This is a genomic window from Parvibaculum sp., from assembly GCF_040882025.1.
Lineage (GTDB): Bacteria > Pseudomonadota > Alphaproteobacteria > Parvibaculales > Parvibaculaceae > Parvibaculum.
Map to the genome: position 1 here is coordinate 2,107 of NZ_JBBECC010000169.1, position 57,671 is coordinate 59,777.

Here is a 57,671-nt window from a genome sequence, read left to right on the forward strand (position 1 = left end):
CGCAACTCGATGCCGGGGGCCAGGGTGCGGGCCCAGCCCGGAATGTCTTCCTCGGTGTTTTTCTCTTCAAGTTCAGTGGTTTGCTCGTCCGGCTCCGGCGTCTCCTCGGTCGAATCCGTCTGCCTTGGCTCCTCCGTTTCCTCGCTCTCTTCAAGAGCGGCGGGCTTTCCGCTGTCGTCGCCGGAACGCGAGAAGACATAGGGCTCCGCGTCCTGTTGTTCAGGTTGAGGCTGAGCCAAGGGCGGCATTGGCGGCGGGGCTTCTTCTTCGGGGACGAGGTCGACCGAGATGGCGGGCGGCTCGGCGGGCCGGGGCGGCGCCGGATTTGGCAATAAAAACGGGAGGATAAGGACGAGGTTCAGGCCCAGGGCCAGGGCGACCGCGATGGCGGGCTCGCTCCATTGACGCGCGCGCGGCGGCGGCGGCGGCACGACATGAAAACTGCCGGCCGGGCTTGTGCTCACTGAGGTTACAACCATTTCCGGCCCGGATTCCCGCCCTTTTGTCCGCCCGTCCGCCCGGCGCTTCCGGGGACAAAGCATGCGAGCGAGCATAACAAGGCGGACGGCGAAGCGAAGCGAAACCGGCGGCGACAGCAAACGCGGCAACAGCGCTGTGACGGCCCTACCCCCCCTCTGTCACGGAACTGTCAAAAAACTGTCACAAATCGCAATCAGGGGTCGATCCGGGTGCCGGCTTCACCGGCCATCACGGCGCGGGCCTCGTCGAGGTTGCCGATGAAAGCCGGATGGCCCGTCTCCAGGGCGAAGCGCCGGACGGCCTCGATCTTCGGGCGCATGGAACCTGCCGCGAAACCGGCGGGGTCGAGGGTACGGGCCGACACGGATTTCAGCAGGCGCGCACCCGGTTTTCCCCAATCGGCATGGACGCCGTCGACATCGGTCAGGATCAGCAGACGTTCGGCGCCGAGTTCGACGGCAAGCAGGCAGGCGGCGAGGTCCTTGTCGATGACGGCCTCGACGCCTTCGGGCGCGCCATCCGCGCCGGCCCGCACCGGGATACCGCCGCCGCCGGCGCAGATCACGAGACAGCTGTCATTCATCAGCCTGCGGATTGTTTCGAGCTCGACAATGCCGCGGGGCGCGGGCGAGGCGACGACGCGGCGCCAGACTTTTCCATTTGGGCCGTCCGGCGCGACCGCCCAGCCGCGTTCGGCGGCGAGCGCCTTTGCGGTCGCCTCGTCATAGACGGGGCCGATCGGCTTTGCGGGCGCGGCGAAGGCGGGATCTCCCGGATCGACCAGGGTTTGCGTCAAGAGGGTCGCGACTTCGCGGCCCGGCAAGGCGCGGCGCATCGCCGCCTCGATCACATAGCCGATCATGCCCTGCGATTCCGCGCCCAGCACGTCGAGCGGGTAAGGCGTCGCGTCCTTGTAGGCATCGGCCTCCAGCGCGAGGAGGCCGACCTGCGGGCCGTTGCCGTGCACCAGTACCATCTCGTGTGCGCGGGCGATGGCGGCCAGCGCGCCGGCCGCCTCGGCCATATTGCGGCGCTGATTGGCGATGCTCAGGGCCTCGCCGCGCTTCAGCAGCGCGTTTCCGCCGATGGCGACGAGGACCCTCATGCCGCGCCTAACCGCCGCCGGCCACGCGGCCGGCGCGGCGGACCAGAAACTCGCCGACCAGAAGCGTGACGATGACGCCGGCGACGATCGACAGGGCATAAGTCATGTCGAACTCGTCCGGCGTGTAGATGAAGAAGACAATGGCCTGAACGATGAAGGCCATGCAGAGCGCGGCGAAGACGAGCGCCCCGCCCTTGCCGCCCGGTACGCGGTAAGGACGCGGCCTGTCGGCGTCGATGCGGCGCAGCTTCAGGAAGGCCATGAACATCGCCAGGTAAGGCAGCAGGAAGACGATGGAGGAGAAGGCAAAAAGCGTCCAGAAGAGGTCTTCGGCGTCGGCGGCCAGGAGGCCGTAGATGACGATCACCACTGTGGTGACAACGCCCGTCACGATGGCCGCGTTGGCGGGCGTTTTGTGCTCGGGATGCAGACGCGCGAACATCGCCGGCAGATTGCCGTCGAGGGCTGCTTCGGCGGCCGAGCGGTTGGCGCCCATCGTCCATGTGACCATGTTGGCGAGGAAAGTGTAGAGCGCCATCAGGCCCAGCAGGATGACGAAGGTGCCGGCCACCCCGCCCTCGCCCAGCAAGACGCGCAGCGTATCGACGACGCCGCTGACGAGATTGATGTCGTCGAGCGGCAACGCGATCAGGATGCCGATGGTGGCGAAGAGGTAGAAGGCCGCGATCGCGATGCCGGAAACGGCAATGGTGAGGGGCACGTCGCGGGCCGGATTTTTCATCTCGGCGCTGGCGCCGGACATCAGCTCGAAGCCCATGAAGTTGTAGACAATGACCGGCAGGAAGGCGAGCGAGGCACCCCAACTCGGCGCCATGCTGGAGAAGGTCAGTTCGTTGGCGACGCCGTGGTTGCCTGCATAGACGAAGCCGCCGATGCCAATGACCAGCATGATCGCGACTTTAAAGACGGCGCCGAGATTGGGCACCCATTTGCCGATGTCGAGGCGGACGATGTTGATCCAGACGGTCGCCCAGGTCAGCGCGACGGCAATCGCGATCTGCGTCCAGAGCGCGAGGTCGGGCATGAAGAGCGCGGCGAAGATGCCAGCGAAGAGAATGAAGACCGATGGCTGCCAGAGCGCGACATTGATCCACCAGAGCCAGGCCGTGCGGCCGCCCCAGCGGGCACCATAGGCGCGGCGGACCCAGGCATAGATGCCGCCCTGATCGGGATAGGTGCTGCCGAGTTCGGCCGTGATGAGGCCGTAGGGCACGAAGAAGAAGATCATCGTGAATATCCACCAGAAGACGGCTTGCGGGCCGATGGCGGCGGATGCCGCGAGCTGGTCGATGACGAGAATGGCGCAGACGGTGAAGAGCGTGAGATCGAGCCCCCGCATCACCTTCTTGTAGCCGCGCGGATTGGTGGCAGCGGTAGCGGATGTATCGGACATTTTTTTCTCCCGAGTGAGTAAATCCGGTTACCCGCGGCAAGAGACGCGCCGCGCCTTCACGCAAATCAGAGAAAGTCCGACAAAAAATCCTCGGCCAGCCCCCGATGACGCGCGAGCAGCGCATCGGAGGGCCGCTTCAGACGCGGATAGACGAACCAGACCAGCAACGCCTTTTCGGTGTGCAGCCTGTTTTCGGATTGGTCGAGAATGATGGACTGCGGACCGTCCATGACTTCATCGGTCGCCTCGACGCCGCGCGAGGCCGGCAGGCAGTGCATGAAGCGCGCCGTTGCCGGCGCTTTCGCCATCAGTGCCGCGTTGACCTGAAATTTCGGCATGAACGCCGCGCTGCGCTCCGGTATCTCACTTTCCTGCCCCACCCACCACCAGAGATCGGTATAGATGAAATCGGCATCGGCGACCGCGGCGGCGGGGTCTTCGGTGAAGGAGATCGTGGCACCCGACTCCGCACAAGCCTCGCGTACCATCGCGCGGTGCGCCTCGGATATCTGGTATTTCGCGGGCGCGGCCTGCGTGAAGGAGAGCCCCATGCGGGCACAGATGAACATCAGCGAGACGCAGACATTTGTCGCATCACCGACAAAGACGAGTCTGAAGTCTTCGAGCTTCTTTCCCTTCGAGGCATGCTCCGTCATCGTGAAGACGTCGCAGAGAACCTGTGTCGGGTGGTTGAAGTCGGTGAGGCCGTTGATGACGGGCACGGTCGCGTATTTCGAAAGGCCGAGCACCGTCTCGTGCTTCAGGGTGCGTGCCTCGATGACGTCGACCATGCGGGAGACGACGCGGGCGGTGTCGGCGATCGACTCGCGGGCGCCGAGATGGATTTCGCCGGGGCGCAGATAGAGCGCATGGCCGCCGAGCTTGGTCATGGCGACCTCGAAGGAGACGCGGGTGCGGGTGGACGGCTCCTCGAAGATCATGCCGAGCGAGGCACCGGACAGGAGCCGGGGGCAAGCGCCGTCCTTGTCGGCCCGCTTCAGCATGGCCGTCAACTCCATCATCCGCAGGAGCTCTTCCTTCGGAAAATCAAGGATATGAACGAAATGGCGCAGCATCCGGCCTATCCCCCTTTACCCGCCCTCGCTCCGGCGGGATTATCGACATGTCCGGGACATGCTTCTGTTTGACAAGTAGAGACCCGCAGACGCCCGCGTTCAACAGGCGGAGCGGCGGCAAATTGAAGCAAGACGGACGAAACGGACGCATCCGCGCCAATGCGGTACAAAATAATGCCTCGCGGCCGGACGATTATCGCCCGGCGGCGAAATTTTCGGAGTTTTGAGATGACCGAGATCACCGTCGCCGCGACGCAAATGGCCTGCGGGCACGACCGCGACGAGAATATCGCGCGGGCCGAAACGCTGGTGCGGGCAGCGGCCGAAAAAGGCGCGCAGGTCATCCTGCTGCAGGAGCTTTTCGAGACGCCCTATTTTTGCAAGGATACCGAGCCGGACCTGATGCATCTTGCAACGCCCGTCGCCGACAATCCGGCCGTGCATCATTTCCAGTCGCTCGCCGCGCAGTACAAGATCGTGCTGCCCATCTCGATTTACGAGCGGGCCAACAATGCGCAGTACAACTCCCTGGTCATGATCGACAGCGGCGAGGTTCTCGGCGTCTATCGCAAATCGCATATTCCCGACGGACCGGGCTATCGGGAGAAATATTATTTCAGCCCCGGCGATACCGGTTTTCATGTCTGGAACACGCGGGCGGGCCGTGTGGGCGCGGCGGTCTGCTGGGACCAGTGGTTTCCAGAGGCCGCGCGTATCCTAGCGGTGAAGGGCGCCGACGTTATTCTCTATCCGACCGCCATCGGCTCGGAACCGCATGACGAAACGATCCATTCGCGTGACCACTGGCAGCGAACGATGCAAGGGCATTCGGCCGCCAATCTGATGCCGATCGTCGCCTCGAATCGCGTCGGCCGCGAGGAAGGCAAGAGCTGCGCCATCACCTTCTACGGATCGTCCTTCATTACCGATGCGACCGGTGCGAAAGTGGCCGAAGCGGACGAGCAGGAGGAGGCCGTCCTCACCGCGACTTTCGACATCGAGAAGAACCGCCGGCAACGCCTCAACTGGGGCGTGTTCCGCGATCGGCGAGTCGATCTTTATGCAGATATTCTGACGCTGGACGGCACGTCGAGGCGCTGACGCGCCTCAACGAGGCCGATCCCGATATCGGCAACGATCGGCAGATGATCGGAGATTTTCCGCCCGCCCCCGTCCGTCCAGCTCCCGAGGATGCGCGCCGCACCGCCGCAATAAATCCGGTCGAGGCGAAAGAGCGGCCGCGTTGCCGGAAAGGTGCGCTCCATCGTGCGCATCGGCACGACTTCTCTCAGGCGGCGCCGGACCCAGCCGAAAGAGAACCAGTCGTTGAAGTCACCCATCACGATGCAAGGGAGACCTTGCGGCTGCGCCAGCACGGCCAGCGTCGCGGCCTGCCGACGCCGCTCCCAGACGCTCAGGCCGAGATGCGCGGTGACCAGACGAATCCGCCCCAGCGGCGTTTCCAGATGCGTGGCGATGGCGCCGCGCGGTTCGCGCGTGCGAAAGGACAGGTCGGTGACGCTGGTGTCGGCGAGCGGAAAGCGGCTGATCACGGCATGGCCGTAGTGGCCGTCGGGCGCAACTATGGTGCGGGCCTCGGCCGCATGCTCACCGAGCGCCTCGCGGAGAACCGCCAATGGTGCGCTTTCGCCCATACGGCCGCGCGATTCGATTTCCTGAAGCGCAATCACATCCGGATCGTGGTGCGCGATGAGATCGACGATGCGGGTGAGATCGTAGCGGCGGTCGGGACCTATGCCGCCATGAATGTTCCAGCTCAGCACGCGAAGTCCGGGTTCGGTCACTCGGGCTTCCTCCGTTTCGAGATCAGGCGCTGCAGACCAAGCGCCAAGGCGATCCACAGGACGAACGCACCGAGCACGATCGCAAGATCGACGAGCGACGGGTCTTCCAGCATCGTGAAGAGGCGGTCGCCAAGTACCGACATCAGCACGATGCCGGGCGCAAGACCGAGCGCGGTTCCCACGGTGTAGTCCAGAACGCGAATGCGGAGCGCACCGGCGACAAGATTGACCAGCAGAAACGGGGCGACGGGCACGAGACGCACCGCCGTCAGCGCAACGATACCCCTGTCATTGACGGCCTTTGCGACACGACTGACACGCGGGCCCAACAAATTCCGCAGCATGCCGGAGCCCAGGTAGCGACCGGCCGCATAGTTCGCAAGCGCGCTCGACATCGCGCCAAGCGATGCATAGAGAATGCCGGGCCAGAGGCCAAAGGTGGCCGCCGTGACGGCAATCAACAAAATGACGGGAAAGGCGACAAAGCCCGTCAACACGTAGAGACCAACCACGACGAGGGGGGCGAGCGGCGCCGCGGCGATGCTGCCGAAGGAGTTGCGCATTTTCTCCGGTTCGGCCATTTCCGAGAGCGGTGTATAGCGCCAGAGAAGCCCGAGACCGACGATGAGAAGGAGAACGGCGACGCCCTTCATCAGTGTCGGAAGATTGCGGCGGCGATGCCCAGTTCCGGGCATCTCGACGATGCTTGCGAGATAGCCGTCCGGCACCGGCGGGCGGACGGGATCGGCCAGCGCTTCGATCGCCGTCACATTGTCGCGAATTTCGGCTTCGTCGTCTTCGATGGGAACGAGCGCGCGGTCCGTGCCGCCGCAGCGATCCAACGCCTCGAAGAGAGAGCCCGTGTCGCGCAAGGCCGCGACGACCTCACGCGGTTCGGCACCGCAATGCTCGCCAAGAAGGCGGCCGAGCACCGCCATGACGGCCTCGCGGTCTTCCGCGCTCTCGGCTTCGACAGCGAGATCGCATTCGGTGTCGAGACCCATCGAGCGGTTGCAAAGATTGGCGGAACCGACCCGCAGCAGCACGTCGTCGACGATCGCCAGTTTGGAATGAACCATGATGCCGGTGGCATCGTCACCCGCGCCGACCGAGGGCGTCAGCACGCGCACGCGGTCCTCGATGCCGGCGCGGCGGAGTACGTCCATGAAACGGAGACGGCCGACCAGCATGGTGCGGTGCTCGAGCCACTTGCGATGGGATTGCGGGACGACCAGCAGCGCTTCGAGCTCGGGCTTTTCGCGCAGCCGGCCGGCGAGCTGCCGCGCGATTTCGGTGCAGGTCAGAAACTGGTTTTCGATATAGACCCAGCGTTGGGCACGCGCCAGCATGTCGGCGAAGAGCGCCTCGACCTCGCGCGTGCCGTTGTCGCCCTTGTATGGCGGCTCGGTGCGCGCGATGCCGACGGCGACATTGGAAAAATGCGGATCGACGCCTTCGGGCCAGCGATCGCCGGCGGGCGGCGGCGGCTTCAGCTTTTCGCTCGCGGCGCGGCGCCAGCGGCGGCGCACGAGATCGCCGAGCGCGGCGGCCGGCGCGCCGTCGACCATCATCTGGACGTCGTGAAATGGCCGGTATGGCTCCTGCTGCGGGTCGACGCGGTGCGGATTGTCCGGTGCGTGATCGGATGTATCCCAGCGACGGATGGTGAGATCGAGGCCGCCGCAAAAGGCCAGGCTGTCGTCGATAACGACGAGTTTCTGATGGTGGGACCCGCCGAGCGGAATTTCGTTGTCGAGACAAAGATCGACATTGCCGGGCGATGTCCAGCGAAACTGCATGGCGGGCAGCAGCTCGCGCTCCTTGGCGTAGAGAACCGAATAGTCCCAGAGCAACAGTTTGATTGCGAGGTTCGGCTTTTCTTCGGCAAGCGCCGTGAGGAACGCGCCGAGCGTTTCGGGCATGCCGTCCTCGGCGCTGCCTTGCGGGCCGACCAGCGGCGTGCGGCTGTCGATGTCCCAACCGACGATCAGCAGCGAATGCTCGGCGCAACGCATCGCGCGGCGAAGGGCACCATAATATTCCGCCGCGTCGATCAGAAGGCGCGCGCGCGACGCTTCGTCGATGCGCCAGACATTGCGCCCGGGCCGCAGGATGCGCGCCTGGCCTCCATTTTCTGCCGGCCCTTCGGCAGCGGTTTGCTCGATCGTCATGCGCCCAGCATGACGGACGCATCTGGCGGAAAAAAGTCCCGTATGGGGCGAAATATGGACAGTCAGAGTTTCAGGCCGGTCGGACCTTCAAATGAGGCCAGGTCGAAATAGTCGCTGAAGCGGTGGATTTTTCCGTCTTTCAGTTCGAAGACGCCGTTGACCGGCAGATCGACGCTCCGGCCGTCATGCAGGCGGAAGTGGTCGATACGTTCGGCGAAAACGAGGTTGGGCTCAGCGGCAATGCGGATAATTTCGAGATCGGCATACTCAAAGGCCGAAAGGAAGCCTTCGAAGATTTCCCGAATGCCGGCAATGCCTCTTATCGGCGCGACGGGAACGTTGTGATAGGTCGCTTCGGGCGTGAAGCATTCCATGATGCCAGCCACGTCGCGCTTCTGCCAGGCGCCGAGAAAATCCGACACCACTTTCTTCGAGGCTTCGGCAGTCATGGAACCGGTGGACATGTGCGTTTCCCCTGTTGTGCCGCTACTGCGCCGCGTAGCCACCATCGACGGCGAGCGCGTGACCGGTGACGAAGCTTGCGGCGGGGGATGCGAGCCAGATGGCGGCTTCGGCCGCCTCGGACGGCACGCCAAGACGGCCCATCGGCTTCAATGCCAGCAGCGCGTCGCGGAAGCCGGGCATGTCGCTTGCCAGCCGATCGACCATCGCGGTCTCGATCATGCCGGGACAAAGCGCATTGACGCGGACGCCGGATTTAGCCACGTCGATGGCGACCGATTTCACCAGACCGACAATGCCGTGCTTGCTGGCCACATAGGCCGCAAGGCCGCCCGCGCCGACGAGACCGGCGACAGAGGCGGTGGCGACAATCGCGCCCTCGCCGCGTTCGATCATGCCGGGCAGGACGGCCGCCATGGTGCGCCAGGCGCCTGCGAGATTGATGTCGATGACGCGCAGGAAATCGTCTTCCTTCGTTTCCCATGGCGCGCCGAGCTTGCCCTCGACACCGGCGTTGGCGAAGGCGATGTGAGGCGTGGCGCCGAATTCCTTTTTCGCGGCGGCGACCAGCGCCGCGATGTCGGCGACTTCGCACACGTCGGTGCGGAGGAAGAAAGCCTTCGCCCCCTGTTTGCGCAAAGCCGCCGCAACCGCCTCGCCCTCTTTTGCAACGTCGCCCAGCGCCAGCGACGCGCCCTCGCGCGCCGCGGCCTCTGCGATGGCACGGCCGATGCCGGCCGACGCCCCCGTGATCAGCACAACCTTGCCGTCGAACATTCCGGCCATCAGGCTTCCCCTCCGGCGCGTCGAATGAAGCCATGGAATTCATTCGACGGCTCGTGACCGGCCGCAACATATTTCGCCTTGATCGCCGAGAGCGCGTCGGTGCGCCATGCCGCATCGGGCGCGGCCATGTCCTCCATGCCGTAAAGACCCAGCGAATTGCCAGCAAAGATCCGGCTCTTCACCTCGCCGTCACCGGCGCCCAGGGCTGCGAAGCCATGCGCCTTTTGCATATCCTCGGGAATTTCGATACGGCGCATCGCTTCGATCTGCCATTGCGGCGAGCCGTACCAGACCGAGTCCGTTCCCCAGATGACGTGATCGGCACCCATGCCCTTGACCAGCACGCCCATCAACGCGGCGGCGAGGCGAGGATGCGTGACCGCACAACTGCCGAAGGTGGTGCCGAGTTCGGCATAGACATTCGAGACACCGTATTCGGCCGGGATGTCGGCGAGGTCCGAGACCCAGTCGATGCGGCCCGTCTCCTCGAATTGCGCCAGCAGCGGATCGGGCGAGGTCATCAGCGGGCGGAAGCCCGAATGGTAGATGATGAAATTGAGATCCGGCCAATCCTTCGCGGCCTTGCCGACATCGTCGACCATCGCATGACGCCAATGGGTGATGACGTTTTCGTAGTCTTCCGGCAGCAGGCCCTTGTGAATGCAGACGTTGCGGATGCCGGCCTTCATCATGCGCTCATAGGCCGGGTACATCAGTTTCTCGTCGTCGAGACGCCAGGGATATTGCGAATTGTCGAAGGGGTCGCCCAGCGTGTAGCCCTTCCAGCTATCGGGCTTCAATTCCTCGATGGCGCGGTCGATCTCTTCGAGCCAGCCGGGCTGGCCCGGCGCGATGACGGCATGCGACAACATGCGGCGCGAGCCCGACGCCTTGTTGACGAAGGTGCGGGCCGATGCGAGACCGTCATTGTTCATGATGACGTTGGGACCGTGATCGGCGGGCGCGGCGCTGATGAGACCGATCTTGGTGTCGCTATCGAACCAGACCTCCTTCATGAAATTGTCGAACTTGAAGGTGTCGAAGGAAATGTCCCCCATGTCGGCGTTCCACTGTTTCGCGTATTCGCCGAGGTGGAGGATGCCGTCCCATGCGTAGTCGTCGCGGATGAAGTGGAGCTGCACGTCGACGATCAACTGGTCGGCAAAATGCACGGACCTTTCGGCGGCAGCAGCGAGGTCCATCGTTTCGGCATGGGCGACCGAGAAGACGTCGCCGCCGAAGACGCGGTTCATCGCCATGAAGGAAGCAGCAAGCCCCGCGCCGGAACGCAGGAAGGCTCGCCGCGAAAGCCCCAGTTTCGCGCCCTGTTCGTCGGCGGCTGCAAGGATCGCGTTTTCGACGCGGGCCTGATCCGGCGTCTGCGGCATCGGCATGTATTCGCCGTTGGAGACGATGCGGGTGGGTAGCGGGATGCCCGTCGCGTTTTCATCCGCCGGGGCGATGCGCTTCCTCTGCTTGTCGTTGAGCCACATGGTCTTCTCCCTCTTTTCTGCCGATGAGCGCCGGCGCGGCGACCATGGGCCCGCGCGCGCTTCGCCCGCAGGTCACAGCCAGTGCCCGATTTCCAGTCAGGGTCGGCCGGCCGGCCCGCGTGCGGAACTACCCGGACGAGGGGCGCGGAACGCTGAATCGGGTGAAAATGGCAGAAAACCGGGCGTTTCGGTTTACTCGATCAATTGCTGACGCAGCGAGATCGCCACCGCGTGGGCGCGATCGGAGGCACCGAGCTTTTCATAAAGGCTCTTCAGATGAGCCTTCACCGTGTCTTCGGTGATCGAGAGATTGCCGGCGATGACCTTGTTGCTCTGACCCTCCGCCAGGCATTCCAGCACCTGCAATTCGCGCGAGGTCAACGACGCCTTCTGGCCGGCGGCGCGCGCATCCTGCGCCAGACGGCGCAAGAGCGGCTTTGTGACCTCGGCCTGCAGATAACCGGCACCGGCATGCACCGCGCGGACGGCCCGCAGAAGATCGTCCTTGGAAGCGCTTTTCAGAACATAGCCGCTGGCGCCAGCATTGGTCGTTTCCCAGACATAGGCCGGGTTGGCGTACATGGTGAACACGATGATGCCGGTTTTCGGCGCAACGCGGAGAATTTCGCCGATGGCGGCAAGGCCGCTCATGCCCGGCATCTTCAGATCGAGAATGACGATGTCGGGCTTCTCCACGGCGATGGCGTCGATACCGGTGCGGGCATCGCCCGCCTGTCCAGAAACGACGATGTCGCCCTCGGATTGCAGCATTTCGACGACGGCCTGACGCAGCACATGATGATCGTCGATCAGATAGACCGAAATCTTTCTCACGCCTTTTCCCCTCCCGGTACGCGAACGACAAGCCGCGCACCCTGCCCCGGCCGGCTCAAGACTTCAAGAGAGCCGCCAAGCGCGCCGGCACGCTCGCGCATCGTCAGGACGCCGAAATGGCCGGGGGCGGGACTTTGCGGATCGAAGCCCGCGCCGTCGTCGGCGATTTCAAGGCGGGCGGCGTTGGCGCCGTCGCGGCGGAACGAGATCGAGACGTTTCCTGCGCCGGCATGCTTGCGGACATTCAGCAGCGCTTCCTGCAGGATACGGAAAAGCATGGCGTCGGAACGGCAATGCCAGTTGCGCAAGGCCGGATCGAGGTCGAGCGAAATCGAGAACGGCACCTGATCGCGCTGGCCGGCCACATATTCCTCGACCGCGACCAAAAAGCCGAGATCGTCGAGAACGGTCGGGTGCATCTCGTTCATCAGGGTGCGGACATCGGATGACAGCGCCGCGACGGCGGCGCTGAGACCGGCGTCATGCGCGCGGTCGGCTCCCTGGCGCAAGGCAAAGAGATGGCCGCTCATGCGGTCGTGAATGTCGGCGGCGGCGCGGCGGCGTTCATCCTCTTCGGTCTGGATCAAACGGCGCGCCAGCTCCTTGGCGCGATCACGGGCAATGCCAAGCGCGCGCGCCTTGTCCCGCGCCAGGTCCAGATTTTCCTGCGCCCAGCGCGCCAGCATGATGCCGAGCGCGGCCGAGAAACCGAGATAGAAGAGACCGATCAACAGGTCGGCGGGCGTGGGCGAAGGCCCCGGCGCGGCGACATAGAGAAGAACAGCCAGCGCGTAGGTCAGCGCCAGCAGACCCAGCGTCTCGCGCACGCCGAAACGGAAAACGGCGGCGAGCAATGTGAAGTAGTAGAAGGGAAAGAAGACCGAGGCGAGACCGCCGGTGAAAATGCACATCAGCGTGACGAGCAACGGGTCGCCGACGGTCGTGATGCGCGCGCTCGAGAGGATCGGACGATCGCCCGCAACGCGCCAATGGGCAAAGCCCGTATAGGCGACGCCGCCGGCATAGACCGCCCAGGCCCAGCCGGCATCCGCCATTGCGCCGCCGCGCCAGAGGATGAGCGCCCAGCCGACAATACCGATCCAGCGCAACCAAAGTATCTGGTACTCGGCCTTGCGCAGATGATCGACGACGGCAATATCCCTTTCCGTGTCGGGCGGTGCGGGCGGCAGGTCGGTGGCGGTGCGGTCGGTCATCCGCCTAGTGAGCCGCGATCGGGGCGAGCGGTCAAGCGGCCGACAATCAGGGCGCGGCTGCGGGGCCGGGCGCGGCGAGGACCGTGCGGAAGCCGAGATGGGTGGTGGCGAGGTCGATTTCCTGCGGCTGGCGGGCACCCGGGCGGTAGCGCATGCAGTAATTCGGCGCGCAGAGGAAGGAGCCGCCCTTGATCACGTTGGCATCGCGGCGGCCGTCATAAGAATCGGCAGTCCACTCCCAGAGATTGCCGAGCATGTCGTGAAGGCCGAGCGCATTGGGCTTGAAGCAGCCGACCGGCGCGACGCCGACGAAACCGTCATCGGCGGTGTTGACGATCGGGAAGAGACCCTGCCAGGTGTTGGCTTCCTTCGGACGGTTGTGCGAGGGCGGCGCGGCGGGGTCGGCGGCGCGGGCGGCCCATTCCCATTCGGCCTCGCTCGGAAGCGCGTGGCCTTTCCACTGCGCATAAGCGCGCGCGTCCTCGAGCGCGACCGCTGTGACCGGGAAGTCGTCGCGGCCTTCGATGGAGCTTGCCGGACCGCCGGGATGGCGCCAGTTGGCACCCGGCACGTATTGCCACCATTGGGAGATGTCGCCCATGCCGTCGACGTCGTTCGGCATGACGAAGACGACGGCGCCGGCCTTGCGCATTTCGGGCGGCAGGTAGGGGTGCAGCGCCGTGTCGACCGGACGCTCGGCGACCGTCACATAGCCGGTGGCGGCGACAAAGGCAGCGAAGTCGCGGTTGGTGACTTCGGTGCGGTCGATCCAGAAACCTTCGACCGAGACCTGGCGGAGCGGGCCTTCTTCCGGGTAGATCGTGTCGCCCATGGTGAAGGTGCCGGGCGGGACCCAGACCATGCCGGCGGGAGATCCGGCGCGCGGGGCGGCATCGTCGGCGGCGGGCGGCGCAAGGCATTGCGCGGGCTCGGCCGCCGCCATGCGCGCGGCGTTCGATCCACCCCTTGTCCAGATGACCGCGACGGCGGCGGCGGCGACGAGCGCCGCCGCCAATACGGAAAGAACAACGGTCCTAGTTCGCCCAGTAAACATATTCATCGTCCGGCCCGCGCGGTGCGCCGCCCATGGGGCGGTCGATCATCATCGGCGCTTCGATGAGCGCCGGCCAGATCGGATCGGATTGTTCGCCGTCGATTTCGACAAGCGCGGCCATCATTTCGGCCCGTTTTTCGGGTTCAGCTTCGGAGAGATCGTTCTTCTCGGTCGGATCCGTCGCGAGGTTGAAGAGCCAGGTCTTTTCGGGCCGTTCCGACACTTGCAGTTTCCAGCCATCCTTCAGCACGGCCTTGTAGTGGCCCGAGCGCCAGAAGAGCGGCCGGACCGGCCGCGGCGCCTCGCCAAGCGCGAGCCCGACCAGATCGACGCCGTCGACAATGCGGTCGGTGCGCCGGCTCGCGCCGGCCGCGGCCGCCGCCGTGGCGAAGATGTCGACATGGGCGACCGGGCCGTCATAGGTGCTGCCGGCCGGGATGCGCGCCGGCCATTGCATGAAATAGGGCACATGGATGCCGCCCTCGAAGAAGGTGATCTTCCAGCCGCGATAGGGCGTGTTGAGGTCGGGCAGGCCGACATAATTGGCGCCGCCATTGTCGCTGGTGAAGATCACGATGGTGTTTTCTTCGAGTCCGTTCTCGCGCAGGGCTTCCATGACTTTTGCAACGCCGCGATCGAGCGCGACGATCATCGCGGCATAGACGCGCTCGGTGTAGTTTTCGATATGGGCGAGCGCATCGTAGTCCGATTTCAGCGCCTGAAGCGGCGTGTGCGGCGCGTTATAGGCAAGATACATGAAGAAGGGGCGGTTGCGGTTGGCATGGATCGCCTTGACCGCCTCGTCGGTCAGATAGTCGGTCATGTATTGCGAGGGTTCGAAACGCGGCGAGCCGTTGAACTCGACGGCAAAAGGAAGATTGGCCCAGAGGAACTGGTCGATCGGGTCGAAATCCTGCTTCGAGTTGACGACATTCGGGTCGTTGACGGGCAGGAAGAGTGAAGCGCCGCGCATGAAACCCAGCGCCTCGTCGAAACCGCGCTTTTCGGGGCGCGAAGTCTCGGTGCCGCCGATATGCCACTTGCCGAGCATCAGCGTGCGATAGCCGGCCGATTGCAGCATTTCGGCGATGGTGATTTCGTCGGCGGGCAGCGTCATCGCATCGGGCTCGGGCACCAGCGGCTCGCGGTCCTCGAAATAGACGACGCCGGCATCGCGGTTGAAGCGGGCGATGTTCTTCGCGAAGGCCTTGGGGGCGGGCGTGAACTCGAAGCCGAAGCGGGTGGCGAAGCGGCCGGTCATGATGGCGGCGCGCGAGGGTGCGCAGGTGGCGTTGCCGGCATAGCCGTTGGTGAAGGTGACACCGTTGCTTGCGATGGCATCGATATGCGGCGTCGGCACGGTGCCGCCGCCAAGTCCGCCGCCGCCGAAGCTCAGATCGTTGAAACCGAGATCGTCGACCAGAATGACGACGATGTTGGGCGCACGCTCCAACGGGGCTTGCGCGGGTTCGGCCGGGCCTGCCTGCCAGACGATCTCGACATTGGGACCGATCGGACTGCGCCACGCATCGATGAGGCCGGGGATGTAAATCCAGTAGCGCGTGAAGAGCACGCCCGCGACGATCACGACGACCGCCAGAGCGGCCAGAAGGCCGATGCAGCGCTTTCCGATTTTCATGCCGGTTCCCCTCCGCGCCGGTTTCTGTCCGGGGCGTTTTAATGTTGTCCATTAATATAGCGCCGGCAAGCCGCCATGGCAAGCGGCCCCTGACGGGCCCGCCGCAAGCATTCCAGCCGGACAAGGGGTCAGTCGGCCATCTTGACGGTGAAGGGCGCCGGGGCGCTAGCCGCGGGCCGGCGCGGCTTTGCGGCGAAAGGGCGCGGTTCCGCCTCCTCGTCCAGGAAATCGCGAATGAGGGGGATAACCTCACTGGCGCGCGAGACCAGAAAGAGGTGGCCGCCCGAGACAATTTCGAGGCGGGCGCCGGGGATGAGCTGGGCCAGAAAACGGCCGTTGATCAGCGGGACGATCTGGTCGTTGTCGCCGGCGAGAACCAGCGTCGGCTGCTTGATGAAGGGCAGGAAGGGAACGCTGGTCCAGCCGATGCCGGCCAGCAACTGGTAGAAATAACCGCGGATCGTCGGTGCGCGCAGGCGGCTCGAATGATCCGGCGCCCCGGCCGTGTCGTCGCCATAGAGCATCTCGAAATGCTTCATCAGATAGGCCGGGTCCATGTAACGGCGCGGATGGGCGAGCTTCATCAGCGCTTTCGGATTTCCCGGCACCATCAACGAGCCGGCCGATGTCGCGCAGAGAATGAGACGGTGGACACGGGCGCCATACTGGAAGGCGAATTGCTGCGCCATCGCGCCACCCCAGGAGACGCCCATCACATCGACTTCGCCGTAGCCGAGCTCATCGAGAATGGCGGCTGCCATGCGCGCCAGGGTCCAGGGACGATAGGGAATGCCGGCCGCCGCCGAACCGCCGATGCCAGGCGCATCGAAGGCGATGATGTCGCGATCAGTCAGCGCTTCGGCGAGCGGTGCTATCAATTCGATATTGGCGCCGATGCCATTGAAGAAAAGAAGCGGACGGCCGGATGGCTTGCCTTTTCCCTCGCCGTGCCAGACCGCGGTGCGGAGTATGTTCGAACCCGCTCTGACGTCGCGGAAACGGGGCTGTCTTTCTGGCATCACGGCTCCGGCTGGAGGGCTCGCGCCCGCTGCCCGCTTCAGACGGGCGACTCAACAATGAGCGTTCAGTCTAATACAAACTATGAACGTCTAACCCAATACATATGTACCCGGCGCCGCTTCCATAGACTTGTATTTGCGATTCCCCAGCTTTTTCGGCGCGGGAATCGTCTCGCCCGAGCGCTCGCCGAGCCATGTCGCCCAACGTTCCCACCAGGATCCCTGCACTTCCGACGCGCCCGCCGCCCATTCGTCGGCGGTGTCGGGCAATTTATCGTTAACGAAGTATTTCGCCTTCGGATTGCCGGGCGGATTGAGGATCGACTGGATGTGGCCGCTGTTCGACAGCACGAACTCCCTCTTGCCGCCCAGCATTTTCGTCGTGCGGTAGCAGGCCTTCCAGGGCGTGATGTGGTCGGTAACGCCGCCGACGATGAAGGCGTCGATGTCGACCTTTCCGATGTCGATCGGGTATCCGAGAATTTCCTCCCTGCCCGGATTGGCGAAGGGCTGCGTTTCGTAGAGCGAGAGATAGTCCGAGTGCAGACCGGCGGTGAGATTGGTCGAGTCGTTGTTCCAGAAAAGCACGTCGAAGGCCGGCGGCTTCTGGCCATGGAGATAATTGTTGACGACGTAGTTCCAGATCAGATCGTTGGGCCGCAGCCAGGCGAAGACGCGAGAAAGATCGGAGCCCGCCAGCACCCCCTTTTTCGCCGAGCGTTTTCGCGCCATCTCGATGCCGCGTTTCGTGATCAGCACGCCGACATCGCTATCCTCCATGCGCGGATCGAGAACGCAGACCCAGAAGGTGACCGAGTTGACGCGCTTGTCGCCTTTCGCCGCGAGATAACTCAAAAGCGTCGCCGTGGTGATGCCGCCAGAGCAACCGCCCGAGATGTTGAGTTTCTCGCTGTCGGTGATCGAGCAGACGACACCGATCACATCGACCAGCGCCGAGACATAGTCAGCGAGGCCCCAATCGCGATGCTCCGGACCCGGATTGCGCCAGCTCACGACGAAGACCTGATAACCCTGCCGCACCAGATATTGCGACATGCTCTTTTCGGGCGTCAGGTCGAGCACGTAGTATTTGTTGATCTGTGGCGGCACGAAGAGCAACGGCATCGCATGCACCGTCTCCGTCTTCGGCGTGTATTGCAGCAGTTCCAGCATTTCGGTGCGATAGACGACCGCGCCTTCGGTCGTGGCGAGATTGCCGCCGACCTTGAAGGGCGCCTTGTCGACCTGGGAAGGCATGCCGTGATTGTTGCGCAGATCGTCAATCGCGTTGCGGAAGCCCTGTACCAGCGAGCTACCGCCGGTATCGAGTGCAAGCTTGACGGCGGACGGGTTGCCGACCAGCGTGTTCGTGGGTGCGACGGCGTCGATCATGATGTCGGCGACCAGCATGGCGCGGCCATGTTCGATCGGATCGAGGTCGAGCGAGCGGATGAAGCCATGGACTTCCGTCTGGAAGGCGAGCCAGCCCTGCATCATGCGGCGATAGACCGGGCTTTTCTGCCAGGCCGGATCGACGAAGCGGCGATCCTTCGGCTGGGGCGCGAACTTGTCCTCGCCGCTCACAATGTCGACCACATTGCGGCCAAACGAGCCGATATGCTGCATGACGGTGAAAGGCTGGCGGGCCGCGCCACCCAGGATCGAACCGATGGCCGAGAGCACATCCTCGCGGCTTATGCCGACAATCGGGCTCAGGACATTCGGCGTCTCGGCCGCTTCCTCGCCGATACCCGCACCAATATCCTCGCGACGCTTGGACATGCGCCCTCCTCCCCATATGGCGTTTCCGACCTGTCCGCCTTCCCTCCCCGGAAGACCACTTGCTAGACAGGCATTCTCGTTGCGCATGCACAACAGAGATATATGATGCGCCGCCGAAAGGGGCGCGGCAAGGGCTTCATAACCGCCATCCATTGCCCAAACTGGTGGATTTCGTATTCTCCCAGCACCAGCAGGGGAATGCAGCGCAGCAGCAGCCAGGCGGCAACCGGAGACACGGCAGGGACGCGGCGTGAGCGAACGACGAAAAATCATTCTTCATATCGGTGCCGGGAAAACCGGCAGCACCGCCATACAAAATTTTCTCAGCCTCAATGCCGATGCCCTACGTGAGGAGGGCATCGTCATTCCCGACGGCGATCTCAATCTCACCGGCAAAATCCACGGAAATCACGTTCCCGCAATGCAAAGACTGCTTGCAAAGCCGGGTAGCGGCCGGCGAGAGCTCGAAGCCGCAATCCGCGATATTCACGAAAAAACAAATGGCGCCACGATATTGATCAGCGCCGAGAATCTCGTCGCGCAAGCGGCTGCTCCCTCGTTGTTCGAGGGGCTGGCGAAAGACCATGACATCGAGGTGATCCTCTACATCCGGCGACAGGACGACTTTCTTCTCTCAGGCTGGCAGCAATGGCATGCCAAGGTGCGGGACGATTTCTGGGCGTGGCTCATCGCGGTCGTCGGCTCAACTGCCGATTGGCGAGCATATTTAATCCGCTGGGAAAAGGTCATTCCACGCGACAAGATTAAGGTCAGGCTCTTCGATCGCAAAAAGATGGAAGGCGGCGACGTGGTCTCGGACTTTTTCTCTCTGCTCGGCCTGTCCGCGCCGTTCGATTCATTCGTCTATCCCGATACGGTGATCAATCCGAGCTTTGCCGATTCCATCACTGAACTTGTCAAAGGCAACAAGACCATTTTTAGAGATGCCCACGACAACCGATTTCAGAATTTCGTGCATTACCTAACGGGAGACCGGTTCGTCAAGGACAGCAAAGAATCCAAGCTAACCGCCGCCCAGCGCCGGGCGATCGTCACGCGATACGCCGCCTCCAACCGCTGGGTGCAAGAAAACTATTTCAGAGACAAAGCAGGAGATCTTTTCGCGCCCATCAAGGACAGCGACTATTTCTACCCCGACTCCAAAACGATGAGGCGACGACAACTGGAATTCGTCGTTACCATCCTCTTCAGATATTACCGTTTCGCATTGTCGCGGCGCAAAGACAGCGGGATCGGGAAAAGCCCGGAGTAAGAAAATTCCGACGGTCATCTGCCCAACGGGCTCGTTCCACGTGCCACCTACTTTTAGGATGCGCATTACTCTGAAACGCACCGCCACAATGGTGTTCGGTGCAAACTGCTAAAGCCCAGAGACAAAAGATGCACCAAAAGCTGATTATTCATGTCGGTCCGCACAAGACGGGCACAACGTCGCTGCAACATTTCCTCTTCAAGAATCATCTTGCACTTCTGAAACTCGGCATCGTATATCCGGTCGCTCATCTGGGTGAGCAGCGCGCACATCATCGTTTCGCTCAGGCCAACCGGGGAAGGATCGACCAGAAGGAACGTCGCGTATTATCCCGTGAAGAGGAACTCGTTCCCCTTCTCGATGAAATCCGGGCGTCGAACGCCGACACGGCAATCCTCTCGAGCGAAGCCTTTTTTGCCACGAGCAAGCCGGACATCGAGATTCTGCACGAGAGTCTTCGGGCATTCTCCCCTGTCGTCGTGTTCTATGCACGGCAACAGGACGATGGATATGTATCAAGCTATGCTCAATGCTCGAAGAGCCCGATCCATCGCTATGCAAGCCCGATCGAGACTCATCTCGACGATCCCGTGCGCATGAATACCGATTTGAATATCTACGGACACGCTTCGAACTGGGCGAAAGTCTTCGGAAAGGAGAATGTCGCAGCACGGCTCTACGACAGAAAAATCAGCGTGCCGGAAGATTTTCTACGCTTTCTCGACGAACGCCGTGGCGCAGGTCCGGTACTTGCTTCGGCAATGAAACGGTTTTCCTTGACGGAGGCTCTCAACAACAGCCCGTCGCTCGAAGCAACGGAAATAACACGATTGTTCAAGTCGCAATGCCTCGATCCTGAAAGACGGCGCGCCGTTTTCAATCTTATGAACAGACATTTCAGCGATGGAAGACCGGTTGCCAGGCTTCTTTCGACGTCCGATCGCCGCGCCATCCTCGAGTTTTTCCGGAGCTCGAACGAAAAACTGTTTCGCGAATTCTTTTCCTCCGAAAACCGGTTCGCGCCGGAACTTCTTCTGCAGGGACCGGAGACGGCACGCGAGGCGCTGACGATCGAAGACATGACAAAAGCCATCGCCTATCTGGTCGACCTGCAATCCGTCGTGAACCCCGGGCCGCTGCGCCGTGTCGTCAACCTGGCGGCACGATTCCTCCGGCCCGCATAGCGGGCCGCTCAGCCGCGACGCGCGCCGATGTCGAGCTGACCGGCGAGACCGGCTTCCCGATGAACTTCGATTGCCTTGTATTCGGGCGATTCGATCATCTGCCGGAAGGCGGCGCGGGAAGGATATTCGATCAGCGCCACCCTGTCCCACAACTCCTCGACCTCGCCAACCAATATGCCGTCGACCTTGCCGAACCAGACGAATTTGCCGCCGAGACTGGCGATCAGCTTCGCCACTTCGAGGCCGTAGCGCATATAGGCTTCCTCACCTGACAGGTGGGCGTCATTTCCATCGGGATAGACGGCATGGGGACGAAACTTCAGCAGGTTAAGCAACGCGACCGAACCATCGTCGGCTGTGCCGGCGGCGGCAAAGAACGCTTCGACCTGCGCGGCCGGCGGCCGCAAGCCGTTCTGTACCTTCATTTGTCTTTTCCCACTCATTCCTGACCGATGCATTGACCGCGGTAACTCGCCACCATATATTGGCATTATAGTTGCCAATATATGGCCTGTCCATGCGGTAGCGCGCCACCGCATGGACGATCCTGCACAGGCGAATGTGCGCGAACAGCGCTGGAAGCGGCTCGGCGCAGATGACATCATGCGCGGCATCGCCAAGCCCGACGCCGAAAGGACAGAAGATGACCGCCACCACGCAGGATTTCATCGTCAACCGCGCCGACCTTGCCCAGACCAGATGGGTCAACGGCCCCGCACCAAGGGACGTCGCGCTCGACGAGGGGCAGGTGCTGGTTGAGGTCGAGAAGTTTGCCTTTACCGCCAACAACATCACCTATGCGGTGGCGGGCGACATGCTGAACTACTGGTCGTTCTTTCCGGCGGAGGCTGGCTGGGGCAAGATTCCGGTTTGGGGTTACGCGACGGTGGTGCGTTCGCGATCGACCGAGATTCCCGAGGGTGAACGGCTCTACGGCTATTTTCCCATGTCGTCGCATCTCGTCATGCAGCCGGAAAATGTGACGTCAGGATCCTTCCTCGATCTCTACAAACAACGGCGCGAGCTGCATCCGGTCTACAATACCTATACGCGGCTGAAATCGGACAAAACGGCACCGCCGGCGCTCGACGACCTGCAGCCGATACTGCGACCGCTCTATACGACATCGTTTCTGATCGACGACTGGCTGGCCGACAACAATTTTTTCGGCGCCAAGCAGGCATTGCTGCTGAGTGCTTCGTCAAAGACGGGATTCGGACTCGCCTTCGGGCTTGCGCAAAGGCGGCCGAAAGGACCGGAAGTCGTCGGCCTGACATCAGCAGGGAACCTCGCATTCGTCGAGAGCCTCGGCTGCTATGACCGCGCGCTGACCTACGACAAGATCGCGACGCTTGACGCAAGTGTGCCGACGCTTGTGGTCGATTTTGCCGGCAATGGCGAAGTGTTGGCGGCCGTCCACCGGCATTTTGGCGACAATCTCGTCGAGAGCACGCAGGTGGGACTGTCGCATTGGGATGCACCGCGCGTGTCCGGAACGCTGCCTGGCGCCAAGCCGCATCTCTTCTTCGCGCCCGACCAGGCACGCAAGCGGATGGAGGAATGGGGTAAAGCCGGTTTCGACACGAAGCTGGGCGAACGCTGGCGCGCCTTCGCCGGCAAGGCCTCAACGTGGGTCAAGCTCGAACGCGGCAAAGGGCCGGAGGCGATCAGCAAAGTCTATTCCGAAACACTGGCCGGAAAAATCGACCCGGCAGCCGGAAACATTCTCTCGCTCTGACCAGAAACGAACAGGGACAGGAAACGAAAATGACGCTGGAGACACCGCTGCTTTTGAGCGGCGCACCGGGCTCGCCCTACACCCGGAAGATGCTTTCGGTGCTGCGTTACCGCCATATTCCCTATCGTTTCCTGCTGAGCGGACACAATGTGCCCGCCGGTCTGCCGACACCCAAGGTTGCACTGTTGCCGACTTTCTATCTGAAGGACGGTGACGGCGCTTACGAGGCGGCGGTTGATTCGACGCCGCTGATCCGGCGCTTCGAAAGAGCGTTCACGGGCCGGCATGTCGTGCCGGCCGATCCGGTCATCGAATTCATCGACTATCTCCTCGAAGACTATGCCGACGAGTGGCTGACCAAGGCGATGTTCCACTATCGCTGGCACTACAAGACCGACATCGACCGGGCGGCGGCCATCCTGCCGCTGTGGCGCAACATCACCGCCTCGAACGACACGCTCGCGCAAATGAGTAAACTGTTCTCCGAACGGCAAATTTCGAGGCTCTATGTCGTCGGTTCCAACGAGACGACGGCGCCGGTGATCGAGGCGAGCTATCAGCGCTTTCTCGATGCGATGACGGCGCATCTCGAGGTGCAGCCTTTCCTGATGGGCAGGCGACCCGGGGGCAGCGACTTCGGCGTGTTCGGCCAGTTGACGCAGCTCACGCATTTCGATCCGACGCCGATGGAAGAAACACTGGCGCGAAGCCCGCGCGTTTTCGCCTGGGTCGACGTCATGGAAGACCTGTCGGGCCTCGATCCCACCGACGGTGACTGGATGCAGCGCGATGCGATTCCCGAAACGATACGAGGGCTTCTCGGCGAGGTTGGGCGCGTCTACGTACCGGCGCTCATCGCCAACGCAAAGGCACTGGCGGCGGGATCGGACAAAGTCGAGACCGAGATCGATGGCAAACCATGGGTGCAACAGCCTTTCCCTTATCAGGGCAAGTGCTTGCAATGGTTGTGCGAGAAGCGCGAGGCGCTGACGCCGGCTGATCGCAAGACCATGGATAGCGTTCTCGAAGGAACGGGCGTTGAAGCGCTGTTCAGCTAGCGTGACGCGCGGGCCGCAAGCGTGGCAAGTATCTTCTCCATGACACGTTTGGCCTGCGTTACCGACAAGCCCTGATCCTCACGCAGGCGACGCCAGAATTCGAAGCTCATCGTCGCATCCAATGCATCGAACAACGTGCGATCCTTCGTCAGCGATGTGGGCAAAGACGCTCGCAAGATCGTACGGAGGCTGTCATTCATCCAGCGCCGGTCTTCGCGCAGAAAAGGCGACGAATGGCTGTGCACATCGGCGGCAATACGCAGTGGCATGATTTTTTCGAAGAGCTTTGCGCGGCGGGCAACGAGTTGCTCCAGCAAATCGGGTGCATCGGCGGGTGGTTGCTGCTCGGCCAGAACCGGGCGCAATTCGGTACGCATCAACGCGGCAATTTCGCGATAGAGACTTTCCATGTCGTCGAAATGCCGGAAGACACTGCGCAGCCCGACATCGGCGCGGGCGGCAACGTCTTCAGCACGCGGCGCAACCTGGCCTTCACGAATCAGGTCGCGCATGGCCTCGACGATACGTCGCCGGCTCGCCTCACTGCGGAGGCGGCGGCCGTCCTTTGTCTTCTGTTTTTCCTTAGCGGGGGGCATTGGGACCTTGAGGGATTGTCTTGAGTTTTTGGGGGGATGATTTTCAGTTCTTCATTCTCCCAAAGGGCGACCGTAAAAGCCATAACCACTGGCGCGATTTGTGCCAAAAAGCGGTGACAAGCCGGCGGATATGCAGTTAACTGTTTTCTACGGGGTACGTCAGAGATCACCGGGCGGGACCGTCGACGACAGACGGGACCACTCAAAAGCAAAGAGACAGAAGCCAGCATGGCTCTCTTTGCCGCCTTCGGGCAGGTGATCGGTGTCGATGAGGCCCCGTTTTCATGCATGCCCTCCTTTCGCATCCCCGCCGGCGGATGCATCCACGTTTTGTAATGGCGCTCGCCTTGCTGGCAGCGCTGTCACTGTGGATGTCCGCGGCGACGCCCGCTCATGCCGGCTACTATCCGCCGGCCCATTCGGACGCTGCCTATTTCCACGACTCTCTCGCTCCCTACGGTACGTGGACCCATCACGCAAGTTATGGCGCGGTCTGGTATCCACACGGTGTGGCGCATGGCTGGCGCCCCTACACGCATGGGCGCTGGGTCTGGGACGATGGCTACGGTTGGACCTGGGCGTCGGGCTTCGCCTGGGGCTGGGCACCGTTTCACTATGGCAACTGGGTGTGGGACGCCGCATTCGGATGGATATGGGTGCCGGGCCGCGTATGGGCGCCGGCATGGGTGACGTGGCGCTACAGCGACAGCTATATCGGCTGGGCGCCCGTCGGGTATGGCGTCAGCTACTGGTCCTACAATCCAGGCTGGAACCATGGCGGGTGGAACTATGTCCGTCGCCACCATTTCAGTGCGCCGGTCGTGCATCAGCACATCATCGTCGTCAACAACTACAAGACGATCTATCGCAACACCCACCGCTGGGCACCGCCGCGCAACAAGCACAATCGCGTCGAACATCGCGGCTTCGATCGCAGCTTCGTGGAGCGCGGCAGCCGCTACAAGGTCGACCGCGTTCATGCACGGCCCGAGCATTGGCAGCGGAACGAGCGGCAAGACGGCCCACGGCTCGACCTGCGGCAACAGGTTCCGGAACAGCGGTGGCGGCAGCGGCAAGCGCCGCCGCAGCAACATGTGCAACAACGGCAGATGCGGGCGTTGCAGCAGCCGCGGCAGCAACAGGCACAACCGCAGCAGCACCAGCGACAGGTTCAGGAACAACAGCGGCGTCAACAGCGCGCGTGGGACCAGCAACGCCAGCGCCAGATGCAGGAACCGCAGCGGTGGCAACAACAGGCGTATCAACAACGCCAGATGCCGCAGCAGCAGTGGCGACAGAGACAGGCACAACCGCAGGTGCGCCAGACGCCCGAGCGCCAGCGGCCGCCGCAGCAGCAGGTGCACCAGCCACAGCGCCAGATGCAAGAGCGGCGGCAAGCCCCGCCACAGATGCAGCGGCACGCTCAGCAACAACAGCACGCACCTCAGACGCAGCGGCGACCGGAGCGCCGCTACGAGCAGCGCACCGAACGCCGTGACCAAGGTGACCAGCGCGACGGGAGCCGAGGCTGGCGATGATCAGCCGGAGTCGTTCTCAATAGCGCGGCGCATCCGGCGAATGATCACGTTGCGGGCGCGGTCGTCGGCCGCGCCCTCAAGTTGCTCACTTATGTCGAGCCACAGCTTCGACAGATCGTTGTGCCAATCCTGACGGCCGACAAGTTCAGGCTGCAAACGACGTGGCGCGGGCCGGCGCCGGGCTTCGGGTGCTTCGGCCAGAAGATCGAACACCTCGTCGAGATCGGGGGCGAAAATGCGCTCGCCATCGAGCCCGAGATCGGCGAGGCGCGCGTGCAGACCCGCAAGGCCGTCCTCCTCTCCATGCACCAGAATTGTGCCACGCATGACGGAACCACGCTCGGCGACCCAGCGGGCGAGTGCCGGCCCGTCGGCATGGCCCGAGTAAACATCGAGCGTGCGGATGCGGGCCCGCACCTTGATCTCCTCGCCTTGGATGCGGACGGCCTTCGCGCCCGATTGCAGGATTCGGCCAAGCGTTCCTTCCGCTTGATAGCCGACCATGATGACGGTGGTATTCTCCCGCCACAGGCGATTTTTCAAGTGATGACGGATACGGCCCGCGTCGCACATGCCACTCGCGGCGACAATGATGTGGCTGCCGTCCACGCGTTCGATCATCATGCTTTCGGCAACCGTTTCGGTGGTGCGGACGCGCTGCGCATGCATGGCGCGACGGAACTCCTCGCCGTTCTCCAGATTGTCGGCATGGTCGAGGAAAACTTCCGTGGCGCGGATCGCCAGCGGCGAGTCGAGGAAGATCGGCACATCGCGCACACGCTTTTCATCGACCAGTACCAGAAGATCGGCCAGCAGCTCCTGTGTACGTTCGACCGCGAAGGTCGGAAAAATCAACACTCCGTTCCTGTTCAGCGCTGTGTTGACCTCGGTGGCAAGAAGATCGCGACGTGCCGCGACCGTCATCGGCGCACGCTCCCGCGACCCGTAGGTCGCTTCGCAGATCAGATAATCAAGGTTCTCAGGCGACTCGGGCGCAGGGTGGAAGCTCTTCACATCCGGCCCGATGTCGCCGGAAAAAAGCAATCGCAACTTGCGCGGCGATTTCAGACCCGTGTCGATTTCGATTTCGACGGAGGCCGACCCCAGAATGTGGCCCGCATTCCAGAAGCGGGCGCGGATGCCGTCCGCCGGCTCGACCCACGCGTCGTAGGCGACCGGACTGAACGCGCGAAGCGAGGCCTCGGCGTCGGCAACCGTGTAGATCGGCGTGACTTCAGGTCTCCCACGCTGTGCGTTACGGCGATTGAGATGTTCGACCTCGAATTCCTGAATGTGGCCGGCGTCAGGCAGCATGCAGGAAAGAAGATCGATGGTGCCATGCGTGGCATAGATGGGGCCCGCAAAGCCGTGCTTCACCAGCTTCGGGATGAGACCCGAATGATCGATATGGGCGTGCGTGAGAAGAACGAAGTCGATCTCGCCCGGTTCGAAAGGGAAATCCGCGTAGTTGAGCGCCTTCAATGTTTTCGCACCCTGAAACATGCCACAATCGACGAGAAAATGCGTCTGGCCAGCCTGCAGCAAATAGCAGGACCCGGTGACGGTGTGTGCAGCACCATGAATGCTGAGGGTAATCGACATTACTTCTGCTTCTCGCTTCCTGTTTCGCTACGCACCGCATCGGTCAAAATTCCGGTGAGTGAAATGGCGTTGGTGGGGTGCGGCACGGAGGTCGTGGACCAGATCGCGCGGGCACCAGCGGCGCGAATACGTTCCTCAATCTCCGCGTCAAAGAGAGCATGTGTAACGACAACGGCAATGTCGGCAGCGCCGAGCCGTTTCAAGCTTTCGACGGCGACTGTCACCGTGCCACCGCTCGATACAATATCGTCAGCGACCAGGACCGAACGGCCCTCGATTTTCGCGGACGGAAAGACGATCCGGACATCTCGGTCGCCGCGCCGGTCCTTCTCACCGGCAATCGCCTCGGCTCCGAGAATACCCGCGATGCGAGATACCCACTGGATCGATTCAGCATCGGGCCCGGCAACGAGCGCAGAACACGAGAAGCCCCGCTCGCGCGCGAATTCGGCGATAATTTCAGCGGCTGTGAGATTTTGTGCCTCGGTGCCCGGAAAGACTTCCCGAATGTCCGAGACGCGGTGGAGATGGGCGTCGACCGTCACGATGCGGTCGAACAACGAACCGAGCCAGCCACCGATCGCCTTCTGGCTGATTGCCTCACCCTCATGGAATACCTTGTCCTGACGCATATAGCAGAGATAGGGAGCGACGAGAACGAGACGCGCCGCACCACCGCGGCGCAACGCTTCGGCGGCCAATGCCAATTCGACAAGCTTCCCGTTGGGCCTGTCGAGCGGGCAATAGAGAATTGTCGTCGGCGCCGGCGCGGCGACCGTCACACGGGATTCACCGTCCGGAAACTTGTGAACGCCGATTTCACCAAATGCTGCGCCCAGCGTGTCCGCCAGTTCGAGGGCATGAATGCGTCCATGTGCAAAGGACTGTACCGGAGCGATACTCACCTGCCCGCTCCGCCGGCAGGTGCGCCGAGCGCAAAGCCGTTCAGTTCTGCCGCCGCTTCGACGGCGAAGTCGAAGTGCGACTGACCGGCCGAGTGGATCCGGTAGAGCGGCTCGCCGGCTTCGACACGATCGCCTACCCGCTTCAGCATATCGAGCCCGGCGCCGCGATCGAGCGGCGCGCCTGCGAGACGTGCCATTTGCGCGATGCGGAAGCAGTCGATAGCCGCGACGACGCCGTCGGCGGGCGACAGCACTTCGGCCTTCAACGGCCCCAATGGCGGACCGGGCGGCGCATGGCCTTGCGTGTCGATGATGCGCCGCATACGGGCTGCCGCCTCGCCGCTGTCGAGCAATTCGCGGGCGCGCGCATAGCCGCCGCCGCCCCTGACAGCCGGGTCGCCTTCAATAATGTGGCCGGCGAGCTGGAGCGACTTCTCCCGCAGATCGGCAGGCGCATCCGGTTCGTTGTCGAGCACGGCCATGACGTCGCGTGCCTCGAGCATCGGCCCGATGCCTCGGCCGACCGGCTGCGCACCATCGGTCACCACGACATCAACGTGAAGGCCCATCTGATCGGCGACATATTCGAAAAGTTTGCGCAGCCGCATTGCGTCGTGAGCGTCGCGCACTTTTGCGGTGGGTCCGACCGGAATGTCGATGACGAGATGGGTCGACCCCGCCGACATTTTTTTCGACATGATGGAAGCCACCATCTGTTCCCGCGTATCGAGATTGAGCGGACGTTCGACACCGATCAAAATATCGTCGGCGGGCGACAGATTGACATGGCCGCCCCAGACCAGACAGCCGTTGCATTCGCCCACCACGGCGCGCATCTCCTCGATCCGGAGATCGACACGGGCAAGCACTTCCATCGTGTCGGCGGTGCCTGCGGGCGATGTGATGGCGCGCGAGGAGGTTTTCGGGATGGTCAGTCCGTGCGCCGCGACAATCGGCACGACAATCATCGAGGTCCTGTTGCCCGGTATGCCGCCAATGCAGTGCTTGTCGACGATCATCGGCGAGTTCCAAGTGAGGGTGTTGCCGGCCGAGGCCATCGCACGCGTCAAGTCCAACAGCTCGCCAGTCGTTAGGAAGCCGGCACAAGCGACCAGAAAAGCGGCGATTTCCATATCCGAATAGCGATATCCGGCAATGTCGCGGATGATGGCATCAATCTGATGTGCGTTGAGCGTTTCGCCGGTGATCTTGGTACGCACATATTCCAGGCTTTGCGGTCGGCGCGCCGGTGCGATCGTGATCAACGTGCCCTCGGGCAACCCCAGGCGGCGAAATGCCGGCTCGGCAAGGCCAATTTCCTCCGGACCAACAAGCGACGGATCGTGGGAAATATCGAGGCTCGCAATGATGGAGCGGCCGTCATGAACGATCTCCAGCCGCTTGAACGCCTGAAAGGCCTCCGGCCGGAGCGCGGCGCAATCCGACGCCAGTATCGCAACGTTCTCGCGCAGCGTGTCGAGTGGTATGCGTCGGATCTTGAGTTGCATGGTGTTCGGGCTTCTCTCTGGCCGTTCAGGCGACGTAGATGGTTTCGCCCCGCTTGATCGTTTCGACGATCTGCAGATCGCGGAGATCGGCCGGGTCAATCGCCTCGGGGTCTTCCGCCGTGATGACGAAGTCGGCGAGCTTGCCTTCCTCGATGGAGCCTTTGATGTCGTCCTCGAAATGCTGCCAGGCGGCCTCGATGGTGATACCTCGCAGGGCATCGTAAGCGCTTATACGTTGATCTTCCCCCAGCACTTCGCCGCTGCGGGTGCGCCTGTTGGTCGCAGACCAGAGCAGCATGCGGCAATCGGAGGGCGCAACCGGCGAATCATTGTGCAGCGTATAGCGCATGCCGCGTTCGATAGTCGACCGCACGGGACTGATGCGCGCCGCGCGTGCCGGACCCAGCACCGAGTCCCGGTGCCAATCGCCCCAATAGAATGTGTGAGTAACGAAATAAGATGGTATGATGCCGAGCTTTTCCATCCGGTCGAGCTGGTCTTCTCGTAACGTTTGGGCATGGATAACGGTCGCACGCCGGTCGCCGGGCCCATATTTCGCCGTTGCCTTTTCGACGGCGGCGATGAACTGGTCGGCGGCGGCGTCGCCATTGCAATGCGCGTAGACCTGCCAGCCGCGTGCGAAGGCATCGTCAACATAGTTGGCCGCCGTCAAATCGTCGATGATCCGGTAGCCGCGATAGTCCGGCTTGAATCCCGGCGGCACAACCTCATAAGGCTCCGTGAGCCAGGCGGTCTTGGCTTGCGGCGAACCGTCGAGCATCAGCTTGATGCCGCCGATCTTGAAGCCATTGTAATCCTTTCGCACCTCGACATCGCCGCGCGCCAGATCGTCGATATGAGTGAAGAAAGGATAACCGATCACATCGATTTTCAAGCGGTCGCGCTCGGCCGCGAGCGTCAGCAGATCGTAGTCGGGGCGCCGTGTCGCGCCATCCTGCGCGGTGGTGATACCCCATGCGGCATACTGATCCTGCACCTTGTCGAGAAGGTCGAGCATTTCATTCTTTGAGGCTTCCGGCAGACGTGGCAGGGCGAGCGAAATGGCACCCTCCTCGAGAATGCCGTTCGGTTCGCTGGTGCCAGGCCAGCGGCGGATGACTCCGCCGGCGGGATCGGGCGTATCGGCCGTGATGCCGAGCAGGTTCAACGCATATGAGTTCACAACCACGACATGAAGCGACGCGTGATAGGCAAGCACCGGTTGCTCGGTCGACACTTCGTCGAGATCGGCGCGGGTGATGGCGCGCTTCTCGACCAGCAGCGAGTCGTCGTAGTTCGCGCCGAGAATCCAGCCGCCGCGGCCGCCGCCGGTCTTCTCCCGGTACTTCAGTAGTTCGTTCCGGATGTCGACGATGCTGCCGATGGGCCCTGCCGGAATCGGCGCGAGGTTCTGGAAGCCCATCAGCAGCGCCGTCAGGGAAACATGGCCGTGGCAGTCAATGAAGCCCGGCAACATGGTCTTGCCGCCGAGATCAACAATGCGGGCACCGCTGCCCGCACGCGATACGACCTCGGTCTCGCCGCCGACCGCGAGAATGCGGTCTCCCTTGACTGCGACCGCTTCGACGACCGGCAGGGCCGAATTCATCGTGCGGATGGTGCCGCCGCGATAGATCGTGACGCCGCCGGAAGCCGCGCGGACGCGCCGCGTGGCCCCGCCGGCGATGGCGGGTGCGGCGAAGGTGAGCGCCGCAGCGGCATCCGCGAGCACGTCGCCGCCGGCGCGCGAGACGCCGAGCGCGGTCAGCATGCCAGCCGTCAACACCGCACCGGCGCCGAAAAAATCGCGCCGGCTCAAATGTTCGCGTTTCGGCGGATAGGCGCCCCAGACATAAGGGGTGCAGCAGGGGCAATTGCCACGATGGGTCTTCGGATCGTCGTATGACATCGATGCCTCGGATAATGGCGTATCAACGCCCAGTGAAATTCGGTGGACGCTTTTCGAGAAAGGCCGCGATGGCCTCACGGCTGTCCTCGCCGGTGGCGGCGAGCGCGAACTGATCGACGTCCATGAAGGTGACGGCGGCGTTGAGCGCAGTCGCGGCCTGAGTGATGCCGCGCTTGGCCATGCGTACCGATACAGGCGGAAGCGCCGCGACCTTCGCGGCCCAGCGACGCGCGGTATCGAGTGCCTTGCCGTCATCGCAGATTTCGTCGGCGAGGCCCCACCGCTCGGCCTGCACCGCATCGACGCGCTCACCGAAGATAGTAAGTTGTTTGGTGCGGGAAGGGCCAATCAGATTCACCATACGCGGCTGTGTATGCCAACTCATGTTCATGCCAAGCGGGATTTCAGGGAGACGAAAATGCGCGCCGCGCGCAGCAATGCGAAAATCACAGGCAACCGCCAGTGCGACACCACCACCGATGCAAAACCCTTCGATCGCGGCAATCGTCACCTGGTCCAGCGCTTCCCAAGCATCGCACATGTCGGGTCCGGCGCGCAGTATTTCGCGCCGCTCCAGAAGCGAAGCGGAAGCGCGTTTCGCCAGCTCGGGATCGGTGAGATCGGCACCGCCGGTGAAAGCCTGTCCACCCGTCAGAACTATAGCGCTCGTCGTCACATCTTCCCGCAACATGCGGGCTGTGGCCGCGAGGTCGCGCAACAGGCGCGCCGAAAGCGCGTTGACGCGGTCGCCGCGGTTGAATTGAACGATTGCCACACGGCCGATGCGCTCAATCGTGATGAATTCGCCAACTTGTTCATTCTGCCCCATGTCGTCCCTCACCTCTTGCGACCTTTCACGGGCCACCTTTTTCTTGTCGGGCGCAATGATGACGCGGGGACCGAGCGCTGCAAAGGGTTTTCCGGTTTGGTACATAGAAAGAAGGCGGGCGGCGCCGAGGAGCGCGCCGCCCGCCCGTGCCGGGCCGACAAGGACCGGACACCCCCTCCACTCAAGGACGGAAATCCTTTCGACAGCACGGGTAGACTTCCACCCGGCACCTGAATGGCCGCTGAACAGGTTGCTAATCTCCAAACCGGCAATGCGGCGGACCACCGCGGTTGAATTCATCGGCCATTTCCTCTCGAATCCGGTTTATCAAGATCGCTACCCTCGCATCGTGCCCGCCCCCAACCCCTGGAGATTCGATGACCGACAAATACATGCCGACGTCCTACGAAAGTTCCGTAGCGGCGGCCTGCGAACGACTGGGCTACGGCCCGACGATCGAATCTCTGATGTCGTTGGCAGCGCTGGAACTGAAGGTCGAGATACCCGTTGTACGTGACAACGGGGAGCTGGCGATTTTCACCGGCTATCGCGTGCAGCACCAAAATGTGCGTGGGCCCTGCAAGGGCGGGTTGCGTTACCATCCCGGGGTCGACATCCGCGAAGTGCGCGAACTCGCCGCCTTGATGACAATGAAGACCGCGCTGGCTGACATTCCGCTCGGTGGCGGCAAGGGCGGGATCGCATGCAATCCGCATGAGATGAGCCAGCGCGAGCTGGAAGTCCTGACGCGGAAATTCGTCAAACGCATTCATCGAGAGATCGGGCCGAACTCCGACATCATGGCGCCGGATGTAGGCACCAACGCACAAACAATGGGCTGGATTCATAGCGAGTACTCGGCGATCTACGGGCATTCGCCCGCCGCGGTTACCGGGAAGCCGCTGGCTCTGGGAGGTTCGCCGGGGCGCGACAAGGCGACGGGTCATGGTCTCGGGATCGTCGTCGCCGAATATGCCAGGCTGCACGACAAGCCTCTAAAAGGCGCAACGGCAGTTGTTCAGGGGTTTGGCAATGTCGGGTTTCATGCAGCTCAGGCACTGATATCTCTCGGCGTGAAAGTCATAGCGATTTCCGACTCCCGCAGTGCCGTTCATCACGGTGAGGGGATCGACCTGGCGGCTCTATCCGCGCAAAAGCGCGCGCGGGGCTCACTCAAGGACACCGACGGCCACAATCCGGTAGAGCCTGACGCATTGTTCGAGATACCTTGCGACTATCTCGTGCCGGCTGCGCTCGGCAACGCGATTCACGCTGGAAACGCGGCGCGTCTCGCATGCCGCACCGTCGTCGAAGGTGCCAACACGCCCATCACTGCGGAGGCGGACCTGATGCTCCGAGAACGTGGCGTGACAATCATCCCCGACATTCTGGCAAACGCAGGCGGCGTTATCGTCAGCTATTTTGAATGGGTCCAGAACCTTCAACGTCAGGTGTGGTCGCTTGAAAAAGTCGACACCGAACTCGAACTCATCCTCGGCAATGCCGCCCGCGGCGTGTTTGCTCATGCCGCTGAGGCCAACCTCGATCTGCGTTCCGCAGCTTTCGACATCGCCGTCAGGCGCGTCAAGGAAGCGCTGGACGCAACGGGATTCTGATTGCGCCACGTATTTGCCATAAGGATCATGTAATGCTTCGCATGCTAGGCTCGATTCGAATCAGCGATCGCGCCGCAGAGGAACGCCCGCCGACATGTACGAGAACAGTTTCCTGCAAGCCTTGTTTCTCGGCATCGTCGAGGGCGTGACGGAGTTTCTGCCGGTTTCATCTACCGGGCATCTCATCATTGCCGGCGACCTGATCGGATTCGTGGGTGTGCCCGGCAGGATATTCGAGGTTGTGATCCAGCTTGGCGCCATCCTCGCCATTTGCGTTCTCTACCGTCGGCGACTCACAGCGGCGGTGCTGGGCGTCGGATCGGATCCGATGGCACGTCATTTCGTGTTCGTCATTCTGGTGGCGTTGATCCCGGCAGGCGTATTGGGGCTTCTATTCCATGATTTCATCGTATCGGTGCTTTTCTCGCCCTATGTTGTTTGCACAACGCTCATTGTGGGCGGTATCGCAATTGTCGCCATTGAGCGGCTCGACATAGAGCCCAATATCCACTCGATCGATATGCTGGACCGACGGACAGCGCTGAAGATCGGATTTTTCCAATGTCTTGCGCTGGTGCCCGGCGTATCGCGCTCGGGCGCCACGATACTCGGATCTCTTGTGGTCGGCGTTGAACGAAAGACGGCCGCTGAATTCTCCTTCTTTCTGGCCATACCCGTGATGATCGGAGCGTCAGCAGTCAACTTGTGGGAGAGCCGCGGCCTGATCGAGACCGACCATATACTGATCATCGCAACGGGATTTACGGCGGCCTTCATCGCGGCACTTATCGTCGTGCAGTGGCTGGTCAATTTTGTCAGTAGCCATGGCTATACGGCCTTCGGATGGTACCGGATCGTCTTCGGCAGCCTACTGCTGACCTATTTTCTGATGCGCACCTGAGGGTGCTATTCCGTCGGCGGCTCGCTACCGGCTCGGCGCGGCGGCGTCTCCGTCCTGGCCTCGTCCACCGGGCGCCGGGAGCGCGCGGTACGACGTGGCGCCGAACGTGGTCCGGCGGCGGGCTGCAAGGACCATGCGGCCCGAAGGTCCTTCGGCGTTTCATAACCGGGAGCCGCGAGATCGATGGGCGCGGCTGTCGGCTTACCGTCGAAATCGGTCCATTGCTTTCGCTCATAGTCAAAGAGTTTGCAACTGCTGCAGATGTTCAGGTATTCGCCGAGGCTGAGCCGGTAGCGCACAACGTCATTGCCATATGCCTCGATGAGCATCGCCTGGGCCTCCGTCAACTTGTAACCGGGGATCGACGGCAACGCATGATGGGCATGGTGCAGCATGACCCATTTGAACAAGGGTAGAAAATCGAACGGCAGATCGACATGTGCCGTGCCGCGAATATTACCGCCGTAGAAGCTCCACTCATCGGGGTTGTCGAACCACGGCACCTTCGGATGATTGTGCTGCAGGAAGATCGACAGTGCCATCAAGTAGTTCCAGACCGCAAACGGGATGAACCAGCCCAGAAGCATCGTCGACAAGAGTGTGCGTTCCGGCGCCAGCCAACCCCCCAAAATGCCGATCGCTGCCACCATACCGCCACCGACGAAGATCACAAAAAGCGTGTCCGGGAGATGCCGGCGCCACTCGCCGCGCGACTCAGGTGAAATCGGCAACACAAGTTTCGGAATCCAAAATGCTACCCAATAGTAAATCAAAGGCCCGAAAACGCTGCGATAGACGCGCTCCAATCCTCGGCGCAAGGGCGATGCTGCGTCGAACTCGTCTTTGCCCATGGGCGCCCACACATAGTCGAACCCTTTGAGGTTCGTGTAGCGATGATGGATGCGGTTATGGACGACGTCCCACAGGCTGCGGGAGTGCAGGCAGGGCACAAAGACAAATCGTGTGATCCAGCGGTTCATGGTGCGCCCCGGCACAAAGGCCGAATGGCCGCTGTCGTGACCGATCAGGAACAGAAGGCCGATCAGCGCGCCGTTGGCGACTGCAAAGAGAATGTTCGCCGCAATCGGCAAAGGTGCCACTGCACCGACAAGCGTGACGAAATATAAGGTGTAGTGAGCGCCGAGAATCCGCAAACCACGGCCCAGCGACTTCTCGGTGACAACGGCACGCTCTTCCGGTGTCAGCCAATCAGACGGCACACCGGCTTTGGACGGCCGGATGCCGTTTCTTGTGCCTTCCGTTGCCAAGATGCTCACGTGGAGCCCCCACCCGTTTGTTAACGATCACAGAAATCCATTTTCGACACATGGAACTTTAGGTTAAGCACTTCTTAATTGTGAAGAGCAAGTTTTATTCTAGTCCACGCGGAACCAAGCATTTAAGACGATTTTAGGGAAGGTCATGTCAAAACGCTTGGGACTACATGTTTCTTCGACCCCGGACGCCCGTGGATTATCTGTAGCGGCCGGGATCGGTAATTGGCATGGATTGGTATATTGACTCTCGATGACAATGCCGCGCTCACGGTGGATCGACGCGACTTCTCGATACACTGGATCACGTTGCGTTTTCGCGGCGCCGAACTGGAGGACCAGTTCGCGGCGGACAACTATACCCGTCAGATCGCCGTCACCCGTGTTTCTATGGTGATGGGCGCGTTCGTCTTTTCCCTTTTTGGAATTCTCGACGTCTATATCGTTCCGGACGTTTTCTACGAAGCATGGTTGCTTCGTTTCGGTCTCGTCTGTCCTATTCTGTTCGGGCTCGTTGTCCTCTCCTATACGGGCCATATTACGTATCGGAACTCGGGCTGGTTTTCACTTGCCATGATTGCGCCCAGTGCTTCGGTCGTTACGTTGACGGCAATTGCCGAGGCGCCAGGCGCATATTTTTACTACGCTGGTCTCATTGTCGTAATTGCCTACAGCAATTGCGTATGGCGCCTGAGCTACCTCTATTCGACGGCGATGTCTCTGACGACAGTGATCGCATATGAATGGGTCATACTGTTCGTCAATCCGGTCCCTTTCGAAATATTCGCAAACAACAATGCGTTCATGGGGTCGGCCGTCGGCATCAGTATGTTCCTGAACTACGTGCAGGAGCGGCAGTTGAGAGTCAGCTTTGTGGACAACGAAAAACTGCGCTTCGAGCAACTACGCTCCGAACGGTTGCTTAGCCGATCCGAAGTCGCCAATCGGTCAAAAAACGATTTCCTTGCCATTATGAGTCACGAACTGCGAACACCGCTCAACGCCATCATCGGATTCTCGGAAATCATCTCCAGCCAGATGTTCGGCCCCGTGGGCCAATCCAAATACGTCGATTATGCAAGCGATATCCGTTCAAGTGGTGCGCATCTACTGAGCATCATCAACGATATTCTGGATATCTCCAAGGCCGAGGCCGGCAAGCTTCAGCTTGAGGAAGAACCGCTCGATCCAGTCGAGTCGCTCAATCGGACAATGCGTATGTTCCGCCAGCGCGCCTCGGAACTCGGGGTCGATCTCACCTTCCGTGTACGGGACGACCTCCCTTGGATCATCGTCGACCCGCGTTTGTTCAACCAGGTGGCTATCAATCTGACGTCGAATGCCCTCAAGTTCACTCCTGAAGGCGGCCAGGTCCGCGTGGAACTCGGTCTCGACAGTACCGGCGACATGGTACTCAACGTCGAGGATACCGGCATCGGTATCAAGACGTCCGATCTGACGCGCATATTCGAGCCTTTCGAGCAAGTCGAAGACGCCATGTCGCGCACGCAGCAGGGCACGGGCCTCGGTCTGCCGCTGGTCCGCAAGATCATGAGTCTGCATGGCGGTACAGTCGAACTTAAGAGCCACGTTGGCGAAGGGACGACGGTTACCGCCACCTTCCCCAAGAGCCGCTTCGTCGCGCCGGACGTTGACGACCTCAAGCGGCACGCCTAGGCGCCGAACTCCCATGTTCTAAGCCGGCTTGTCGACTACCATCAGATAAATGCATTTCGTCGAATCGACCTCAACCGTGACATTGGCGACATCAAGGCCGTCGATCAGCGCCAGCATATCCCTCTCGGTCCGGTAGATCAGACTCCAGTCGGTCACGAACTCAAGCGGCCACTCACAGGACTCGCGACCCTTCTTGACGTTGGCGAGTATAAGCTTTCCGCCGGGCTTCACTTGTGCATAAAGATCATGCGTCAGCGCACGCGCACGGCGTGCCGAAAGATAGTCGTAGAGACCAAGGCTGTAGATCACGTCCTGCGGCGGCAACGTCCTGAACAAAGCGCCGGCTTTCAGAAGCTGCGCAAAGGATGCCTGCAGACACTGAACCTTGGCGCGGCCCGCATGGCGGACCACTTCCGGATGGGCATGCTCGTAGACATGGTTCAGTGCACGATCGTCCTGATCGATGAGGGTAAAGTTGACGGGCGACGGCAGGCGATCGATTTTCAGATAGTCATAAACCTCATAAGCCGAACCGCAACCCAGATTGGCAATGTTCAGCGGTGTGTCGCCAGCGTTCGCCGCTACATGCTCCGCTATCAGTTTTTGCGTCATGCGCAGCCGCGTACCGACGCAGGCACCGGTTTCGATACCGATGCGGTGCAGCAGCTTTTCGTAGGGCGTATCGCCTACACGCTGCCATTCATAGACATAGTTCATGATCCGATAGTCCCCCGGATAACCGAGCGGCTTTTCGTAGCAGCGCTTCATTACGGCGCCCGGCATGAAATCGGGGGTCAACACGCGCTCGGCATAGCGTTTGTGCCGCGCCAGCATGGCCGGATCGCTCCAGACCGGCGTCAGAATGTCATTGCCCCGGTACCAGAGTTCCTGCCACTGCGGCACTATCCGATCTTCGCAGGCGATCAACGCATCAAGCAGTAGTTTCTCCCGGTCGCGTCCCGTCACTGTGAGACGTGTTTCGAACGTTTCGAGAACGTTTTTGTAGGAACGGAAGAGGTTGAGGATCTCGGTGCTGAGCTGCTGGAATTCCGGAAGGATTCCCTGCGACGTACCGAAAGCGGGATCGGCCAGCGCCTGCGTCAGCACCAGATTGTCGTGGTTGGTAACGATCGTCGGAATGTCGAGATAGCCGGTGGTGAATTCGAGCGCCACCGTTGTTCTCATGCCATGTGGCTCGATCCGACGAACCCGGCCAGCCCCGCCGAAAAGACGGGCGTTGCCCATTCGCAGTTCGAAGGGCATTTCAGCGCCGATCAGATTGTCCCACCCTTCGGCCTTTGCGCTCTGAACGGCTATTCCCGTCATGCTGAGATTCTTGAGTGTGGCTCGCTCATCGTCGATGAAGACGGCAGGAACCGCGTCGCGAAAGAGCTGTTCCGGTTTGAAACGCTCAGCGCGATAAAACATCTTGCGCCCTTGGGCGCCCGTAAGTTGCTCATAGGTTCGCATGGCCCACCCACCCGTTACTCATACACACCGGCCCCTAAGGAATCACACGGATTAACAAATTACAAATGTTAACAATCGGTTAATGGGCCGCTTTAAAGCATTCCACAACGGTGAATTTAGGGACAATCGTTAATCTGGTATGCAAAGGGGAGGCCAGACACTATCCCGACCGCCTGGCACCCCTCATGCGGCTGTTTTCGATGATACGCATTAACGGCGGCAACATCAGCCAATCGATGAAGAGATTGGACATAATGACCAGCGCGGTCATCGCGCCCAACGCCCGGTTGACTTCGAAACCCGAGAAGACCAGCGTCCCGAAGCCGAAGGCCAGCGAAGCCGTAATGACCAGCATGGCAACGCCCACTGTTGCGAAAACATGGTTGATCGACTGCTCGGGATCGAGGCCGCGTGCTCGCGCCTGCTGATACATCAGCAGAAAATAGATTGTATCGTCGACGACCAGGCCGATGGTCATGGCGGTGACGACGGACGCCGCCAGGCCGATATCCTGATAGAGCAATCCCCAGAGACCGAAACCGACCAGTGAAGGCAGCATGTTGAGAAAGATGCTGAGAAACCCGAGAAAGGCGTTGCGGAGCGCGAGCCCCACAATGACCGCGATCAGCAAGACCGACACGGCGGTGCTCAACATCATCGAGCGGATGTTGATACCCGAAAGCTCCGCAAAGAGCAGATTGATGCCGGTGCCGGCGCTTTGCATTGATGGGGGCACATTGGCCGAGAGCCACGCAATCGCGGCCGCGTTGAGCGCTCGGAGTTCGCTTGAGGTCTTGTGGCGCAGGATGACCGTAACGCGGCTCGATGAACGGCCAACATTGATCTGGTCGTTGAGCGAGGCGCCGTAAGGCAGCGACATCTCGTAGAGCAGAAAGTATTGCGCAATGAGATCGCGGTTGTCGGGTATACCGCCGGGGTCTGCGGTGACCTCTCCGTTCATGGCCTCATGGACGCGACGCGTGACGTCTGAAATGGCAACCACACTGACGACGCCGTCCTGCGCGCGCAGCCAGCTCTCGAAATCCGCAAGATGACGCTGGTAATTCGGATCGAAAACCCCTCCCTCCTCGCCGGCACCGATATCGAATTCGATGATGTTCAAGCCCGTCAATCTGTCCTCGGCGAAATCCGAGGCCTGGCGATAGTCGAAGCGCCAGTCGAAATATCGCGCAAAATCATCGTCGAGCCGGATATTTCCGATCCAGAACGCGCATGACACGACGATCACGCTGCAGAGAAAGAAAAGCTGCTTGTAATAGCGATTTACGAAGTGTCCGAGCGAAATCATCACGGCTTCGGAGCGCTGAACTGCCGGCCGCAAAGGCATTAGAGACAGCATGGCCGGGAGCCACGTGAAGGTGAAGCAATAGGCGACAGCAATACCGATGACGACGATATTGCCTTGCTGGCGCAGCGGCGGCGCATCGGCCAGGTTCATCGCCATAAAGCCGATCATCGTGGTGGCGTTGGTCAGCGTAACCGGCCAGAGGTTCATCCGTACCGCTTCGGAAATCGCCTCGCTTTTCGACAACCCGCGTCCAAGGGCGCTGAGTGCCGTGGTGACGATACGAACGGCGGCGGCCATGTTGACCGTCATGATAATGATCGGACAGGCGACGGTAGCCGTGTTGATTTCCCAGCCGTACCAGCCGGCGACGCCCATGGCGGTGGCGCTGGACAAACCCAGCAGCGAAAGTATCGCCAGGCTCGGCAACACGGCACGCACGAAAATGAACATGACGATCGCGGTGACGACCAGGCTAATCGGAATCAATACCATCGCGTCGTTTATCGCCGCTTCCGAGAAGGTGCCCATTAGCACGACATTGCCGGTAAGCTTTACCTCGATGCCGGGATGGTCGGCTTCGAAGGCAGCGGCCAGCGCGCGGCTCGCGGCAATGATTGCCCGCACTTCGGTCGAGCCTTCAACCGGAAGATTAAAATTGACGAGGATGCCGGCGGCGCGCGCATCCTCGGCCAAGAGACGATTGCGGATCATCAGATCGTCGAGCGCAATTCGTTCGATCTCTTGCGCCGCCTCCGGCGTGACGCGCGATGGATCTGGCACAAGATCGGCGACCGTAAAACTGTCCGTGTCAGCAGAGACATAAGGGAAATTGGTCAACGCATCGACCCGCGTCGAATGCGGCAGCTGCCAGGCTCGATCAACCAGATCGCCAATGGCCGCCAGCACGTCGGGCTCGGTCACCTTGCGGCCTCCGGCCCAGACCACCAGCAGCACGTTGTTGTTCTGGCCGTATCTGGCATCGAATGCCTGCAGAGTCTTGAGGCCCGCGCTCTCAGGTCCGAAGAATACGCGGGTGTCGGAAGAAATCGTGAATTGGGCAATGCCCGCGGCTGCCACAAGAAAAAGGCCCAAGCACAATGCTATGGTTGTGCGTGGCAATCGCAATACAGGATTCATCATTCCGGCCATGAAACGGCGCTGCCCCACCCGACTCCCATTCAGCGCGCGGCTAACTTGGGCGATTTCCGCCGCAAAGAAAAGCGGCGAGTTCAGAGAGCGTTAACGGTTGGGTAACATGGCCGGAAACGAGGATTTAACGCAAAGGGCAATATTATGACGTCCGTACCACTGCCCCACGCTGCTTTACAGACGATGTGAAAGCGGCGCGAGGCATCGGAAATCGGGGATCGAAGAGGGACCGGCCGCAGGACAATGTGAACCGGCTCCGGGAAGATCGGCGGACGGATCATGAGCGACACAGCGCTCGTCAACCTGGCTACAGTCGGCACCGATGAGCTGCAGGCAATGCCGGTCGCCGTCTTTACATCCGGCCTCGAATCCATGTCTGCCGACGCAATCGTACGCTTCCGGCGCATGCGCAAGCTTAGCGCGATGCATCGACAGGCGCTCGAGAAGTATCTCGTCGAACATCCCGAGAAACGTCCCCGCCAGAATGGCGCGGAATCCGAGGCCGACGAGAAGACCGACGCCAAAGCGGTTCGGCCGAAGGAAGCCGGCCTCGTCATGGAATTCCTGCTCCGGCTGATCGCCTGGTGGGAGGGCATGGACACCGACGACATTGCTCGGGTCAAGGGTGTTACGCGCCGGAAGAAGAAAAAGAAGAAGAAGGAGGAGAAGAAGAAGAAGGAGAAGAAAGTCGCGCCGGCACCGAAACCGCAAGCAGCGGTTCCACCGCCCGAAGCGACGGACACGCCGGCCGAGACACCCGAACCGCCTGCGCTCGGTCGCATAGACATCATACAGAAACTCTGGGGCGACGGCTTCAGTCTGCCCGGCGGCAGCGAATTCGCGATCAAACTGGTCCGTCCCCTCGGATTCGAAAAGGATGGGCTCTATCTCGATCTGGCGCCCGGTCTCGGCGGCGCGATGCGCGCCATCGCGACAACTTTTGGCGTGACAATCAAAGGTCTGGAGACGGACGCCCAGCTTGCGACAGCCGGACACGAGTTGTCCGAGCGCGCTGCGGTCGCCACAACCGCGCCGATCGTCGCTTGTCCGGACGGATTTGCGGCCGAGGATTTCGAGCCGGAAAGTCAGCATACGGCGATTTTCATACGTGAAGCATTGTTCGCCGTCGAAGACAAACAGGCGATGTTCACATTCATTGGTCGCGCACTGCGTGACGGCGGCGCCCTGATGTTCACGGATTTTGTGCTTGCCGGTGGCGGCATCGACGACAATGCACTGATGGTCTGGAGCAACGCCGAAGCAGCACCGGTGTTTCCATGGACCGAGGCGCAATACCGGGACGCCCTAGAATCTCAACATTACAAAATAGAAAGTATCGACGACCTGACCGCTGAATATCTGCCGCTTATCCACGCTGGATGGCGGCATTTCCACGATTGCCTGCAAAACGCCAAACTTCCGCCCGAAACGGCAGCCATGTTGATGCGTGAAGGCAATGCATGGCTGGCCCGTAGCCGGGCACTCGAAACCGGAATGCTTCGCCTCCTTCGTGTCCACGCGCTGCGCCAACCGGCCAGCACGGCAGCGATGGCGGCCCCCGGAGAGGAGCGAGGAGCAGATGCGGAGCTTGTCGATGAACCGCAGTGACGGTCAAACAGACGGAGCCGCCGAAGCACAGGCGGAAAGGACAATGCGAGATACAGAAGCGTCAACAGGTCGCGATACCCACCGCGTTGAACCAATTCTGGATGCTTCCGGCACGCTTCGGCGCAATGTACTTCGCCGACTGAGTGCGGCGCGCGCCGAGCAGACCGAGAGCGTCAGCTCGGACGGAAGTACGCGTTCCACGCGCTAGCCCCAGAAGATATTTCTCAATCCAGATTCAGGTCGTCCGTTTCGGTTGCTTCCGGGTCGAACTTTGCCATGCGCGTTTTATGGTGCCGATAACGCGTCACAGCGACCGGAATGGACAATAGATAAACCGCAGCCAGCGCCGTAAAGGTCCACCACGGGTAGCTCAGGATCACGGCCGCGCAGAAGCCAATCAGCAGCAGGATCGGCAGCACCATGTCGCGGCGGATGCGCAGCCCCATGCGCTTGCCCGAGAATGTCGGTATCTGGCTTACCATCAGGAAGGCGACCGCAAGTGCATGCAGCGCGATCAGAAGCGGTACCTCCTTGAGCCATTCAACACCGATGAATGTTAGATAGAGCGGCAACATGACGACGCCAGCGGCCGCTGGCGCCGGAATACCGACAAAATAATTCCCGGTCCATGCCGGTTTGTCCGGATCTTCCAGCGCAACATTGAACCGCGCCAGCCGCAACGCACAACAGACCGAAAAACCCAGAACCGCAATCCACCCGATACCGCCGATTTCGACCAACGACCACAAGTAAAGGACAACGACCGGCGCAACGCCGAAATTGACGAAGTCTGTCAGCGAGTCGAGTTCGGCGCCGAAGCGGCTGGACCCCTGCAGCATCCGGGCGACGCGCCCGTCCAGCGCATCGAACACGGAAGCGACGATGATGGCGACGACCGCTATTTCGAAACGACCCTCAATGGCAAAACGGATCGCCGTGAGACCGGCGCACAAGGCCAGCACCGTCAGCGCATTGGGAATGATCGTCCGCACTGGCAATTGCGCGAACTGGCGCGCGCGGCGCGCGCGCAGCCCCTCGCCGGCCCGGAAACCGGGACCGGAACGCGGCTCGAAGGGTGGGAGAGAACCAGCCATCTTCATTCGCTCGCTTTCATCCGCAGCTCAGACATGGTGCGGCTCCACGGAGATGGAATCGGCGAGAACGGTCTCGCCACCGATCGATGTTTGTCCCACGGCAACCAGCGGCACCGCTCCCGCCGGCAAGTAGACATCGAGCCGGCTGCCGAAGCGGATAATGCCAAAACGCTCGCCCGCCGAAAGATCGATGCCTTCGGCGACGTCGCACACGATACGGCGCGCAACAAGACCTGCGATCTGGACCACCACGACCTGTTCACCATCGGCACGCTCAATGACAAGTGAATTGCGCTCGTTGGCATCGCTGGCCTTGTCGAGATCGGCATTGAGGAAGAGCCCGGGCCTGTAGGCAACGCGCTTTACCTTGCCGGCAACCGGCGACCGGTTCACATGGCAATTGAAGACGTTCATGAAGATGCTGACGCGGGTGCGCGTCATATCGCCGAGACCGAGCTCCTCTGGCGGCGAGGCCTCCACAATCATGTTGACGACACCATCGGCCGGGCTAATGACCAGCCCTTCACGCGCTGGCGTCACCCGATCCGGATCGCGAAAGAAGTAAATGCACCAAAGCGTCAAGACGACCCCGATCCAGCCCAGGGGATTCCAGATCAGGAAAAGAACGATCGTCGCGGCGGCAAAAATGAGAATCCAGCGATGACCTTCCTTGTGGATGGGCGTCAGGATCGAAGTCAGGCTGTCCATGTCGGTCTTTCTATCTTGTTTGGGCGACGTCGCGGCACGGGGCAGTGTAACCCGCCGGGTGGCCGGGGTTAAGCGTAACCGGAATCGGCACCTATCAATGGTTCGGCGGATGCCGGCTCCGAACCCGGCGCCGGCGGTATCGGTTCCACGTTGCTTTCTGGAGCCGTTTCGAGCTTCTGGCGGGCGGCTTCAGCCTCGCGCTGACGGTCCCACATGGTGGCATAGATTCCACCTTTCGCCAGCAGATCGGCGTGGCGGCCGCGTTCCATCACCCTGCCCTGCTCGAGCACCAGAATTTCGTCGGCATCGATGACGGTCGAGAGACGATGGGCGATAATCAGCGTCGTGCGATTTTCGGAGATTCGTTTCAGCGCCGCCTGAATTTCCTTTTCGGTATGGGTGTCGAGCGCCGAGGTCGCCTCGTCCAGCAACAGGATCGGCGGGTTCTTCAGGATTGTGCGCGCGATCGCGACACGCTGCTTCTCACCGCCCGACAATTTCAGGCCGCGCTCACCGACGCGCGTTTCGTAGCCTTTCGGCAAACGCTCGATGAAACCGGATATCTGAGCGAGCCTCGCCGCCGCTTCGACTTCATCGTCGTTCGCATCGGGCCGGCCGTAGCGGATGTTGTAGCGGATGGTGTCGTTGAAGAGCACTGTGTCCTGCGGGACCATGCCGATCGCGGCGCGCAGGGAAGCCTGCGTCACCTCCCGGATGTCCTGTCCGTCGATGCGAACACTACCTTCGGCGATGTCGTAGAAACGATAGAGAATGCGCGAGATCGTCGACTTGCCGGCGCCCGAGGGGCCAACAATGGCGAGCGTACGGCCCGCCGGCACGCGAAAGGACACGTCGTCGAGAATGCGCCGGTCCGGATCGTAGAAAAACCCCACATTCTCGAAAACCAGTTCGCCGCCCATCACCTGGAGTGGACGTGCGTCCGCAGCGTCGCTTATTTCAGGCGGCACCTGCAGCAGATCGAACATGGTTTCCATATCGATCAGCGCCTGACGGATTTCGCGATAGACGGTGCCGAGCAGATTAAGCGGCTGGTAGAGCTGAATCAGATAAGCATTGACCATGACAAAAGAACCGACGGTGAGCACGCCAGCCGCGATACCCTGGGCTGCCATCAGCATCAACGCCGCAAGACCGGTGGTGAAGATCAGCGTCTGGCCGGTGTTGAGCAGTGAGAGCGAGGTCGTCGTCTTGATCGCGGCGCGCTCATAGCCCGCCATCGATCGGTCGAAGCGCTTCGCCTCGTGGTCCTCGTTGCCGAAATACTTGACCGTTTCGTAGTTGAGCAGGCTGTCCACGGCCTTGGTGTTGGCCTCGGTGTCGAGGTCGTTCATTTCGCGCCGGAAACGTGTGCGCCACTCGGTCACGGCAAAGGTGAAAATCATGTAGACGATGACCGTCACGGCCGTGACGACCGCGTACCAGATGTCGAAAGCATAGGCGAGGATGATGCAGACGAGGACAAGTTCGACGATCGTCGGCACGATGTTGAACAGCGAGAAGCGCAGCAGGAAGTCGATGCCCTTGGTGCCGCGCTCGATCACTCGCGACAATCCGCCGGTCCGGCGGTCGAGATGAAAACGCAGCGAAAGAGCATGGAGATGGCGGAAGGTCTCGACAGCGAGTTCACGCACCGCATTTTGTCCGACCTTTGCAAAGACGGCATCGCGGAGTTGGGCCAGCGCCACCATCAGAATACGGCCAACGCCATAGGCGACGATCAGTGCCACCGGCACAATGAGGGCCGCAGCGGCGGCGGTTTCGGGCGACAGGCGGTCGACGGCTTCCTTGTAGAGAAAGGGCACGTAGACCGTGACGGCCTTGGCGCCGATCAGCGCGATCATGGCGATGACGACGCGGGCACGCAGGTCCGAGCGGCCAGCCGGCCAGAGACGCGGCAGCATCGAGGCAAGCGTCCATCGGTGACCGCGAGGGGTCAATGGCGGTGGTCCGCCTTCTGCGGCGCGGGCGAAATGTCTGGACATCGTGGCCGAGGGTCTCCGGTTTCCGGGTGTTCGGCAAGCCATATGCCTGAATGCCGATGCCCCGCCCGGAACCCGGACGGGGCATCGTTCTCTACCCTAGATAAGCGTCTATTTCCGAACGGCAACAGACATTTAGCGGTCTTCGGGCGGCGTGGCGAAGACCTGGCCCGGATAAATCAGGTCCGGATCGCGAATCTGGTCCTTGTTGGCCTCGTAGATGACCGTGTAGCGGAAGCCCGACCCATAGAGGCGGCGGGCAATATTCCAGAGGTTGTTGCCCGGCTGGATGACGACCTTGCCCTCCTTGAGCGCCGCCAGAACCGCCGAGGGCTCGCCTCGCTCGAAGGGCACTTCGACGCGGCCGACAACGCGGCCCTGGTCGTCGAGCTGGTCGATGCGCAGCGCATACTGGCCGGGTGCGATTTCGACGTCCGGACGCAGTTCCCAGCGGCCTGCGGGGTCGGCCGTCGTCTGGCCGACGGGATCGCCGCCGACATAGACGCGGACCGTGGCGCCGGCCTCGGCGCGGCCGGAGATGATCAGATTGCCGTTTTCGTCATAGTCCACCGTTTCGAGGATCAGGCTGCCGGCGTCGGAGGGGACGCCCGGTCCCTGCAGCACAACGCTTGCCTTGCCGGGCTCGCTGCGAACGACAAGGGCCGGCTTGTCCGGCTGGTCGGGGACGACAACGGAGACGACCTGCAGGGAATCCCTTGTGCTGCCGTCCGGATTGACGGCGGTGAGGTTCAGTTCGATCGTGCCGGGCTTGAGCGGCTCATCGAGGACGGCGACCCATTCGCCGCGGGCATCGGCCGTCGTTTCGGCGACCACCTCGCCATTGGCCTTGACCTGGACGCGGGCACCGGGAAGGGCTCGGCCGGCGGCGAGCGTCGCGCCGTCGCGTTCGACGCGGACGATGTCGAAAGTGGGGATGGCCGGGTCGGCGGCTTCGTCGAAAACCTCAATATCTTCAGGTACTTCGCCTTCGACCGCGACCTCGGCGGGCGCCGGCTCTCCGTCGCCGCGCAGGAAAAACCAGTAGCCTGCGGCAAGCAGCGCAAGAGCCACCACAAAGGCGCCGACAATCGCTCCGAATTTCATGTGTCCGTTCCCTCGCCCGTTGGCGTGCGTGCCGAAATGAGACGAAAATCGCGCCGCGCACAGTCTATCGCGTAACTTGCAAATACGGCACCAATGTGAATGCTCCCCCTCGATAAACTCAACAACGAAAGAAGCTTAGCCGATGAAACTCGAAAGCCTGTGCGTCTATTGCGGCTCCAGCGTCGGAAGCGAGCCGCAATTCATGGCGGCGGCGGAGGGCTTCGGACGGCTGATGGCGGCGGCCGGGGTGCGGCTTGTCTATGGCGGCGGCGGCGTCGGGCTGATGGGTGGGCTGGCCCGGTCGGTGCTGGCGGGCGGCGGGCAAGTCACGGGAATCATTCCGAAATTCCTGACGGAGGTCGAGGTGCAGCTCGACGATGTCAGCGAACTGATCGTCACCGACAGCATGCATGAGCGCAAACAGCTGATGTTCGAGCGCGCGCAAGCCTTCGTTGCACTGCCGGGCGGCATCGGAACGCTCGAGGAAACGGTCGAAATGCTGACCTGGGCGCAGCTCGGACGGCACAGCTATCCCATTGTTATCGTGAACCTAAATGGCTTCTGGGACCCGCTGATCGAGCTGCTCGACCACATCATCGAGGCGGGCTTCGCGCGCTCCGATATCCGGCGGATTTACTCGGTGGTCGACCGCATCGAGGACATTCTGCCGCGCATCGAGGCAGCGCTCTAGACAGCGTTACCCCCCTCTGTCACGAAACTGTCAAAAAAACTGTCACAAACCGGATTTTGAGCGATCCGTGTACGGACGACCAGCGCGCCGGCGGCGGCGAAGGACACGGGTTATCCCCGGAAGAAAATTTTTTATTCCCGGTTGAGAGGCGGCCGCTGCGTGGGGCCGGCCGGGAGCGCGCAACGCCGCGCCTCAAAAAAACTTATCCCCGGTTTTCGAGACCGGATGCCCGTCGCAGCGAACCGCCGCACGAGCGCGCAGGCTTTGTTTCCGAACCATTTCGTTCAGAACTGGCCGAGCGCCACACGCCGCACCGCGTCGGTGTCGGTTGGCTTGTGACCGACATCGTGCGCCGGCGCAGGTACTTCCTGAACGGTGTTCGAGATGCGTCCAATGCCCGTCACTTCCACTTCGACAACGTCGCCCGGATTCATCGGCCGCGAGTTGGCGGGTGTGCCGGTGAGCACAATGTCGCCCGGAAGGAAAGTGATGTGGCGCGAGAGATCGGCGAAGATGTAGTCGATCGGGAAGGTCATGTCGCTGACCGGGCCGTCCTGCACGACCTTTCCGTTGATATAAGTGCGCGCACTTTCCTTGCGGATGTCGACGCCGCGCACGATGCCGGGTCCGACGGGGCAGAAACCGTCCTGGCCCTTGACGCGCAGCATCGAGCCCGCGTCGGTATCGCGGAAGTCCTGCGCGCCGACATCGTTGGCGGGGGCGAAGCCGGCGAGACAGTCCCAGACTTCGTCGCGCGTGACATTGCGCATCGGCTTGCCGACGATGGCCGCGATCTCGCCTTCATAGTTGAGGTACTGGCAATCGGCGGGGCGGTTGAGGAAACCGCGATGGCTGTTGAGCGTCGTCAGCGGCTTCTGGAAATAGGTCGGCGTAACGAGCGGCGGCGCCTTGAATTCGGCGCGACGCGAGTCGTAGTTCAGATGGATGCAGATGATCTTGGTCGGATCGCAGGGCGGCAGATAGGCGGCGCTCGCTTCATCGACCAGCCTTCCGTCGCCAAGCCGCAGCTTGCCGCCCTCTTCCGGCTTCACCCAGACCGGCGTTCCCTGATGCAGAATGCGCCGCCATTCCTCGCGCGGACCTTCCAGAACCGACATGCTTCTTCTCCCTGCCTGTTTGATGCGTGGGGTGGCGCCGACCTTCCGGTCAGACCTCCATCAGCCCCTTTTTCATGACTTCCTGGTTCTGTTCGTGGCCGTAGGTGTCGCGCTGGTAATATTCCGACTGGTGCGTCGCCTCGCGCGCGCCCCAGCCCACCTCGCACATCCAGCCGGACGGGTTGAGGAAGTAGAAGGAGTACATGTGGTCGTTCGCGTGCCGGCCCGGCATCATGGTGATGGGAATGCCCGCCTCGCGGACGATCTCGTAGGTGAGACCGACATCGTCGAAACTTTCCACCTCAAGCATCATGTGATTGATGCGCTTCTCGCCGGGCGGGCCGAAAGCGACGGTGTGATCGCGCGCGTTGCAGTGCATGAACATCAGGTCAAACGGCTTGTCGAGGCCGGGGAAGGGAATCCGGTATTCGATGCCGCCGCGCATGCCCAGCAGCTTGTAAAATTCGTAGGTCCTGTCGAAGCCGACCGTTTCCTTCTGGATCAGATGGCCGAGCCCGCCCTCGCCGGTCTTGAAGCGGCCATGCATGCGACGGCCCGGATAGAAGGGCTTGTCGGCCTGGACCTGCGGCCCGTGGAAGATCTCAATGGGGAAGCCGCTCGCGTCCTTGAGTTTCATCACTTCAAGCACGCGCCGGTCGGCCGCTTCTTCATATGTGCCGATCCGCACGTCGATACCGGCGTTGACGAGCTTCCTGTGCATCTCGCGGAACTCCTCGACGCCCGCGACTCGGAAGCCGAGATAGTTCAGATCGTCCGTACCATCCTGTTCGAGAATGAAGCGGTGATGCCAGTTGTCCATCCTGAGATAGCAGCGGCGGGACTCGCCTTCGTCTGCCACCTCGAGACCCAGAATATTGGCTGCGTAATCCTTCCAGGCGTCGAGACTCTTGACGCCGAGCCCCATATAGCCGAGTTCCGTAACCTGAACCATGATTGCCTCCCTCAGGCGAACGATCCCTTGCGGACCGATATGTTTTTTATGTCGGTATAGAAATCGAAGCTCCAGACGCCGCCCTCGCGGCCGATGCCTGAATCCTTCGATCCGCCGAAAGGCGCCGCGAGATCGCGGATGAAGAAGCAGTTGACCCAGAAGGTTCCGGCCGTGACTCGCGCGGCGATGTCCATCGCCCGTTTTTCATTGCGGCTGAAAAGCGTCCCCGCAAGGCCGTAGCGCGTGTTGTTGGCAAGCTCGACCACCTCGTCATCGGAGGCGAAGTTCTGCCAGGTGAGCACCGGACCGAAAACTTCGCGCTGTGCGATCTCGAGTTCGGGGCTGACATGGGCGAAAAGCGTCGGCTCGAAATAAAGCTCCCCGAAATTGGACCGCCCCCCTCCCCAGAGCAGCACCGCGCCGTCCGCTTTCGCACGTTCGACGAAGCCGGCGACGCGCTCGAAATGCTCCTTGTGGATCAGGGGCCCGACGCGCGTATCCTTGTCGCGCGGATCGCCGACCGTCATATGGGCAGCGGCGTCACGCACCTTTTCGAGGAACTGTTCCTCGATCTTTTTCTCCACCATGACGCGCGTACCGGCAAGGCAGACCTGACCCGCATTCATGTATTGCGCGGCGACTGTCTGCGCGGCGGCGTCGAGATCGGCGTCGGCACAGACGATGAAGGGCGACTTGCCGCCCAGTTCCGCACTCATCGGCGTGATCGAAAGCGCGGCGGCCTGACCGATGATCTTCGCGGTGTCGGTCGAGCCGGTGAAGCTGATGCGGTCGATATCCGGGTGGTTCACCAGCGCGTCGCCCGCGACCTCGCCGATCCCCTGCACGACGTTAAGGACGCCGGCGGGCACGCCCGCCTCATGCGCGATATCGGCCATGAGCGAGCAGGTGAGCGGCGCCCATTCCGGCGGCTTGACGACGATGGTGTTGCCGGCCGCAAGCGCCGGACCGACCTTCCAGGTGGTCAGCATCAAGGGCGCGTTCCACGGCGTGATGAGGACGGCGACACCGGCCGGATCGTATTTCACGTGGTTCACGACTTCGGGCGAGTCGATCGTGTGACCATCCAGCGTCATCGCCCAATCGGCAAAGAACTCGATGTTCTGCGCCGCCCGCGGCACGACGCGATGGACATTGCCCATGAGGAGCGAGCCATTGTCCATGGTCTCGACCGCGGCCAGTTCATTGACGCGCGCCTTGAGCCCCTCCGCAAACTTCTTGAGGATGGGCAGGCGGCCCTTTGGCCCGAGCGCCGCCCAGGCCGGAAAGGCTTTCCGTGCCGCGGCCACCGCCGCGTCGGCTTCGGCCTTACCGCCCGCCGAGACATCGGCGAGATGCGAGCCGTCGACGGGGGAGAAGTTCGCAAACTTCTCCTTCGAGGCGACCCGCTTGCCGCCAATCCAGTGATCGGTGAAAATGTCGACGCCCGCGACTTTTACGCTGTTGCCGCTCATCACACGGCCTCCGCAAGTTTCCGGTCCGCACCGGCAACGGCTTCTTCGTTGACGAAACGGTCGACCAGCTTGTCGGCGCGGGCCCGGTCGGCGATCATGTGGGCGAGTTGCTGGTTGCGCGCGCCGGAGGCGAGGTAGAAGCGCTCATATTGCTCACCCCGGCTTGCGAGCGCGCTGCCTGTGAAGTCCCAGGCGAGGCGGAAGAGACGCGAGCGCGTTTCAGCGTCGATCCCGTTCGCGCCATGCATGTAGCGATCGATCAGCGGGCGCAGTTCAGGGCTCGCGAGCTGCGCCGCACTCGGCGCCGCCAGCAGGTTGTGCGAGCCGAGCAGACGGATGATCTCGTTCACGCGCGGGAACCAGGTCGGCAGTGTCGCCTTCAGCGCCGTCAGCGGTGTGCCGTTCGGGAACCAGACGCCGTTGCCGAATTCATAGGCGCTCTCCTCGGCGGCCTGAATGCAGGCACGCGCAAATTCCGCATAGCTCCAGATTTCGCCGAGCATCTGCACGGCGGGGCCCTGAAGCCCCCCCACCGACTCGGTCATGCGCGTCGCCAGACCCCATGCGAACTCAAGCTTGGTCTGGGCGCGGATCATCGTCTGCTGCATGACGTTCGGAAACCAGCCCGTCGCCATCACCTGATTGTAGACCGCGACATTGCAGTTGATGTGTATGCGGTCGCGCGGCACCTCCACATCGTCGAAGATCACAAAAGCGTCCTGCTCGTCGAAGCGGGAAGACAAAGGGTGGTCATGCCGGTTCGACGATCCCGCGCAGCTGTCGCGGCAAAGAAACTTGAGCCCCGGCGTATCCATCGGAATGCAAAACGAAAGTGCGTAATCGTGCGCGTCGGGCAGGATGGGCTGTCCCGGATAGACGGCAATCTCATCGGCAAAGGGCGCGAGCGTGGCCAGGACGCGGGCGCCACGCACGACGATGCCATGTTCCGTTTCGCCAACCTTGTGAAGCGGCACTTCGTTGGGCGGCCCGACAAAGTCGCCGGTCGCCTTGTCGATGGTCGGATGAACCAACGTATGCGTCAGCGAGATGTCGTTGCGCCGCAGGAACTTCTGGTAATTGACGAGGTTTTCGGCGCCTTCCTCATTGCCGTTCGCGCCCCATTCGTCGGAGCGGCCCGCAAAACCCGCATAGGTGACGTTCATGTAGTCCGGTGAACGGCCCATGATGCCAACCGTGTATTCAGCGATCCGCGCGAGCCCTTTGTGACGGCGGAAGATGTCGTCCTTCGAGCGGGGGATCATGTGGCTGACATTGATCTGCTCGCCGGTTTCCGGATCCGGGATCAGGCAGTCATCCGCATAACGGTGCTGAAGGTCAAAGACGCCGGCAAGGCCGTGCGCGGCACCCGTGAAAGCCGGATGATCGACGACATCCGCAACCTTGTCGGAGCCGACCCAGATATCGCGCTTGCCTCGCAGTCCCTTGAGGAATTCTTTTCCCGTGCGCGCAGCCATGCTGCTTCCTCCCCTTGTTTTTCGAACCGGCGGCGAGACCGTCCCCGGCGATCATCCGTTGCCGCCGCCGGCGACGGACAGGCCAAAATGTGACTCTTTTCATTTATGACTATACTCAGTTTATTGATCGACCTTCCGGAGTCAAGCGCGGTGGCGGGGACGGAACGAAATCCCCGTCAGTGGCGGCGGCGTTCGCGGCCGAAGCGGATTGACAATGGCGGTCCAACAGACATGTTCTGTGCTGTGGCGGTGACACCGAAAGGCGGCGAAGTGGTTGAGCGCACAGTGAAAAAGGTATCGGCGGGGCGGCCCGCTGCGGCGCGCGGCGGCGAACCCGCCCGCACGGGGCGGCGCGAACGCAACAAGCAGGAAAAACGCGCGCGCATCGTCGAGGCCGCAAAGGAGCTGTTCGGCAGCAAGGGCTTCGCGGAGACGACGACGCAGGAGATCGCGGAGAGGGCCGATATCGGCACGGGCACGCTGTTTCTCTATGCGAAGTCGAAGGAAGACCTGCTCGTCATGGTCTTCAAGGACGAGATGCTGGAGACGTTTCTCGCCGCCTTCAGGAAAACGCCGGCCGACATGCCCTTTATCGACCAGCTCATGCATGTCTTCGGCATGATGATCGCCTATCACGCGAAGGACGTCGAACTGGCGCGGGCGCTGCTGAAGGAGGTGACGATCCTGACGACGCCGGAGCGGCGCCACGACATCCGGGTGTTGATGCGGGCGATCTATGGCGGCATCGCCGACCTCGTCGCCACGGCCCAGAAAGCCGGTACATTCCGCGCCGACGCGGACCCGCGGTTCGCCGCCGAGAACCTGTTCGCCATCTATTATCTCAACCTTCTCGGCTGGCTTGGCGGCCAGACCCCGAAGCAGAAATTCATGCGCGACCTTCGCGTCAAGCTCGCCATCGCGATCGAGGGGCTGGCCGCGTCCGCCGCGGCGAAGCCTGTCACCGCGAAGCGGAAGACCGGGCGCAAGAGCTGACGCCGCCCTTTATATCAACTCTCATCAATTCCGATGATCCAGACCGCGGACGTTGCGAAACGCGCCGTCGATGCCTGCCTCTATCCGCCGAAGTGGGCGAGAATGACCGCCTCGACGAAGAGGGCTTCGAATGCGCCGGGTCGAAACGTCATCCGCCCGGCTGGCCTGCGTCAACGCGGGGCGTTTGCATCTTGCGCCATTGGAGCGGCGTCGCCCCGAATTCGCGGCTGAAGGCGCGAATGAAAGCAGCGGCGGAGCTGTAGCCCGCCAGATCGGCCGCCTCCTCGACCGAGAGGTCGTCGACAAGCATCTTGCGCGTCACAAGCGTCAGGCGCAGGCGCGCGAGCGTCTGCATCGGCGTGCGGCCGACGACGCGCCGGAAGTCCTCGGCGAATTTCGTTCGCGACATGCCGGCGTGCTTCGCCAGCCGGTCGATGCTCCAGTCTTCCAGCGGGTCGTCCAGGAAGGCGCGAATAGCCGCTATCACGCCTCTGTTCTTGATGGGGCCCAGCTCGCCCACATCGGCCTCTCCACGCGCGACCAGCAGGGAACGGGTCATATTGATGAGGATGATTTCGGCAATCCGCCGGACGATGATCGCCTGGCCATATTCCAGGCCCGCACCGACAAACTCCTCATCGAGAAGTTCGGCCGCCTTCCATATGCGGCGGGAGAACTCGGGTGAGGTCTCGGGGCTGAGATAGAGCGGACCGATAATCAGGTTCGTCAGGGCTATATTTTCCGAGGGGACCACGCCAAGCAGGAGTTCGACGTCCTTTCCGGGCCCGATCTCTTCGGTGATCGGTATCCGCTCGAAACTATCGACCGGCAGGGCCCCCATGTCCGGTATTGAATGAATCCGGTGCGGCGCGAGCCCGCTCACGCCAACGATCGCACCCGGCTTCAGGTCGATCACCCGCGGCTCGGGAAAGTCGATCGTCAGGCGGAGCTCGCCGCGACGCACCATGAAGCAATAGGAGAAGTCGCCGGCATCAAGCTTCTTGCTGAAGGGATAGTCCGCCGAGGAGCGGAAAAAATAAACGCCGTCCATCCGCACATCGGCGCGAACTTCGCTGGCACCGATAATGCCGGCCGGATGCAGATTTGCCGCTTCGGCCTTTTCTCTCCCGGTCATGGCCGATCGGCTCCCTCCCAAGAGCTCAATCCGAGCGCGCCGCTTCCTGCCGCGCGAGATCGAGGGCGATATCCACAATCATGTCCTCCTGCCCGCCAACCATAGCGCGTTTGCCCGCTTCCAGCAGAATTTTGCGGACATCGACGCCGTAACGTTCCGACGCGGTTTCCGCATGACGCAGGAAGCTCGAATAAACGCCCGCATAGCCGAGGCTCAGCGTTTCCCTGTCGACGCGCACCGGCCGGTCCTGCAGGGGCCGCACGATGTCTTCCGCCGCATCCATGAGCGCGAGGAGATCGCAGCCATGTTCCCAGCCATAGCGATCGGCGGCGGCGATGAAGACTTCGAGCGGCGCATTGCCCGCCCCCGCGCCCATGCCCGTAAGCGAGGCATCGACGCGGACAGCGCCGTTCTGGACGGCGGCGATGGAATTCGCGACGCCGAGCGACAGGTTGTGATGCGCATGGATGCCGCGCTGCGTTTCCGGCTTCAGCACCGCGTCATAGGCGCGAAGCCGGGCGGCGACGTCATCCATCGTCATGGCGCCGCCACTGTCGGTCACATAGACGCAATGGGCGCCGTAACTCTCCATCAGCTTCGCCTGCCGTGCCAGGGCATCGGGCGGCGCCATGTGGCTCATCATCAGGAAGCCCGAAACGTCCATGCCGAGCTTGCGCGCCGACTCGATATGCTGTTTCGCGACATCCGCCTCGGTGCAATGCGTCGCGACGCGTACCGACCTCACGCCCATCCCGTGGGCGCGATGCAGATCCTCGATGGTGCCAATGCCGGGCAGCAGCAGCGTCGTCACCACAGCCTTCTCGACCACCTCACAGACCGCTTCGATCCATGCCCAGTCGGTGCAGGCACCGAAGCCGTAATTGAGGCTCGACCCCGACAGCCCGTCGCCATGCGCGATCTCGATCGCATCGACGCCCGCGAGGTCCAGTGCGCGGGCGATGGCGCGCACATGATCGAGAGAATATTGATGCCGGATCGCATGCATGCCGTCGCGCAACGTCACATCCTGGATGTAAAGGCGATCCGGAATGTTCATGCCGCCACCTGCCATTTCAGCGCGATTGCCTCGGCGGTGCGCAGCGCCGCAGAAGTCATGATGTCGAGATTTCCCGCATAGGGCGGCAGGTAATGCCCTGCCCCTTCGACTTCGAGGAAGGTGCTGACCTTGAGGCCGGTGAAGGAGCGATCCATATCCGGCAGGTAAAGCGGGTTGTTGCCGCCAACTTTCTCGATCTGCACGGCCTGCTTCAGACGGTAGCCGGGCACATAGGCCTGCACCTCGGCAACCTTCTTCCCGATGGCCGCGACGATCTTTGCCGGGTCCGCGTCGTCGCACAGGCAATGCACCGTGTCGCGCATAATGAGCGGCGGTTCGGCCGGATTGAGAATGATGATCGCCTTGCCGCAGGCGGCGCCGCCCACGCTTTCGA

The 57,671-nt window shown here is 61.9% G+C and carries 47 protein-coding genes and 1 pseudogene (1 of these 48 running past the window's edge); 12 read left to right on the top strand and 36 right to left on the bottom strand.

Going from position 1 to position 57,671, the window contains the following annotated elements; all coding sequences use genetic code 11:
- From WEB61_RS12095 to ptcA, 4 genes and pseudogenes are all read right to left on the bottom strand, one after another.
- Positions 1–464, bottom strand: a pseudogene (locus WEB61_RS12095) (hypothetical protein); the annotation flags it as partial.
- 209 nt (positions 465–673) lie between these two features.
- Positions 674–1,585, bottom strand: coding sequence for a carbamate kinase (locus WEB61_RS12100; protein WP_368064587.1), 912 nt, complete (start codon positions 1,583–1,585; stop codon positions 674–676).
- A 7-nt stretch (positions 1,586–1,592) separates the two neighbouring features.
- A complete protein-coding gene (locus WEB61_RS12105) occupies positions 1,593–2,999 on the bottom strand; it encodes an APC family permease (RefSeq protein ID WP_368064588.1) in 1,407 nt (468 codons plus the stop codon).
- Between the two features lie 65 nt (positions 3,000–3,064).
- Positions 3,065–4,075, bottom strand: a complete 1,011-nt coding sequence (gene ptcA / locus WEB61_RS12110; RefSeq protein WP_368064589.1) for a putrescine carbamoyltransferase — start codon at positions 4,073–4,075, stop codon at positions 3,065–3,067.
- 228 nt (positions 4,076–4,303) lie between these two features.
- On the opposite strand from ptcA, the gene aguB reads away from it, so the two are divergent.
- A complete protein-coding gene (gene aguB, locus WEB61_RS12115; protein ID WP_368064590.1) occupies positions 4,304–5,176 on the top strand; it encodes an N-carbamoylputrescine amidase in 873 nt (290 codons plus the stop codon).
- On the opposite strand, the gene WEB61_RS12120 is transcribed toward aguB, so the two are convergent.
- The 11 genes from WEB61_RS12120 to WEB61_RS12170 form a co-directional block, all read right to left on the bottom strand.
- Complete coding sequence (locus WEB61_RS12120) at positions 5,134–5,880, bottom strand: endonuclease/exonuclease/phosphatase family protein (RefSeq protein WP_368064591.1); 747 nt, start codon at positions 5,878–5,880, stop codon at positions 5,134–5,136. The genes aguB and WEB61_RS12120 overlap by 43 nt on opposite strands.
- Complete coding sequence (locus WEB61_RS12125) at positions 5,877–8,051, bottom strand: VTT domain-containing protein (protein ID WP_368064592.1); 2,175 nt, start codon at positions 8,049–8,051, stop codon at positions 5,877–5,879. Before WEB61_RS12125 ends, WEB61_RS12120 begins: the two co-directional genes overlap by 4 nt.
- Before the next feature lie 62 nt (positions 8,052–8,113).
- Positions 8,114–8,515: a limonene-1,2-epoxide hydrolase family protein gene (locus WEB61_RS12130; protein WP_368064593.1), complete on the bottom strand. Its 402-nt coding sequence runs from the start codon at positions 8,513–8,515 to the stop codon at positions 8,114–8,116.
- Between the two features lie 22 nt (positions 8,516–8,537).
- A complete protein-coding gene (locus WEB61_RS12135; protein ID WP_368064594.1) occupies positions 8,538–9,299 on the bottom strand; it encodes an SDR family NAD(P)-dependent oxidoreductase in 762 nt (253 codons plus the stop codon).
- Positions 9,299–10,792, bottom strand: coding sequence for an amidohydrolase family protein (locus WEB61_RS12140; RefSeq protein WP_368064595.1), 1,494 nt, complete (start codon positions 10,790–10,792; stop codon positions 9,299–9,301). The genes WEB61_RS12135 and WEB61_RS12140 overlap by 1 nt, the downstream gene beginning before the upstream one ends.
- Positions 10,793–10,984: 192 nt before the next feature.
- Positions 10,985–11,626, bottom strand: a complete 642-nt coding sequence (locus WEB61_RS12145; RefSeq protein ID WP_368064596.1) for a response regulator — start codon at positions 11,624–11,626, stop codon at positions 10,985–10,987.
- Entirely contained in the window at positions 11,623–12,840 is a 1,218-nt protein-coding gene (locus WEB61_RS12150; protein WP_368064597.1) for a sensor histidine kinase, read from the bottom strand. Before WEB61_RS12150 ends, WEB61_RS12145 begins: the two co-directional genes overlap by 4 nt.
- A gap of 46 nt (positions 12,841–12,886) precedes the next feature.
- Complete coding sequence (locus WEB61_RS12155) at positions 12,887–13,900, bottom strand: SUMF1/EgtB/PvdO family nonheme iron enzyme (RefSeq protein WP_368064598.1); 1,014 nt, start codon at positions 13,898–13,900, stop codon at positions 12,887–12,889.
- The gene (locus tag WEB61_RS12160; RefSeq protein WP_368064599.1) at positions 13,875–15,533 is read right to left on the bottom strand and encodes a sulfatase-like hydrolase/transferase; all 1,659 of its coding nucleotides are present in this window, start codon (positions 15,531–15,533) and stop codon (positions 13,875–13,877) included. The genes WEB61_RS12155 and WEB61_RS12160 overlap by 26 nt, the downstream gene beginning before the upstream one ends.
- A gap of 128 nt (positions 15,534–15,661) precedes the next feature.
- On the bottom strand, positions 15,662–16,552 hold the full coding sequence (gene phaZ / locus WEB61_RS12165; RefSeq protein WP_368064600.1) for a poly(3-hydroxyalkanoate) depolymerase: 891 nt from the start codon (positions 16,550–16,552) through the stop codon (positions 15,662–15,664).
- A 90-nt stretch (positions 16,553–16,642) separates the two neighbouring features.
- A complete protein-coding gene (locus WEB61_RS12170) occupies positions 16,643–18,334 on the bottom strand; it encodes an alpha/beta fold hydrolase (RefSeq protein ID WP_368064601.1) in 1,692 nt (563 codons plus the stop codon).
- Positions 18,335–18,584: 250 nt separating this feature from the next.
- Here WEB61_RS12170 and WEB61_RS12175 point away from each other — a divergent pair, with 250 nt between their 5' ends.
- Both WEB61_RS12175 and WEB61_RS12180 read left to right on the top strand, forming a co-directional pair.
- Positions 18,585–19,607, top strand: a complete 1,023-nt coding sequence (locus WEB61_RS12175) for a hypothetical protein (RefSeq protein ID WP_368064602.1) — start codon at positions 18,585–18,587, stop codon at positions 19,605–19,607.
- Positions 19,608–19,735: 128 nt separating this feature from the next.
- Entirely contained in the window at positions 19,736–20,791 is a 1,056-nt protein-coding gene (locus tag WEB61_RS12180) for a hypothetical protein (RefSeq protein ID WP_368064603.1), read from the top strand.
- Between the two features lie 8 nt (positions 20,792–20,799).
- Here the strand turns inward: WEB61_RS12180 and WEB61_RS12185 are convergent, their stop codons facing one another.
- Positions 20,800–21,216: a DUF1330 domain-containing protein gene (locus WEB61_RS12185; protein WP_368064604.1), complete on the bottom strand. Its 417-nt coding sequence runs from the start codon at positions 21,214–21,216 to the stop codon at positions 20,800–20,802.
- A 218-nt stretch (positions 21,217–21,434) separates the two neighbouring features.
- Between WEB61_RS12185 and WEB61_RS12190 the strand changes: the two genes are divergently transcribed.
- Both WEB61_RS12190 and WEB61_RS12195 read left to right on the top strand, forming a co-directional pair.
- On the top strand, positions 21,435–22,529 hold the full coding sequence (locus WEB61_RS12190) for a DUF2855 family protein (protein WP_368064605.1): 1,095 nt from the start codon (positions 21,435–21,437) through the stop codon (positions 22,527–22,529).
- A 29-nt stretch (positions 22,530–22,558) separates the two neighbouring features.
- Entirely contained in the window at positions 22,559–23,587 is a 1,029-nt protein-coding gene (locus tag WEB61_RS12195; RefSeq protein ID WP_368064606.1) for a glutathione S-transferase N-terminal domain-containing protein, read from the top strand.
- Here WEB61_RS12195 and WEB61_RS12200 read toward each other — a convergent pair.
- The gene (locus WEB61_RS12200) at positions 23,584–24,099 is read right to left on the bottom strand and encodes a TetR/AcrR family transcriptional regulator (protein WP_368064607.1); all 516 of its coding nucleotides are present in this window, start codon (positions 24,097–24,099) and stop codon (positions 23,584–23,586) included. The two genes, WEB61_RS12195 and WEB61_RS12200, sit on opposite strands and share 4 nt — an antisense overlap.
- A 368-nt stretch (positions 24,100–24,467) precedes the next feature.
- Here WEB61_RS12200 and WEB61_RS12205 point away from each other — a divergent pair, with 368 nt between their 5' ends.
- Positions 24,468–25,721 carry a DUF6600 domain-containing protein gene (locus WEB61_RS12205; RefSeq protein ID WP_368064608.1) on the top strand — a complete coding sequence of 418 codons (1,254 nt, stop codon included), beginning with the start codon at positions 24,468–24,470 and terminating at the stop codon, positions 25,719–25,721.
- Here the strand turns inward: WEB61_RS12205 and WEB61_RS12210 are convergent, their stop codons facing one another.
- Genes WEB61_RS12210 through WEB61_RS12230 form a run of 5 tightly spaced genes read right to left on the bottom strand, consistent with a single transcriptional unit; the run spans position 25,722 to position 32,474 of the window.
- On the bottom strand, positions 25,722–27,323 hold the full coding sequence (locus WEB61_RS12210) for an MBL fold metallo-hydrolase (RefSeq protein WP_368064609.1): 1,602 nt from the start codon (positions 27,321–27,323) through the stop codon (positions 25,722–25,724). It lies immediately after the preceding gene.
- A complete protein-coding gene (locus WEB61_RS12215; protein WP_368064610.1) occupies positions 27,323–28,228 on the bottom strand; it encodes a ribose-phosphate diphosphokinase in 906 nt (301 codons plus the stop codon). Before WEB61_RS12215 ends, WEB61_RS12210 begins: the two co-directional genes overlap by 1 nt.
- Positions 28,225–29,736: a thymidine phosphorylase family protein gene (locus WEB61_RS12220; protein ID WP_368064611.1), complete on the bottom strand. Its 1,512-nt coding sequence runs from the start codon at positions 29,734–29,736 to the stop codon at positions 28,225–28,227. Before WEB61_RS12220 ends, WEB61_RS12215 begins: the two co-directional genes overlap by 4 nt.
- A gap of 25 nt (positions 29,737–29,761) precedes the next feature.
- Complete coding sequence (locus WEB61_RS12225; protein WP_368064612.1) at positions 29,762–31,645, bottom strand: amidohydrolase; 1,884 nt, start codon at positions 31,643–31,645, stop codon at positions 29,762–29,764.
- 22 nt (positions 31,646–31,667) lie between these two features.
- Entirely contained in the window at positions 31,668–32,474 is an 807-nt protein-coding gene (locus tag WEB61_RS12230) for an enoyl-CoA hydratase/isomerase family protein (RefSeq protein WP_368064613.1), read from the bottom strand.
- 377 nt (positions 32,475–32,851) lie between these two features.
- On the opposite strand from WEB61_RS12230, the gene WEB61_RS12235 reads away from it, so the two are divergent.
- Together WEB61_RS12235 and WEB61_RS12240 are read left to right on the top strand one after the other, a co-directional pair.
- The gene (locus tag WEB61_RS12235) at positions 32,852–34,090 is read left to right on the top strand and encodes a Glu/Leu/Phe/Val dehydrogenase (protein WP_368064614.1); all 1,239 of its coding nucleotides are present in this window, start codon (positions 32,852–32,854) and stop codon (positions 34,088–34,090) included.
- Between the two features lie 94 nt (positions 34,091–34,184).
- Positions 34,185–34,991, top strand: a complete 807-nt coding sequence (locus tag WEB61_RS12240) for an undecaprenyl-diphosphate phosphatase (protein ID WP_368064615.1) — start codon at positions 34,185–34,187, stop codon at positions 34,989–34,991.
- Between the two features lie 5 nt (positions 34,992–34,996).
- On the opposite strand, the gene WEB61_RS12245 is transcribed toward WEB61_RS12240, so the two are convergent.
- A complete protein-coding gene (locus WEB61_RS12245; RefSeq protein WP_368064616.1) occupies positions 34,997–36,268 on the bottom strand; it encodes a fatty acid desaturase in 1,272 nt (423 codons plus the stop codon).
- Positions 36,269–36,508: 240 nt separating this feature from the next.
- On the opposite strand from WEB61_RS12245, the gene WEB61_RS12250 reads away from it, so the two are divergent.
- The gene (locus WEB61_RS12250) at positions 36,509–37,942 is read left to right on the top strand and encodes a sensor histidine kinase (RefSeq protein ID WP_368064617.1); all 1,434 of its coding nucleotides are present in this window, start codon (positions 36,509–36,511) and stop codon (positions 37,940–37,942) included.
- A gap of 18 nt (positions 37,943–37,960) precedes the next feature.
- Here the strand turns inward: WEB61_RS12250 and WEB61_RS12255 are convergent, their stop codons facing one another.
- On the bottom strand, positions 37,961–39,370 hold the full coding sequence (locus WEB61_RS12255) for a hypothetical protein (protein ID WP_368064618.1): 1,410 nt from the start codon (positions 39,368–39,370) through the stop codon (positions 37,961–37,963).
- 202 nt (positions 39,371–39,572) lie between these two features.
- Positions 39,573–41,813: an RND family transporter gene (locus WEB61_RS12260; protein WP_368064619.1), complete on the bottom strand. Its 2,241-nt coding sequence runs from the start codon at positions 41,811–41,813 to the stop codon at positions 39,573–39,575.
- Positions 41,814–42,149: 336 nt separating this feature from the next.
- Between WEB61_RS12260 and WEB61_RS12265 the strand changes: the two genes are divergently transcribed.
- Positions 42,150–43,478, top strand: a complete 1,329-nt coding sequence (locus WEB61_RS12265; protein ID WP_368064620.1) for a hypothetical protein — start codon at positions 42,150–42,152, stop codon at positions 43,476–43,478.
- A gap of 224 nt (positions 43,479–43,702) precedes the next feature.
- Here WEB61_RS12265 and pssA read toward each other — a convergent pair whose 3' ends face one another.
- The 4 genes from pssA to WEB61_RS12285 all read right to left on the bottom strand — a co-directional run bounded on the left by pssA (position 43,703) and on the right by WEB61_RS12285 (position 48,384).
- A complete protein-coding gene (gene pssA, locus WEB61_RS12270) occupies positions 43,703–44,572 on the bottom strand; it encodes a CDP-diacylglycerol--serine O-phosphatidyltransferase (protein WP_368064621.1) in 870 nt (289 codons plus the stop codon).
- A 27-nt stretch (positions 44,573–44,599) separates the two neighbouring features.
- Complete coding sequence (locus WEB61_RS12275; RefSeq protein WP_368064641.1) at positions 44,600–45,325, bottom strand: phosphatidylserine decarboxylase; 726 nt, start codon at positions 45,323–45,325, stop codon at positions 44,600–44,602.
- A gap of 23 nt (positions 45,326–45,348) precedes the next feature.
- A complete protein-coding gene (locus WEB61_RS12280) occupies positions 45,349–47,202 on the bottom strand; it encodes an ABC transporter ATP-binding protein/permease (protein WP_368064642.1) in 1,854 nt (617 codons plus the stop codon).
- A 213-nt stretch (positions 47,203–47,415) separates the two neighbouring features.
- Positions 47,416–48,384 (bottom strand): Ig-like domain-containing protein, encoded by a 969-nt coding sequence (locus WEB61_RS12285; protein WP_368064622.1) that lies wholly within the window; start codon positions 48,382–48,384, stop codon positions 47,416–47,418.
- Between the two features lie 142 nt (positions 48,385–48,526).
- Between WEB61_RS12285 and WEB61_RS12290 the strand changes: the two genes are divergently transcribed.
- Positions 48,527–49,075, top strand: coding sequence for a TIGR00730 family Rossman fold protein (locus WEB61_RS12290; protein WP_368064623.1), 549 nt, complete (start codon positions 48,527–48,529; stop codon positions 49,073–49,075).
- Between the two features lie 284 nt (positions 49,076–49,359).
- Here WEB61_RS12290 and WEB61_RS12295 read toward each other — a convergent pair whose 3' ends face one another.
- The 4 genes from WEB61_RS12295 to WEB61_RS12310 are packed head-to-tail and all read right to left on the bottom strand — an operon-like array spanning position 49,360 to position 54,092.
- Positions 49,360–50,193 (bottom strand): fumarylacetoacetate hydrolase family protein, encoded by an 834-nt coding sequence (locus WEB61_RS12295; protein ID WP_368064624.1) that lies wholly within the window; start codon positions 50,191–50,193, stop codon positions 49,360–49,362.
- 49 nt (positions 50,194–50,242) lie between these two features.
- Positions 50,243–51,145 carry a VOC family protein gene (locus WEB61_RS12300; protein WP_368064625.1) on the bottom strand — a complete coding sequence of 301 codons (903 nt, stop codon included), beginning with the start codon at positions 51,143–51,145 and terminating at the stop codon, positions 50,243–50,245.
- A gap of 11 nt (positions 51,146–51,156) precedes the next feature.
- Positions 51,157–52,617: an aldehyde dehydrogenase gene (locus tag WEB61_RS12305; protein WP_368064626.1), complete on the bottom strand. Its 1,461-nt coding sequence runs from the start codon at positions 52,615–52,617 to the stop codon at positions 51,157–51,159.
- Positions 52,617–54,092 (bottom strand): 4-hydroxyphenylacetate 3-hydroxylase family protein, encoded by a 1,476-nt coding sequence (locus tag WEB61_RS12310; protein WP_368064627.1) that lies wholly within the window; start codon positions 54,090–54,092, stop codon positions 52,617–52,619. The genes WEB61_RS12305 and WEB61_RS12310 overlap by 1 nt, the downstream gene beginning before the upstream one ends.
- A gap of 231 nt (positions 54,093–54,323) precedes the next feature.
- Here WEB61_RS12310 and WEB61_RS12315 point away from each other — a divergent pair, with 231 nt between their 5' ends.
- Positions 54,324–55,085: a TetR/AcrR family transcriptional regulator gene (locus WEB61_RS12315; RefSeq protein WP_368064628.1), complete on the top strand. Its 762-nt coding sequence runs from the start codon at positions 54,324–54,326 to the stop codon at positions 55,083–55,085.
- A gap of 148 nt (positions 55,086–55,233) precedes the next feature.
- On the opposite strand, the gene WEB61_RS12320 is transcribed toward WEB61_RS12315, so the two are convergent.
- The 3 genes in view from WEB61_RS12320 to WEB61_RS12330 are tightly spaced (at most 25 nt apart) and all read right to left on the bottom strand, a layout consistent with a single transcriptional unit that may run on beyond the window.
- Positions 55,234–56,220, bottom strand: coding sequence for a helix-turn-helix domain-containing protein (locus WEB61_RS12320; protein WP_368064629.1), 987 nt, complete (start codon positions 56,218–56,220; stop codon positions 55,234–55,236).
- A gap of 25 nt (positions 56,221–56,245) precedes the next feature.
- Entirely contained in the window at positions 56,246–57,271 is a 1,026-nt protein-coding gene (gene dmpG / locus WEB61_RS12325; RefSeq protein WP_368064643.1) for a 4-hydroxy-2-oxovalerate aldolase, read from the bottom strand.
- Positions 57,272–57,273: 2 nt separating this feature from the next.
- Positions 57,274–57,671, bottom strand: partial view of an acetaldehyde dehydrogenase (acetylating) gene (locus WEB61_RS12330; protein ID WP_368064630.1) — the end only. The gene runs 550 nt beyond the window's last position; 398 of the gene's 948 nt are visible here — the last part of the coding sequence; the start codon falls outside the window, past its right edge; it ends in the stop codon at positions 57,274–57,276.

Excerpts from the sequence above, each read along its gene's own strand:
- WEB61_RS12290 (WP_368064623.1), top strand. The coding sequence starts at position 48,527 with ATGAAACTCGAAAGCCTGTGCGTCTATTGCGGCTCCAGCGTCGGAAGC.
- WEB61_RS12185 (WP_368064604.1), bottom strand. The coding sequence starts at position 21,216 with ATGAAGGTACAGAACGGCTTGCGGCCGCCGGCCGCGCAGGTCGAAGCG.
- WEB61_RS12225 (WP_368064612.1), bottom strand. The coding sequence starts at position 31,645 with ATGTCATACGACGATCCGAAGACCCATCGTGGCAATTGCCCCTGCTGC.
- WEB61_RS12125 (WP_368064592.1), bottom strand. The coding sequence starts at position 8,051 with ATGACGATCGAGCAAACCGCTGCCGAAGGGCCGGCAGAAAATGGAGGC.
- aguB (WP_368064590.1), top strand. The coding sequence starts at position 4,304 with ATGACCGAGATCACCGTCGCCGCGACGCAAATGGCCTGCGGGCACGAC.
- WEB61_RS12220 (WP_368064611.1), bottom strand. The coding sequence starts at position 29,736 with ATGCAACTCAAGATCCGACGCATACCACTCGACACGCTGCGCGAGAAC.
- WEB61_RS12240 (WP_368064615.1), top strand. The coding sequence starts at position 34,185 with ATGTACGAGAACAGTTTCCTGCAAGCCTTGTTTCTCGGCATCGTCGAG.
- WEB61_RS12190 (WP_368064605.1), top strand. The coding sequence starts at position 21,435 with ATGACCGCCACCACGCAGGATTTCATCGTCAACCGCGCCGACCTTGCC.
- WEB61_RS12130 (WP_368064593.1), bottom strand. The coding sequence starts at position 8,515 with ATGTCCACCGGTTCCATGACTGCCGAAGCCTCGAAGAAAGTGGTGTCG.
- WEB61_RS12155 (WP_368064598.1), bottom strand. The coding sequence starts at position 13,900 with ATGAATATGTTTACTGGGCGAACTAGGACCGTTGTTCTTTCCGTATTG.
- ptcA (WP_368064589.1), bottom strand. The coding sequence starts at position 4,075 with ATGCTGCGCCATTTCGTTCATATCCTTGATTTTCCGAAGGAAGAGCTC.
- WEB61_RS12265 (WP_368064620.1), top strand. The coding sequence starts at position 42,150 with ATGAGCGACACAGCGCTCGTCAACCTGGCTACAGTCGGCACCGATGAG.
- WEB61_RS12105 (WP_368064588.1), bottom strand. The coding sequence starts at position 2,999 with ATGTCCGATACATCCGCTACCGCTGCCACCAATCCGCGCGGCTACAAG.
- WEB61_RS12280 (WP_368064642.1), bottom strand. The coding sequence starts at position 47,202 with ATGCTGCCGCGTCTCTGGCCGGCTGGCCGCTCGGACCTGCGTGCCCGC.
- WEB61_RS12230 (WP_368064613.1), bottom strand. The coding sequence starts at position 32,474 with ATGGGGCAGAATGAACAAGTTGGCGAATTCATCACGATTGAGCGCATC.
- WEB61_RS12320 (WP_368064629.1), bottom strand. The coding sequence starts at position 56,220 with ATGACCGGGAGAGAAAAGGCCGAAGCGGCAAATCTGCATCCGGCCGGC.
- WEB61_RS12100 (WP_368064587.1), bottom strand. The coding sequence starts at position 1,585 with ATGAGGGTCCTCGTCGCCATCGGCGGAAACGCGCTGCTGAAGCGCGGC.
- WEB61_RS12170 (WP_368064601.1), bottom strand. The coding sequence starts at position 18,334 with ATGTCCAAGCGTCGCGAGGATATTGGTGCGGGTATCGGCGAGGAAGCG.
- WEB61_RS12235 (WP_368064614.1), top strand. The coding sequence starts at position 32,852 with ATGACCGACAAATACATGCCGACGTCCTACGAAAGTTCCGTAGCGGCG.
- phaZ (WP_368064600.1), bottom strand. The coding sequence starts at position 16,552 with ATGCCAGAAAGACAGCCCCGTTTCCGCGACGTCAGAGCGGGTTCGAAC.
- WEB61_RS12140 (WP_368064595.1), bottom strand. The coding sequence starts at position 10,792 with ATGTGGCTCAACGACAAGCAGAGGAAGCGCATCGCCCCGGCGGATGAA.
- WEB61_RS12135 (WP_368064594.1), bottom strand. The coding sequence starts at position 9,299 with ATGGCCGGAATGTTCGACGGCAAGGTTGTGCTGATCACGGGGGCGTCG.
- WEB61_RS12300 (WP_368064625.1), bottom strand. The coding sequence starts at position 51,145 with ATGGTTCAGGTTACGGAACTCGGCTATATGGGGCTCGGCGTCAAGAGT.
- WEB61_RS12150 (WP_368064597.1), bottom strand. The coding sequence starts at position 12,840 with ATGACCGACCGCACCGCCACCGACCTGCCGCCCGCACCGCCCGACACG.
- WEB61_RS12195 (WP_368064606.1), top strand. The coding sequence starts at position 22,559 with ATGACGCTGGAGACACCGCTGCTTTTGAGCGGCGCACCGGGCTCGCCC.
- WEB61_RS12210 (WP_368064609.1), bottom strand. The coding sequence starts at position 27,323 with ATGTCGATTACCCTCAGCATTCATGGTGCTGCACACACCGTCACCGGG.
- WEB61_RS12180 (WP_368064603.1), top strand. The coding sequence starts at position 19,736 with ATGCACCAAAAGCTGATTATTCATGTCGGTCCGCACAAGACGGGCACA.
- WEB61_RS12255 (WP_368064618.1), bottom strand. The coding sequence starts at position 39,370 with ATGTTTTATCGCGCTGAGCGTTTCAAACCGGAACAGCTCTTTCGCGAC.
- WEB61_RS12200 (WP_368064607.1), bottom strand. The coding sequence starts at position 24,099 with ATGCGCGACCTGATTCGTGAAGGCCAGGTTGCGCCGCGTGCTGAAGAC.
- WEB61_RS12285 (WP_368064622.1), bottom strand. The coding sequence starts at position 48,384 with ATGAAATTCGGAGCGATTGTCGGCGCCTTTGTGGTGGCTCTTGCGCTG.
- WEB61_RS12160 (WP_368064599.1), bottom strand. The coding sequence starts at position 15,533 with ATGAAAATCGGAAAGCGCTGCATCGGCCTTCTGGCCGCTCTGGCGGTC.
- WEB61_RS12310 (WP_368064627.1), bottom strand. The coding sequence starts at position 54,092 with ATGGCTGCGCGCACGGGAAAAGAATTCCTCAAGGGACTGCGAGGCAAG.
- WEB61_RS12205 (WP_368064608.1), top strand. The coding sequence starts at position 24,468 with ATGCATGCCCTCCTTTCGCATCCCCGCCGGCGGATGCATCCACGTTTT.
- WEB61_RS12295 (WP_368064624.1), bottom strand. The coding sequence starts at position 50,193 with ATGTCGGTTCTGGAAGGTCCGCGCGAGGAATGGCGGCGCATTCTGCAT.
- pssA (WP_368064621.1), bottom strand. The coding sequence starts at position 44,572 with ATGGCTGGTTCTCTCCCACCCTTCGAGCCGCGTTCCGGTCCCGGTTTC.
- WEB61_RS12315 (WP_368064628.1), top strand. The coding sequence starts at position 54,324 with ATGTTCTGTGCTGTGGCGGTGACACCGAAAGGCGGCGAAGTGGTTGAG.
- WEB61_RS12305 (WP_368064626.1), bottom strand. The coding sequence starts at position 52,617 with ATGAGCGGCAACAGCGTAAAAGTCGCGGGCGTCGACATTTTCACCGAT.